We start from the raw sequence: 54,508 nt of genomic DNA on the forward strand, positions 1-54,508 counted from the left end.
ATCCGGGTGGCTCTCGGCCTGCCAACGAGCGTCCGTGCGGCGCACGAACCGGCAATTCTATTTGTCGTCGACCGGCAGTTCTAATTGTCGCTGGTCAGCTGCGCATCGTGCGCACCGAGCGCTTGGACCGGGGCATCGTCCCACCAGCGCCCGGGTCTCATCCGCTCGCGCCGCTCTGGGTTGAGCGGGTAGTGGATGCGGCCCTGCCCGGTGCTCTTCTCGCCGCCAACCAGGAGCGTCGCCTCGTGGCCGGAGCGGTTGATGAGGGTGTGGGCGATGCCAGTACCCGCCGGAAAGGCGGCGAGGTCACCGGCGACCATGCGGTACAGGATCCCGTCGATCCACGCATCGACCTCGCCGTCGATCACGTAGACGAACTCTTCCTCGTCCTCGTGGGCGTGGGGGAACGAGGTGCGGTGACCGGAGGGCAGGCGCTCTACGTGCAGGCCGAGCCGCTGCAGCCCTGCTGCTGCACCGATGGGCCTGCCATGCGAGAGCACCTCCGTCGTTCCGGGATACTGCCCCGGCTCCTCGGGCACCTCGCTGGACGAGATGATGAACGAAGGCCTCGCTACTCGCACGTCGGTAGGCGCAATGCGCGCGACTTCGGCGAGCTGCGGACCAACCACGAGCTGGTCATCCCTGTCACGGCGGACCAGCAGCATCCCGTGCCCGTTCCCGTCTCGAACGAAGCCGAAGCGCTCGTAGAAGCCGTGCCCTTCTGCGGTACCGAGCCAGACCGTGCGCACGCGGGCGACGCGGGGATGGTCGAGGAGCCGCTGCACGAGCTGCGAGCCGATCCCCTGCCGCTGAAAGGACGGGTCCACCACTACATCGTAGAAGTTCGCATAGCGTACGAAGTCGGTGAGCAGGCGGGCGAAACCGACGAGCTGCTCGTCCTTCCATGCGGTCACGACGAGCGGGCTGTGCCGCAGGAGGTCGCGCCAGTCGTCCTGGGCGAGTGGCATCTTCCAGTTCGCCCCGCGAGCGAAGAGCTGAACGAGGTCCGCGAGCGGGATGGCGTCCTTGTCGTGGCTGAACTCGATCACGCGATCTCCGCCTCGTCGTCCTGCGGGCTCGTCGCTCCGAGGAACAACGGCTGGAGCCTCTGGACCGAGAGTTGCTCGCCGTTCCCGGCGTGGAGCCGCCAGGCAGCGGCGTCGGCACTCGACGCCACCACCGACACCAGCTCCGTGCCCTCGAAGTGCAGCGCCACGCCATCGTCGGCGGCCCACCCGCCGGGAAGCTCTCCCTGCAGGACGAGCCGTTCGTATGCGGGCCTGCGCAGTGGCTCGCCGTCGTAGTGGGGGCAGAAGCTGCCGGGCAGCAGGCCCAGGCCATCACGTAGCGGCGCAAGCCCCTCGCCGAAGGAGTCGGTGACGCCGCCCTCGAACCAGCAGAGCGCACCGGCGGAGAGGCCGCAAAGGATGGTGCCTCGCTGCCACGCGCTGCGCAGGACGGCCTCGAATCCGTGGACACGCCACACGGCCAGCATGTTCGCCGTGTTGCCACCGCCCACGTAGACCACGTCCTGCCGAGCGATGAATGCCGCAAGATCGGCTACCGAGCGCCGGAAGAGCTGGAGCACGGCGGTGTCGGCCCGCTCGGTGAACGCGGCGTGGAAGCGTTCGATGTAGCCCTCGGCGTCGCCACTCGCGGTGGGCACGAAGCAGACGCTGGGCCGCTCCTTCCCTGTGAGGGAGAGGACGTAGTCGTCGAGAAGCGGGTTGTCCGGCTCCATGCTGAAGCCCCCGCCGCCCATGGCAATGATGGTCGGCTTGCGCATCGGCTCCCCTGTCAATGAGTGAAGGAGCGTACTACAACCCATCCGGCAGCGTCGTCACGCTGCCAGCCGCGAAGAGCCCAGGGACCGGCAGGGGCAGCCTCTCGCCGAACAGCGCGAGCAGGCGGCGTTCGCTCTCCCATTGGCCCCGGTGGAACTGCGGGAAAATCTTCACCACCCACCGACTATCGATCGAGGCGCCTGCTCGGAAGGCTCGCCGTCGAAGATCGAGCCCCCCGCCGTCCGCCATGCGCGGCACTGCTCGTGGCACCTGCGCCAACGCTGACAGTCGGCGAGCAGCACGCTCTCCGGGCGCGTGTCGTGGCTCCGTTGCAGGCCCCCGTCCCGGCAACCATGTTCGCGGTGCGCACGCCCATGCCACGGAGGCCGTCGTGACTCGCAGCACAGGTCCCATTTCCGCGGGAACGCACCAGGCCCCGATCATCGACATGCACCTGCACGCCGACCTTCCGCCGCATCCCGTCCCGGCAGGCGCACCCGGCCTCTGTCGCCCCGAGCCTTGCGAGGGCCAGGGCCGTGCCACGGCCAGCAATGCGGAGACCCTCGAGGCCACGCTGCAGGCGATGGAGCGCTACCACGTCGTCAAGGCGTTCCTCAGCGGCATCGATCTGGCCGTCGTCCAGGAGTGGGTCGCGGCAGCGCCCGGCCGCTTCATTCCGGCACCGTTCATCCAACGCCCCGGTCAGCCGCCGCTGGAAGAGCTAACCCGCGCCTACGACGAGGGAACCCTCGGCGGCATGGGCGAGATCGCGACGCAGCTCGCTGGGATCCCACCGAACGACCCGGGCCTCGAGCCCTACTTCGCCCTGGCGGAGGCGCGGGACGTGCCCGTGCTCATCCACACGCTGGGGATCGGGCCCTACCTCCCCGACTTCCGGGTCGCCGCCGGCAATCCCGTGCTTCTCGAGGACGTCCTCGTACGCCACCCGAACGTTCGGATCTTCGTGGAGAACGCCGGCTTTCCCTTCGTTACCGAGATGATCGCGATGATGATGCAATACCCCCAGCTCCACGCGGACGTCTCGACGATCACCTGGGTCCTCCCCCGCAGCGCGTTCTACCAGCACCTGGAGGCACTGGTTCGGGCAGGCCTCGGGAAGCGGCTGATGTTCGGCTCGGATCAGATGCGCTGGCCCGACCGAATCGGCCCGGCGATCGAAGCCATCGAACAAGCGCCCTTCCTTGACGAGCAGCAGAAGCGCGACATTTTCTACAGCAACGCGGTGCGGTTCCTCCGCCTCGATCCGGCCGTGTAGGCACGGAGCTGCGCCGCCCCGTCGGCAAGCCGGGGAGAGCCCTCGGCGGACCTCCCCCACGCGCCGGGTGGTAGCCTCTTCTGCAGGAGGCGCGATGGCCCGTTCGAAAGACCCGATGTCGTCCATGCTGGGCGCTGTGAGCCTGTTGTCCGCGGCCTTACTCGCATGCAACCAGGGAGCAAGCGGTACCCTACGCGGTGAGGATACGCCCTGCGCCGATCAGTCCGACTGCGCGCCGTTCCACCTCGTCTGCGCCGCCCCACCCGGTGTCGAGGAGGGCCAGGCGGCGCATGGCCTCTGCGTGAAGAGCATCCCGCCCGGCTCCTGCGCCTTCTACGTGCGCGAGGGACACGCGTCGGGCCGATTCTGCGTCGACTGACCAGCGCGCGGAGGACCGGGGTCAGGAGCCAGCACGGCTGCGCAGCAGCTCGTAGCGCCGAAAGCCGAGAGGCCGCAGGCCCGCGAAACGCTCGATGAAGCGCACCAGTGCCCCGTCCGGCCGCAGCTGGGTGGCCAGCATCTCCTCGTGGGCCTTCGCCGAGGTCCATTCCGAGTAGTTGAAGATCCGGCTGCCGTCGGTCGAGAGGTGGAAGTGCGACGAGATCGCCCCGGGATGGTGGGATGCCGGGGCCGTCTCCACCCGTTCGAACAGCGCGTCGACGAAGGCGTGCTGCGCGTGCGGACCGTCCGTCTCGAACGAGACCAGCACCAGACAGCCGGTTCGTGCAGGATCCCCGGGTCTCATGCTCCGGTAGAGCCGCGTTTCGAAGGCCCAGTCGCGTTCGATCCCCGGGACGGCGGCGTCCACCGCCGCCATCCAATTCCGACGATCGCCGTCCCGAAAGCCGGCGACTGCAGCGGGGTCCTTCCATTGCGAGTGGTGGAGCAGCGTTGCGCCGTCCGCACTGGCGAAGGACGCGTGTGCGGCGAGGCCTGCCGGCCAGCCGGTCCTGGACCAGGCCTCGTGTGCAGCATCGGCGGCGGCCCGCTGCCGGGCGGCTGTTCCCACGGTCCACTGCGAAAAGAGGACGGTCGGCGCGTCGAGGCGGGCTACGTCGGGATAACGCTGGTGCATGCGATTCATGGCTTTCTCCTGTCTCGGTGCGGCCCCTCAGGCGACGAAGGGACGGGCGCGCCTGCCGTCGCGCAAGGTGTGGGCCCACCACCCCAAGGAGTCGAGCAGCTTGCGTGCGGCTGCAGCGGGACGCCGGCGGTCACGGGGCTCGCCGGCCTCGTCGAAGGCTTCCCAGGCCCCGTGGAAGCTGACCGTCTCGCGGACCGTCGGTGCGTGCAGCTCGGCGAAGACGCCGCGCAGGTGCTCGACCGCACGCAGCCCCCCGGAGACCCCGCCGTAGGAGAGGAAGGCGACCGGCTTGGCAAACCACTCGCGGCGCGCGAGGTCGATCGCGTGCTTCAGCGCCGCGGGGTAGCTGTGGTTGTACTCGGGGGTGAGGACCACGAAGCCGTCCGCCGCGTCGATCCGCGCAGCGAAGGCGTCGGTGGCGGGGTCGCTGCCGGCGGGCATCACGGCGGGCAGTCCGGCCTCCGCCAGATCGACGACATCGAAGACCATGTCGGCGCGCTGCCGGGCCAGGCGTTCGAACCAGGCGGCGACGACGTAACCGAAGCGGCCCTCCCGCGTGCTGCCGACGAGGATGACGATACGGAGCTTCTCGTTCTGCATGGCGTTCCTCCAGGGGGGAAGTGGGGTGAACGCCTCTGAACCTAGTCCTTCGAGTTTACTTGAGGTCAAGCTTTTCGATCGCTACCTTCTGGGAGTTCGGCGATCCAGCCAGGAGGGACCATGGAGATGATCACCATCGGGGCACTGAGCGCACGGTCGGGTGTAGCGCCCTCGGCGCTGCGCTTCTACGAGACCCAGGGGCTCATCCACTCGCAACGCTCCTCGGGCGGACAGCGCCGCTACAGCCGCGAGACCCTGCGCCGCGTCGCCTTCGTCCGGGTCGCGCAGCAGGTCGGGCTCTCCCTCGAGGAGATCCGGGAGGCGCTCGCCTCGCTGCCAGACTCGCGCACGCCGACCGAGAAGGATTGGGCACGCCTGTCGGCCTCGTGGCGTCCGCGGATCGATGCGCAGATCCGCATGCTCGAGGGCCTGCGCGATCGCCTGGATGGCTGCATCGGGTGCGGCTGCCTCTCGCTGCGGGCCTGCAAGCTGCTGAACCCCGGCGATCGAGCCGGCAGCCGTGGGCCCGGCCCACGGCATCTACTCGAGGCGGATTGAGTCCTCGGGCCGGCTGCGACGGACACGCGAGCAGCGCCCGCGCTACGCCGCCATGCGGGCCTCCTCCTCCACCTCCGCGGCGTGGAGCGTGCGGCGGGACCGTGCCACGACCACGTAGATCGAGGGCACGATGAACAGGGTGAACGCGGTGCCGATGATCATGCCGCTCACCAGCACGATGCCGATGCTGTTGCGCGCGCCGCCGCCGGGGCCTGCAGCGTAGATCAGCGGGAAGTGGCCGACGACGGTGGCGGCGGTCGTCATCAGGATGGGCCGGAGCCTCGTGCCGGCGGCTTCGAGCACGGCGGCCAGCTTGTCGGCCCCCTGCTCCTGCAGGTGGTTTGCGAACTCGACGATCAGGATGCCGTTCTTGGCCACCAGGCCCACGAGCGTGATCAAACCCACCTGGCTGTAGATATTGAGTGTGGTGAAACCATAGAACGAGAAGAGAAGCGCGCCGGCGAGCGCCAGGGGAACCGATCCGGCGAGGATGATGAACGGGTCACGGAAGCTCTCGAATTGCGCCGCCAGCACCAGGTAGATGAGCACGCCGGAGAGCAGGAGCGTCGCTAGAAAGCCGCCCCCCTCGCTGCGCAGCTGCCGCGATTCGCCGGCGTGGTCGAGGGTGAAGCCGGGCGGCAGCAACGTGCGGGCCTCGTCCTCGAGGAAGCTGAGCGCCTGATCGAGCGAGACACCCGGCGGAATCACGCCCTGGATGCGAACCGCGTTGAGCTGCTGGAAGCGCTTGAGGTCACGCGGCTCGGTGCTGGTACGCAGCGTGGCGAAGGTCGAGAGCGGCACCAGCTTGCCGCCGGGCCCGCTGACGTGGATGTCGGCGAGCTGCTCTGCGTTCAGACGCTCGCTGCGGACGACCTGGGGGATCACCTTGTAGCTCCGCCCCTGGATGCTGAAGCGGTTCACGTAGTTGCCGCCCAGCATGGTCGAGAGATCGCGCCCCACCTGCGCGAGATCGACGCCGAGCGAGCGCACCTTGTCGCGGTCCAGGACGACCTCCGTCTCCGGCTGATCGACCTTGAGATCGGCGTCGGCGAAGAGGAAGAGGCCGCTGGCGAAAGCCTTGCCGACGAGCTGGTTTGCGACCTGCTCGAGCTCGCGCGCCTCCGCCGTGGAGGCGATCACCAGGTCCACCGGGAAGGCGCCGCCGCCGGGCAGCGGCGGCGGGAGCATGGGGAAGGCGCGAATGCCGGGGATCTGCCCGAGCTTCGGCGCCACCTCCACCAGCAGCTCCTCCGCGGTGCGTTCGCGCTCGGTCCACGGCACGAGGTTCATGCCGCTGAAGCCGCCGCCCGGCGTGGTGAGCTGGAACGTGGTCTTCGTCTCCGGGATCGAACGGAAGGCCTCGTGCACCTGCCTGCTGAAGAGCGCCGTCTGGTCGAGCGTGGAGTTGGCGGAGCCCTGCACGATCCCGAAGATCACCCCCTGGTCCTCCGACGGGGCGAGTTCCTTCATCGAGTACATGTAGAACGGCACCGTTGCGGAGACGACCAGCGCCCAGACCACGAGCATCGCCGGTCGGTTGCGCAGCGTGGCCGCGAGCACCTTCGCGTAGCGGCCACGCAGTCGCTCGAAGCGACGGCCGATCCACCCGGCGTAGCCGCGCTCGGACTGGCCCGGGCGCAGCAGCCTGGACGCCATCATCGGGGAGAGCGTGAGCGCCACCACGCCCGACATCAGCACCGCACCGGCGAGCGTCAGGGCGAACTCGCGGAAGAGCGCGCCCGTGAGACCGCCCTGCAGCGCGACCGGCGCGTAGACCGCAGCCAGGGTGACGGTCATCGCGGCGATGGGACCGACGAGCTCGCGTGCGCCCCGTAGCGCCGCCTGGACGGGACTCGCGCCCTCGCTCAGGTGCCGCTCCACGTTCTCGACCATCACGATCGCATCGTCGACCACCAGCCCGACGGCGAGCACGATGGCGAGGAGCGTGAGCAGGTTGAGGGTGAATCCCGCAGCGAGCATGAGAAAGGCGGTGCCCACCAGCGAGATCGGCATGGCCACCACCGGCACGAGCACCGAGCGGAACGAGCCTAGGAAGAGGAAGATCACCAGCACGACGATGAGCAGCGTCTCGCCCAGCGTCTTCACCACCTCGTCGATCGCGTCCTCGATGTAGCGGGTCGAGTCGTACGCCACGCCGACCTTCATCCCGGGCGGCAGCTGGGCCTCGATCGCCGGGAGCAACTCGCGCACGTCCCGGATGACTTCGAGCGCGTTTGCCGTCGGCAGCACCCAGATGCCCATGAAGGTGCCCGTCTCGCCGTCGAAGCGCACGTCCTCCTCGTACGTGGCGGCGCCCAGCGCCACGTCCGCGATCTCGCCGAGGCGGACGAGCGTTCCGTCCTGTGCCTTCACCACGAGCTCCCGGAAGTCCTCGACGGTCTGCAGGTCCGTGTTCGCGGTCAGGTTGACCGAGACCATCGAGCCTTTCGTCCGCCCCAGCGTGGACAGGGCGTTGTTCCGGGCCAGGGCCTCCTGCACCTCGGTGGGCGAGATGCCGCGCGCCGCCATCCTCTCCGGGTGCAGCCAGATCCGCATGGCGAAGGTGCGGCCGCCGAGCAGGTCCGCGCGCTGTACGCCCGCGACCGCCGACAGGCGCGGCTGCACCTCGCGGGTGAGGTACTCGGTGACCGCGCTCTGGTCGTGGGCCGAGGAGGAGAACCCGATGTACATCGCAGCGAATTGGGTGTCGGCCATCTCCAGCTCGATGATCGGCGCCTCTGCCTCCGGCGGCAGCTCGTTGCGGACCTGGGCGACCTTCGCCTGGATCTGGGTGAGCGCCGCGTTGGTGTCGTAGTTGAGCTTCAGATGGACGGTGATCGTGCTGCGCGAAGGCGCGCTCGACGACTCGATGTAGTCGATGCCGTCGGCGCTCGCGACGACGCGTTCGAGGGGCGTGGTGATGAAACCGCGAACGAGATCGGCGCTCGCGCCCACGTACGTGGTCGTCACCCGGACCACCGCGATGTCGCTCTGCGGGTATTGGCGCACGCTCAGCGACTCGAGCGACGCCAGGCCGGCGATCACGATGACCAGGTTGACGACCACGGCGAGAACCGGCCGCTTCACGAAGAGGTCCGTGAATCTCATCAGTTGTTCTCCGGACGCGCGGCAGGATCGTTCGCGGGCTGGACCCGGTTGTCGACCAGGACCGCATCGCCGTTGCGCAGCTTGAACGTCCCCGCGGACACCACCTCCTGACCGGCCTCGAGCCCCGCCAGGATCGCCACCTGATCGCCGCGGCTTCCGCCCAGCGTCACCGCCTGTTGCCGCACACCCGGATAAGGCTGGCCCGCCGGGTCCTCGAGCTGCTCGACCACGAAGATCGAGTCGCCGTACGGCGCGTGTTGGATGGCCGAGGCGGGAAGCACCAGCACCGGCGTTTCCTCCCCGAGCAGCACGCGGGTGTTCACGAACATGCCTGGGCGCAGCAGGCCTTTCGCGTTGGGGATCGTGGCCTGCACCTGCACGTTGCGCGTCTGCGGATCGACGAGCACGTCGATGGCGGTGATCCGGCCCTCGTGCTTGCCCAGCGCGTCCGTGGAGACCTCGACCCGATCACCAATCTGCAGGCGTGCCAGCTCCTGCTGCGGGACGCCGAAGTTCACATGAACCTGGTCGAGTGCCTGCAGGGAGACGATCGGCTGGCCACTGGCCACGTACTGGCCCAGATCGATCTGCCGCAGCCCCAGCTCGCCCGAGAAGGGTGCGCGGATCTGCTTGCGGGCGAGGATGGCCTGGATCTCCGCCACCCGCGCAGCCGCCTGGGCCTCCGCCGCGGTCGCCTCGTCGAGCGCCTGCTGGGTGAGGGCATCGCGCGCCCGCAACTGCGCCGCCCGCTGCAGCTGGAGGGCCGCCAGCTTCTGCTGGGACTCCGCCGCGCCGAGCTGTGCCCGCTCCTGCCGGACGTCGAGCCGCACGAGGAGCTGCCCCTTCTTCACCGACCGGCCCGACTCGAAGGCCAGCGCTGCGACCACGCCGGGCAGGTCCGCGCTCAGCGTCACGCCGCGCACGGCTTCCACCGTGCCGATCGAGTGGATGGTCACGGGCCATCGTGCTTCCGGGGTCAGGACGGTGGTCACCGCCTGCGGCGGTGGCCGGAAGGCGGCGGCAGACGCCGCGCCCGTCCGGAGCTGCCAGAACTTCGCCCCGCCGACGAGCGCGGACAGCACCAGCGCCGCGCTCAAAATCATCAGCCACTTCCGCATTCTGCCTGCTCCGTCGTGTCGCTCCGTCGCGGGGCGAATTGATCGACGGCTGTAATGCGGACCTGAATCCTCTCGCGCCACCCAAACTCATCGAACGCCTGCGCAAGCGGCGAGCGTACCCAGTGCAAGTGGCTCACCCGCCCCCGTCGCCGCGAAACGATCGCCAGGCTCCCGCATTCTTCTGCCAACCCAACGCTGGACGACCGGTCCGATCCTCAAACCAGGGAGCCCCCGTTGCCTCCTCGCGAAACCGTCAATCGCCGCATCCTCCTCGCCGCGCGCCCGCTCGGCCCGCCGACGCTGCAGAGCTTCCGTCTGGAAGAATCCGCGGTTCCGGAGCCTGGTGAGGGCCAGGTGCTGTTGCGCACGCTCTACCTCTCACTCGACCCCTACATGCGCAACCTGATGGACGAGGTCGGGCCTGGTTATGCACCGCCGATCGACGTGGGCGCCCCGATGGTCGGCGGCACCGTGAGCCGCATCGTCGCCTCTCGCCATCCGGCCCACCGTGTCGGAGAGCTCGTGCTGGGCAGCGCCGGCTGGCAGGACTACGCGCTCTCGGACGGCGAGGGCCTGCTGCCGCTCGAGGACCTGCACCGGACCTCGCTGGCGCTGGGCGGCCTCGGGATGCCGGAGTTTACCGCTTACGTGGGGCTGCTGGACATCGGCCAGCCCCAGCCAGGCGACACCGTGGTGGTCGCGGCTGCAACTGGCGCCGTCGGCTCGGTCGTCGGGCAGATCGCCAGGCTCAAAGGTGCGCGCGTCGTGGGCGTCGCCGGCGGCGCAGCGAAGTGCCGCCATGCGGTCGAGGAGCTGGGCTTCGACGCATGCATCGACCGCCATGCGCCCAAGTGGGCAACACAGCTGCGTGCGGCCTGCCCGAATGGCATCGACGTCTACTTCGAAAATGTGGGCGGCGAGGTCCTGGAGGCGGTGCTACCGCTGCTCAACATCGGCGCACGGATTCCGGTGTGCGGCTTCATCGCGCACTACAACGACAAGGGGCTTTCCCCAGGTCCCGACCGCATGCCCAGGCTGCTGGCAGCCGTGCTCCAGAAGCGCGTTCGCATGCAGGGCTTCATCATCCTCGACCACTACGCGAGCCGCTTCGACGCCTTTCGCAAGGAGATGGCAGCCTGGATCGACACCGGCAGGGTCAAGGTGCACGAGGATGTGGTCGATGGGCTGCAGAACGCGCCGGCGGCGTTCATCGGCCTGCTCGAAGGGCGCAACTTCGGCAAGCTCGTGGTGCGCGTCGCCGACGCCTGACGCGCGGCGACCGTATCAGTGTCCCGATGCACGCAGCTGGCGGATGTGCTCCAACAACGCGCCCGCCGCATTGGACGGCCCGCCGAGGAGGTCTTCGATCCGATCGGTGCGGAAGCGCGGGATCGGCTCGGCGCTGTCGCGTGGGGCGACACGCACGCTGCTCGACGAGTGGAGGCTCGCCACGACCATCCGCGCGATCCGCTCCCACGTGAGGATCTCCCGATCGACGCAGGTGTAGGTCGGGTGGGGATTCTCCGACCGCGTGAGAAGGCGTACGGCCCTCGCCACCGTCGACACATCGGAGAACTGGCGCCCCTCCCCGCTCACTGTCACGACGGGACGCCCCTCCGCCGCTGCGCGCACCATGTCCACCACCTGGTCAGGGCTGCGAAAGGAACCCGCTGGAAAGGCCGGCGGACCGACCACGGGGCCCGGACGGACGACGACCCCCGTCATCCGGTGGCGCGCGCACGCCGCGCGGAGGAACAACTCGCCCGCGGCCTTCGTGGCGCCGTAGGCCTCGGTCGTGCTGAGCCCGTCCTCCTCGCACATCACGCCGGCGAATGGGCGGTGCACGGCAGCCGACGACAGGTAGATGCACCTCGCCAGGCCGGCGCTCCCAGCGGCGTCGAAGAGCTTGGCCGTGGCCGCGACGTCTCGCAGCTCGAGCTCGGAGCCGGGCTCCCCCCAGATCAGCGCCGCATGTACACACGTGTCGTGGCCCGGCAGCGCGGCGGCGATGCGCGCATCATCTTCGAGATCCGCCTCGACGACCTGCAGCCGGGGATCTCGCGCGAACGGGCCCAGCTTCTCCGGTGACCGCACCACGGCGGTGACGTGCTGCCCGTCCTCCAGGAGTTCGCGCACGAGGTGGAGGCCTATGTACCCACCGGCGCCGGTCAGAAGTGTTCGCATGCGCATGGCCTCCGCGCGGTGCCGGCCGCGCGCCGTAGCTGAGCGTCGGCGGAAGGGCAGCACAGCGCCTGTTCAACGCGGCCGCCAGGGGAGCCAGTCCGGCAGCGGTTCGCCGAGGTAGACAGGCTTCCCCCGCTCGAATTCGGCCACCTTGCGGTAGGGCCGGTCGAGCTCGGAATTGTCGAAGACGAGGACGTGGGGTAGCTCGTGGATGGAGCGGCGGAGGTTCTCGATCGTACGCGGATACCGCTCGGCCAGCTTGTCGGTCGGGACGTCGTGTCCTCCCTGCAGGACGCGCATCGCCACGCGCTCGTCGCTCAGCTGGGGAGACGCGAGCCCGATGAAGCACAAGACGACGGTGTATCCGAGCGCCTCTGCTCGCAGTAGGAACTGCAGCTTGTCGCCAGAGGGATCGGAGAACACGGTCTCGAAAACGAAGCTCTCGCGCTGCGCGAGCATTGCTTCCCGGATCTGCGATGCGACCTCCGCAGCTTCGTACGGGCCGATCTCGAGTTCCCGCGCGAGTTCGTCCGCATTTACGAAGCGCAATGCGGTCCGCTCGAGATGGGCGCCGTAGAAGGTGGTCTTGCCCGCACCGTTCGGGCCAGCCACCGCAACGATGACGGGCCTCGCGTCGAACGCCGCGCTCAACGGCGACTCGCCTTCTCGAACTTTCTCCCGACGAGACGGCCGAGGGTGCGGGTGCCGTCCTCGTCGATCTTCACGACGAAACCGGGCCGGTTCGGTGCTGGCTTGAAATGGGGAAAGGGGCGGCTCGCGAGGTAGGCCCCCACCCGCTCGCGGCCGGCGGCGGTGTCGACCTCTGCAAGGCAGGCGGAGAGCGGGACGACCTCCCCTCGCTGCTTGATCTTGAGGACGGCTTCCGTGCGGAGGATCGGCTCGATCGCGCGGCCGAGCCGTGCCCAGAACTCGATCTGGCCGGCGATCGATCGCTCGGCCGCTTCCCCCACGATCCGGGCGTCCGAGACGAGGCTGTCGGAGAGTTTGACGGGCTGGCCCATCGCCACAAGGTAGCATTCTGCTACCCAGACGCAAGCTCCGGAGCCGGCGGCGCGGGTCTCAGCACTGGGGTGCGGAAGTGGAGGAGCGCAGGACCACGGTCTTCGATGCGAGCATCGCGCCGTCCGCCATCCGGGCGACGTCGAGGATGAAGGCGTCGGGATCGGACGAGGCGCCGAGGAAACCGTCTGCCTCGTTGCTCGTATCCGGCGCGCCTGCCTCGACGTAGTCGTCGACGCTCGCGAAGACTTCGTCCACGAGGTCGCCAGGGAAGAACACCTGCGACACCACGGACACCTCGTCGCCGCGCACCACCCGGAAGTGGATGTGGACCGCGCGTCCCGGGTACCAGCCGGGGAAGCAGGTGTCGAAGGTTACGCGGCCGTCGGCGTCGCTCGACTGGGTGCCGCGGAAGAAGCGATGGCTGCGCGCGTCGGGATCGCCCGTGGTGCAGAAGTCGATCACGTCGTCGCCCGAATAGAGCCCGGCGGCGCTGCAATGCCATACGTCGACGGTGGCCCCCTCGACCGGCGTGCAGCCGTCGACGTCCACGAGCCGCAGGACCAGGCGGAGCGGGATGCCGGGGTAACCCTCGCTGACGTCCCGGCGGATCGGCGACAGGCCGAAGCACGGACCGAGGGTCATGGCACAGGTAAGGGCGCATGCACCGCCGCCGCTGGCGAAGGGATCCGGATAGGCGTCCGGATCGACCATCGCCGCCGTGCCCCCGGTGGCCCATGCGCTCGCGCCGCCGCCGCCGCTGCCACCGTTGCCTCCCGAGCCCCCCACCCCACCCGCGCCGCCGGCTCCGCCGGTGCCACCTCCCGGGCGCCCTGCAGTAGCCGTCCTCCCCTCCGGGTCACCGCACGCAGCGAGGAGTGCCGCGCCCGCGATGGTGTGGACGGCCGCGCGCACGAACGCACGCCGCGTCGCCATCCCCGCCAGCGGGCCGTCTGCTGCCTCTTCGCGATCGGTACCGTCGTTCATCCTGCGCTTCGACATGGTCATCCTCCGCTTGGGGCCGCTCCCCGAACCTGGGCGCTAGCGTGCGACGAACCAGCACGGTTCGGAATCAGAATGATCTGGATACGAGCGTTCGCCCAAGCCGTACGGTCATCTTCACGGAAGGAGTGTCCGTCACCCGGCGCGCGCCGCAAAGGCGTCTCGCTTCCGGGCATGGCAGGCAGATAGGTTCTCGTTCGCAACGCTCGCCTCGGCCGTCTCGAGGCGCACCCCAGGAGGATCAGGTGGGCCCGACGATTCCCAGCCAGGCGCCGCGTCTCCCCGTCTTTCAATTCCCCGCCTCGACGATGCCCGCCCTGCTCCTCCGCAGCGCGGTGCGGGCGCCCGACAAGACCTTCCTGCGCTTCTTCGATCCTGCCGCGTCCGCCGACGCACCGCCGCGGGACTGGACCTTCGGCGCTTTCGCCGAAGCGGCAGGACGTGCCGCCCACTTCCTGCGCGAGAGCGGCGTCGGCGTGGGCGACCGGGTGCTGCTGCTTGCCGAGAACAGCCCCGAGTGGCAGCTGATCGCGATCGGGGCACAGCTGCTGCGCGCCGAGCCAGCGGGCCTCTTCGCCAGCCTCGGAGCGGCGCAGGCCCAGTCGATCGCACAGCGCACGCGGCCGCGCGTGATCTTCGTCTCGAGCGCGGCCCAATGGGAGAAGCTAGCCCCCGTGGCGGCGGAGCTGGTGGCGTCCGGACTGCGCACGGTGCTGGCGGCACGACCGCTCGACCCCTCGATTCTGCCAGAAGGCGTATCGACCGCCGACGTCGCGCACGTGACCGGAGCGCTCTCCCCGCCGCTCGCGCCCGACGAGCTCGCACGCCTCGCGAGCGAGGTGGGCGAAGAGGATCCCTACCTGCTGCTCTTCACCAGCGGCACCACGGGGCGTCCCAAGGGCGTGCGCCTCTCCCAGCGCTCGATCGTCCGCGCCATCTCTGCAGGGGCCGTCTCCACCGGCCGTACCGAGGCCGACGTCGGGCTGCACCTGCTGCCCTTCGGCCACGTCGCGGGCCACGACCAGTTCGCGCTCGCCCTCGCGCAGGGACACACGCTGCTCTCGATCGCCCGCCGCGAGGAGCTCGAGCGCGCGCTCGCCTCCGGGCCGACCTACATCTTCTCGGTCCCCATGCTCTACGAGCGCATGCGCGCTGGCGTGGAGCAGAAGCTCACCGGGCTTCCTGCTCCGGTGCGCGCCTTCGCACGAGCGGCGCTGGAGGCCTCGGCCCGGGTGCGGGTGGACGGCTCGCGTGCGCTCGGCGACCGCCTCCTCACCGCAGCCGCAGACCGCCTCGTCGGGCAGGCACTGCGCAAACGCCTCGGAGGCAAGGTGCAGGGCGTCTTCAGTGGTGGTGCGCCCGCCTCCGCCGGGCTCTTTCGATTCTTCGAGGGGCTGGGGATCCCCTTCGTCGAGCTCTACGGATTGAGCGAAACCGCGGGCATGGTCTCCTCCAACCTCTTCTCGGGCCCGCGCTTGCCGGGATCCGTGGGGCTGCTGTCGCCCGATCACGAGGTGGCCTTCAACGACGAGGGCGAGCTGCTGCTGCGCGGGCCGCTGCTGCTCTCCGGCTACCTGGAGCCCGAGGACGCTGCGGACGCCTTCACCCCGGACGGCTTCTTCCGCACCGGCGACCTCGGCCGCCTCGACGAGCGGGGGATGCTGCACATCACCGGTCGCAAGAAGAGCCTGCTCGTGCTGGCCACCGGGAAGAAGGTCTCGCCAGAGCCCCTCGAGCAGGCGCTGGTCTCCACCCATCCGTTCCTCGGCGCGATGTTGCTCGGCGAGGGCCGCAACTTCGTCACCGCCGTGGTCTTCGTCGCGCGCGAAGAGGTGGAGCGGCTCGAGCGCGTAGGACAGGCGCCCGCTTCCGCTCTCCTGCCGCTCGTGCACACGACGTTGGCAGCTTTCTCCGATTACGAGCTTCCGAAACGTCTGCACGTGGCGCCCGGAGCGCCGGAGGACTATCCGGATCTGCTGACCCCTTCGCTCAAGATCAAGCGCGAGGCGGTGCTGCAGTGGCTGGGGCCGGCGGTGCAGGCGCTCTACGCAAAGCGGGAATAGCTGCCGGCCGAATTGCCGCGTGCTGCGAGGCGAAACACACGCGGCCGCTCGGCATCCTCTCCCGGCGCTTCCGGCGTGCAGGCGCAGGAAGCGTCGGAGAGGAGCAGCGATGCGAAGGACCACGAACGCCGCGGCGATCATCGCCGCTGCACTGCTCGTGGGTGCCTGCGGCACCACGGAAGGAATCCGGATGACGGGCGAATCCCACCGCACGGCGATGGAGGCGGACCGCGAGGCGATTCGCCGGCTCATCGAGGCATCGAACGAGCACCAGAACGACCCGGAGCGCTACGGCGCGTTGCTCACCTCCGAGGTGGCGATCGTCAACATCGCGGGGCGGCGCGTCCTCGGCCGCGAGGAGATCGTACGAGCGGTGCGGCAGGCCGTCTCCGGTCCGCTGGCGCGCGTGCTCACGCGCATCGAGCTCGTCGACATCCGCTTCCTGCGCCCGGACGTCGCCCTCGCGAGCGGCATCAAGCACGTGTCGGACGAACGCAGGCCCGGCGAGGTGGAGGCGAGCCTTCCGACGAAGGGCAGCGTGACCTTCACCGTGGTGAAGGAAGGGACCGAGTGGAAGATCGCTTCGTCGCAGACGACGCCGATCCGCTGAGTCCTTCTCCACGCCGGGTCGGGCAGAACAACCGCGGAGCCGCCCCCGCATTTGCGAAGGCGGCTCTTGGTGACAGCTGGCGGGCGAGCATCCGCCAGACTGGGACGAGCCCTCCTACGCAGCCGGGCGGCGCAGCGACGCGAGCGCCTCCTCGAGCCGGACCTCGCCCTCGAAGCCCCCCGCCGAGACAGCCGAACGCTGCTCCTCGATGGCGTGGGCGAACTGCACCGCCGGATCGGCCTCCAGCTTCTCGAAGAGCCGCTGCAGGGCCGGGTAGTCCCGACGGTCGACCACGTCGTGGTAGCGGGTCCAACGGGCGATGCCGACGAAGTAGGCGTCCACCAGGGTGCGGTGCTCACCGAGCAGCCAGGGGCGATCGCCGAGCATGGCCTCGAGCTGCGCGTGGGCCTTTCGGACCTTGGCCCGACCGTACTCGGTGAGCGCCTGCTTCGCCTGCGGCTCCAGCTCGTGCTCCACGGCGTACCAGAGCGGCGCGAAGGAGCCGAAGAAGCTCGTGTTCAGGAACCCCAGCATCTGGTTCCAGCGGTCGAAGTCGTGGGTCCCCTGGGGGAAGGCGAGGCGCCGGTCGGTCCCGCGTGCGCCGAGGTGGTGGAGGATCGCGACGGTCTCGCTGATGACCGCACCGTCGGCGGTCAATAGGGAGGGCGTCTCTGCGACCGGGTTGATGCGCCTGTAGGCGTCGCTCGTGACGACGCTCGGCATCTCGATGCGGCCCAGCCGATAGGGCTGCCCGAGCCACTCGAGCGCGACGATGGATCCGAAGGAGCAGCCCGAGGGAACGCCGTAGAAGAGAATCGGGGTCATTGGTTCTTTCCGTGAATGAAGCCCGTGGATTCGGGTGGCTTCACTCTGTCGCCGTGGACTTCGAACGAACAGACGGCGGATTCGCGACTCAAAGTCCACATGCATGTACTTTGATCGCCGATGCTCAATCTCAACGACCTGGCCCTCTTCGCAGCAGCAGTCGAGCACGGCGGCTTCGCAGCGGCCGCACGGCGTCTCGGCGTGCCGAAGACGACGCTGAGCAAGCGCGTGGCGGAGCTCGAGGCGAGCCTCGGCGTCCGGCTCGTTCACCGCACCTCGCGCAGCTTCACGCTCACCGACGTCGGGCGGGAGTTCCACGAGCACGCGCGCGCGGTGCTCATCGAAGCGGAGGCCGCCGAGCAGGTGGTGCGTCGCCGCGTGGCCGAGCCGAGCGGCACCGTCCGGCTGACCTCCAGCGTGCCGACGGCGCAGCTCTACCTCGCCGAGCACCTGCCGAAGCTCGCGCGCGCCTATCCCAGGCTGCTCGTGCAGCTGGAAGTGACGGATCGCTTCGTGGACGTGGTGCAGGAGGGCTACGACATCGCCGTGCGCTCCCACTTCGCACCGCTTCCGCCGTCGGGGCTCGTGCAGCGGCAGCTCGCCAGCGAGCCGATCATCCTCGTCGCCGCTCCCGACTACCTCGCGGCGCGGGAGCCCCTCGAGCGGCCCGAACGACTCGAACACCACGACGGCCTGGTGGTCGCTTCGACTGCGCTGCCCTGGCAGCTCTTCGGCCCCGCGCACGAGCGCGTCGAGGGCAGCCCGAAGGCCGTCATGGCGGCGAACGAGTCGAACGTGCTGCTCGGCGCAGCCAGCGCCGGGCTCGGCGTGGCTTGCCTGCCTGCGAGCCTCTGTCGCGCTGCCCTGCACGCAGGAGAGCTGGTCCAGGTGTTGCCCGAGTGGAATGCCGGGACCGTGACGACGACGCTCCTGATGCCCCACCGCCGCGGCCAGCTCCCAGGCGTCCGGGCGACGGTGGAGTTCCTCGTCGAGTGCCTCGCGCAGAAGGCGAGCGATCGGGTCTGAATCCCGCGGGCGTGTGGCCGCTCGGGCCCCGCTACCTGCGGCGCTGCCCTGTCCGCGGCCGCCGCGCCCCTGGGCCACCGTCAATAGGCCGTGTCGGGTTCGGGCGGGATGTTGTGGTTGATCCGGAAGAGGTTCTCCGGATCGTAACGCCGCTTGACCGCCTGGAGGCGGGCAAAGTCGGCGGGGAGGTAGGCGGACCGCAGCTCCGCTTCCGTCACGTCGGGGCCCGACAGGAAGTTCAGGCAGACGCCGCCGGTGCCCCACCCCTCCAGCGCCCGGTGCACCGTTTCGTGGGCGCTGCGGAGATCGTCGAGCCTCCCGGGTGCGACCACCGATCCCGTGTAGAGCGAGAAGGCCCCGTCGCGGCGGCCCATCGCGTTGGGGTTCGCGGCAGGCCTGCAGAGCGCGCCGCCGAAGAGACGGAGCTCGGCAAAGCAGGGTGCCCCCGCGCCTGGGCCGGCGACCCGCAGCAGCGCCCGGACCGCATCGTGGTCGAGGCGGGCGAGCATCGAGTTGCGCCCGAGGAAGGGCACCGGCGTGGTCGGTTCGGCGTGGATGCTTCCGACCTCGCGGTAGGGCATCTCGCGCACGTCGTCGACGAGGGTCGGCGCCACCCGGCGCAGCGGCTCCACCCAGCGTGCGCCTTCCTCGGCGGATCCCGTGTAGGCGACGCGCACGTGGACGACGAAGCGGCCGCGGAAGGGCTCGGGGATGAAGGGGAGATCCGGAAGCTGCATCATCATCAGCGAGGTGCCCATCTCTTCGGGCACACCGGCGACCCAGTCGCACCACGCATGCGCCACGTCGGCGGCTGCCTCGGCGCCGAACCACAGGCCGCCACCATGGAGCCGGGCGACCGGCACCAGATCGAGCTCCACCGCGACGACCACGCCGAAGTTGCCCTTGCCGCCGCGCAGGGCCCAGAACAGCTCCGGCTCCTCGTGCGCGGAGGCGCGACGCAGCCTGCCGTTCGCGGTGACCACCTCGATCGAGCGGACGTGGTCGGCAGCGTAGCCGAAGCGGCGCCCGAGCAGGGGCACGCCGCCGCCGAGCACGTAGGAGACGACCCCGACCTCGGGCGAGGATCCGTTCAAGGGGGCGAGGCCGTGTTCGGCGGCAGCCTGGACCAGCGCGCCCGCCCGCACACCGGCCTCCACCCGCGCGGTCCGCTGCTCGGGATCGATCCGGATCCCCGCCATCCGGCGGGTGTTGATGAAGACCGCGCCGTCGGCAGGCACGGAGATGCCGTGGCCGGTCGCCTGGATGGCGACGGGCAGACCGCGCGTGCGGGCGAAGCCCACCGCTGCGGCGACGTCGGCAGCGTCGGTCGCCCCGACGATGAGCGCGGGGTGGTGCTCGACGAGCTGGTTGTAGCCGGCGCGCTCCTGGTCGTACGCGGCGTCGCCGGGCCGGAGCACGGGCCCCGTGGCCACCAGCGCGGCGCCTTCGTCAGAGGGATTCGGGTGGGGAGTTGCGGATGCGTTCGTCATGGGTTCCTCGATGAGGCGAGTCGGTCACCCATCGTGACGGCCAGGCCCGCCCGTTTGTGACGAGTGCGTGCTCGAAACCAGGCCGGCGGAAGAGCAGCGCCTGGTGCGGACGACCCATTTGCGCTCGCGACGTCACAACCGCGATGCCCCGGCCGTCCCTCGATGCAGACCCCTCGCAAAGGACCACTTCGTGGCCAAGCACCGCCCCTTGAACTACGTCGCAGCGATCCCCGACATCCTGAAGGCACTCGAGCAGGTGCACGTGGTGATGGACGGCACAGGCTTCGACCGCACCGTCCACCACCTCGTGCAGCTGCGCGCCTCCCAGATCAACGGATGCGCGTTCTGCGTGAAGATGCATACGAACGAGGCCCGCCAGGACGGCGAGACGAACGAGCGGCTCGATCGCCTCGTGGTCTGGGAGCGCGTGAGCGACTTCACCCCGAAGGAACGCGCCGCGCTGGCGTGGACCGAGGCGCTCACCTCGCTCGAACGCAGGACCGACTACGCCGCGTTGCGTGCCGGCCTGCGGGAGCATTTCACCGAGGTCGAGGTGGGTGTACTCACCGTGACGGCCACGATGATCAACCTCTGGAACCGCCTCCAGATCGCCTGCCACTGACATGAACGAGCTCCACGACGTCACCGTCTTCGAGAAGAAGCGCCCCTACCTCCTGGGCCTCGCCTACCGCATCCTGGGATCCCTGGCAGATGCAGAGGACGCGGTGCAGGACACCTTCCTCAAATGGCGCGGCGCCGATCGCACCACCATCCGCGATCCGTCCGCCTGGCTGACGACCGCGTGCACGCGCCGCTGCATCGACATCCTGTCGGCGCGGCACACGCGGGTGGACTACGTCGGCGCCTGGCTGCCGGAACCGATTCACGCGGTGACGGAGGCGACCCCGGAGAGCGATCTCGAGCTCGCGTCCTCGCTGTCGACGGCCTTCCTGCTGCTGCTCGAGCGCCTCACGCCGAAGGAACGGGCCGCGTATCTCCTGCACGAAATCTTCAGCCGGCCGTACCCGGAGATCGCCGCAGCGCTCGGCATGCAGGAGGCCGCCTGCCGCAAGCTCGTTTCCCGCGCGCGCACGAGCGTCGGCGAGGACCGCATGCGCCACGTGGCGTCGCGGGAGCGGCAGGAGGAGCTCCTGGCGGCGTTCCGGAGCGCCGTCGCAACGGGCGTGACCGAGCCGTTGGCCGCCCTGCTGTCAGACGACATCGCGCTCACCGCCGACGGCGGCGGCAAGGTGACGACGATCGAGCGTGCGCTCTCCGGCAAGCCGGAGGTGCTCCCCTTCGTCGCCGAGCGGCTGCGGAACTGGTGGAGCAGCTACGAGTGGCAGCTGGTGCGCATCAACGGGGCCCTTGGCGCGCTGCTCCTCGAGAACGGCCAGATCGTTGCAGCGCTCAGCTTCGCCTTCGATGCGGAAGGGCGTGCGACCGGCATCTTCATCATGCGCAACCCCGACAAGCTCGCACGTCTCTCCGCCGAGGTGTTCCTCTCGTGAGCCCAGAGGAAGCAGGGGCTGCCGCCCCGATACGACGCGAGCCCGGCTGGCGCGATCTGCTCGCCGGCGCGAACCTCGTCCGCTCGCTGGCACTCGCCGGCGGGGCGGGGCTCCACGCCACCAACCTCTACGTCTCGACCACCATCCTCCCGTCGGTGGTGCGCGACATCGGCGGCCTCGCCTACTACGCCTGGAACACGACGGTCTTCGTCGTCGCCTCGATTCTCGGCTCGGCGGTCGCGTCCCGCCTCCTCGCGCGGCTCGGAGCCCGGGCGGCGTACGCTATCGCTGCCGCGATTTTCGCTGCGGGGTCGCTCCTCTGCGCAGCAGCGCCGGCGATGGCGACGATGCTCGTCGGGCGCTTCGTTCAGGGGCTCGGGGGCGGTCTGCTGCTCGCCCTGCCCTACGCCCTGATCCGCACCACCTTCGCCGAGCCGCTCTGGCCCCGGGCCATGGCCTTGTTCTCGGGCGTATGGGGCATCGCAACCCTGCTCGGTCCGACGATCGGCGGCATCTTCGCGGAGCTCGGCAATTGGCGCGCGGCCTTCTGGTCGCTCGCTCCTGCCACGGCGGCTCTCACGCTCGCGGCCGTCTTCGTCCTGCCGCGCCGCAAAGGCGGCGCGCCGGCGCCGCCGCTTCCCGGGCGCCAGCTTGCCCTGCTCACGGCGGCGGTCCTGGCCGCCTCCGCGAGCAGCGTGGCAGGACGCAGCGCGTGGAGCGCGGGTGGTCTTCTGCTCGCCGTCACGCTGGTCGCTGCCGTGATCACGGCGGAATCACGGGCCCGGCATCGCCTGCTGCCGCGCGGCGCCTTCCGGATCACCAAACCGCTCGGCGCGCTCTACCTGATGTCGGCGCTCCTTGCGATGACCGTCACCTGCACCGAGATCTTCGTGCCCCTCTTCCTCCAGGAGCTGCGCGGGCTCTCGCCGCTCGAGGCCGGTTATCTCGCCGCCCTGATGTCGGTGGGATGGACGGTGGGCGCGATCGTGACCTCGAGCCTGCACGAGGGCCGCTTGATCCTGGTGCTCCGTGGGGCCGCACTCCTGTCGGTGGTCTCGATGGCTGCGCTCGCCGTGCTCCTGCCGGGGCAAGGCGGTGGGGGCTGGGTGGCGCTCACGCCGCTCTGCATCGCGCGCGTCGCCGGTGGCGCCGGGGTCGGCATCGCCTACCCGCACCTCTCGGCGAGCATCCTCCGCGTCGCGCCAGCCGACGAGGCGGAGATCGCCGGGTCGTCGATCATGACGGTGCAGCTCTGCGCCACGGCCTTCGGCGCCTCGCTCGCAGGCGTAACGGTCAACCTGGCAGGCCTGGGTGACGGCCCGGAGGGTGTGGCAGGGGCCGCCCGCTGGCTCTTCGTGGTCTTCGCCCTGGGACCGGCGCTGTGCCTCATGATCGCATGGGGCTGGCGGCAGCCCGCCGAGCGCTGAGGCCCTACGGTCCTTGCGGCGCCGAGGCTCGACGAAGCTGCGGTAGAGTGCGGCGGCCATGCGCGCATGCCCTCCAGCCAGCATCGCTCTGCTGCTCCTCGCGTCCGCGTGCGACGGGCCGCCGCCGAGCCGTGCCGACGAGGTCGCCTGCCTCGCCGTCGCGCACGAGGAGCGGCCCGGGCTCTATGCGGCCGAGACGAATGCCGCCGGCCAGCGCCTCGAGGTCCGCATCGCTCCGATGGACGAGCCGGAGGTCTGGCTGGACGAGGAGCAGCTGACCGACGACGATCTCCTGCAATTCGACCCCGCGCTCGACGACGACGGGCACGTGGCCTGGGCGCAGGTCGGCCTGGTCAACCTTGCCTCCGAAGTCGTCCTCGACGGGGAAGTGATCGTCTCGGACGGCGCCTTCCACCGCTGGCTGCGCCTCGGCGGTGGCATACTCGCCTGGGTCCGCTTCGATCCACGCACCCTCGAGAACGCCGTCTGCCGCCGGCTGCTCGAGAACGCCGAGACGGCCTGCGAGGTGTTGCCCTTCTTCCCGCAGGAGCTCGTCCTCTTCGACGGCACCCTCTTCCTCGCCGGCTTCGACGAGACGACGACGCGCCGCCGGCTGGAGATCCGATCGGCAACATCGCTCGCACTCCGCCACGCAGAATCCCTCGCGCCGACCGACCTGCTCTGGCGCGGGACGCATGGCCCTCGTCTCGTACGCGTCGATGGAGATTCCGGCGCCCGCAGCGTTTTCCACGCCTACCGCGAGCTCTTCGGTGCGCAGCGGGGCGAGCCCTTCGCGCGCGGGAACGATCACCTGGGCCGGCTCGCCTGGAACGTCGCCTACCGCCTTCGCGGCCTGCAGGCGCTCTACGGCGTCACCGGCGATCTCGCGTTGCTCGACGAGGTGCGAAGCATCGCTGCATCGCTGCTCGGCCACATGGACGACGAGGGGCTCTTCACCAGCACCAAATACAGCGTGGATGCGCGGACTCCGATCGCCCTCGCGGTGAACAACGCCTCGATCCACGAGGCGCTGCTCGCCACCCACGAGCTCCTCACCCCCGAGCAGGCGTCGCGCGCCCTCGGTGCAGCGCGGGCAATGTTCGACCACTACGAGGCCGACTGGCACGGCCACTACACCTTCACGCCCTGCTCGGCGCTCGAGTGGGACGGCATCGTCATGCCGTTCAACCAGCAGAACCAGCTGGGCCTCGTCGCGCTGCAGCTCCACCACCTCACCGGGGAGCCTCGCTACCTGCAGCGCGTCGAAGCGCTCTTCGACAACCACGTCGCCGAGCTCTTCGATCGGGATGGGGTCCGGCTCTGGAACTACTGGCCGCAGCGCTTCTACGACGGCTGGGCTGCCGGTGAGACGGCGAGCTGCAACACGCCCGAAGCGCCCCCCACCTCGCCGAAGCGGGCGGAGGACTTCTCGCACGCGCGCATCAACCTCGCGTTCCTGGCCGCTGCGGCGCACGCGCTGGGGCGGCCCGTTCCCGTCGACATCGAGGCGATCGGGGAGAACCTCGCCCCGGCGCAGGGCCGTTTCGCACGCTTCATCGACGGTACGACGGACCGCTACCCGGCGAGCTACACCTACCTGCCGCCCCTGCCGGAGGCGGCGGCGATCGCCCCCTGGTACGAGGGCGCCGTCGACGTAGCCCGGCCGGACTTCGATCGGCAGGTCGTCTTCCTCGGCCACGCCGTCGCCGCGGCCCGCAGCTCGTCCACCCTGCCCTGGCGTCTCGAGCTGGGTGAGCGGCGTTGGGAGGCGGGAGCTTTCGGCAGCTGGCGCACACGCCGGATCGCCGAGCGCGACGGCTGGCTCGCGATCCGCGGACTCTATTGCGAATGAGGCACGTGCACCGCTCGCATGGGACCGCCGCCGCGTCAGCTGCGGTGAAACCAGGCCAGCCCGAGCAGCCCCATCAACAGAATCGCGGCTCCGATCACCACGATGGAGATCGAGAGCGGTTCGAAGGTGCCATCCTGGATCTGCCGCGTCCGCCGCCGGAAGTGGCTGGCTGAGAGCACCACGAGGACGAGGCCGAAGATCACGAAGCCGGTCCCCATCCACGCGGCGTCGATGACCAGGTGCCGGGCCTTTCCCTCGCTCTGGTTGACCTCCTGCAGGTACATCGCGAGCCGGTTGATCGCCAGGCCCAGGGAGATCAGGGAGACGGCGGTGCGCAACCAGGCCACGAAGGTCCGTTCGTTGGCCATGTGTGGCGAGACCGCGTATCGCTCTTTGGGCCGCGATTCCTCTCCTGCCATTGGCGGCACGTTGTGACGCAAGGTCGGTTGCAGGAAGCCCCTTTCCCGAGCTGCCTACCTTCCCGGGAAGGCCGTGCCCCCGCTCGCAGCGGCGGTGGCGCCGCCGCGCTGGCTCTGCTGCTCCGGGCGTGCACGGACAGTCGCCCGAATTGCCCACCTGGTGCGCTGCTCTTACCCAGTTCGCCCGAAACGTCGTGCACGCGGCGCCCAGTAGGCGGGCAAGCAGGCGCTCCCACGCATGGCATGCGCCGTGCTCCCACATCGACTGCGACAGTGCTTGCCGGTCACGAAAAGTGGGGAGGGGATCATGAGGGGGAAGGTCTGGTTGCCGTTGTTCCTGGGCGTGGTGGTGGGTGCGGCTGGCTGTGGTGGGGACGACGGAGGTAGCGGAAAGCCCGCCGGAGACACGGCCGGTCGCGACGACGGCGGGGGCGGCACCGGCGGCGATGGGACGCAGGGGCGCCCGATTCTCGGCACGGACGCTGTCGATGGCGGCAGCCCCATCGTCGTCAGCCCCTACAACGGGGGGAGCTACGGCGGCGGCGGAAATGGAGGAAGCGGCGGCGGCTACTACAAGCAGGAGAAGTGCGGCGACGGCCGGGACAATGACGGCGACGGCAAGTTCGATTGCGACGATCCGGACTGCGCCAGCGATTCCGCCTGCCAGGTGGAGGAGATCTGCGACGACGGCATCGACAATGACGGCGACTACAAGGTCGATTGCGAAGATCCCGACTGCGCCTACGACGATGCATGCATGGCGCCCGTCTGCGAGGGCGACCGGCTCTGCTTCGACATCCACCGGGAACAGGAGATCAGCTTCCTGCTCGTGGACGTGCCCTGCCCCGAGAAGGTCGAGAGCATCGTCGTCACCGATGAGTACGGCCGCGAGCGCGGATCGGTGAAAGACGACCAGCCCAGCAATTGCGAGAAGAACCTCCTGGGCTTCAAGGTCGAGGGCGTGAACGCGCGCGACGTCGAACTCTGCATCACATTCGATGAGCCCGTATCTTCCGAGGCCGTCACCATCCAGGTGAAGAGCGGGCTGGACTGCAGCATCGAGGAATGGGGCAGCGCCGAATCGTGCGAGTGCCGCGAGCGCTACCCGCAGCCCGACTGATCCGGCAGCGCCGGCGTGAGACGAGGCCCCACGGCATCCGTGCCATGGGGTTTCCCCTTTCCGGTCCGCTCCGTCGTCGTGGACACACTCGCAGCAGGGCCCCGGTTCCCTGCCGCACCGAACGAGCGGATGCTGGTGGTGCCACCGGAGACGCAGCGCCGGTGCGCCAGCGCAGGCCTAGCCTGGGGGGAGAACGCGATGAAGATCGTCGTTGCCGGCGCCACCGGAAAGCTCGGTCGCCTCGTGATCGATGGGCTCCTGCAGAAGGTGCCCACCTCGCAAATGGTGGCGGCCGTTCGCCATCCCGAGAAAGCCGTCGACCTGGCGGCCCGCGGCGTCGACGTCCGCCACGTCGACGCCTCCAGGCCCGAGACGCTCAAGGCCGCCTTCTCGGGGACGCAGAAGGCGCTGCTGATCTCCTCTGCCGAGGAGAACGCGCTCGCCTGGCACCAGGCGGTGCTCGAGGCAGCGAAGAAGGCCCACATCCGGCTCCTCGTCTACACGAGCATGCTCCACGCCGAGGAGTCGCACCTTCGCGCTGCCGCGGTGCACCGGGCCACCGAGCGGTTGCTGCGTGCGTCGGGGCTCACCCACGTGATCCTGCGCAACGGCCTCTACCTCGAGAACTTCACCGAGCAGGCCGTCCTCGCGCTGGAGAACGGCGCGGTGATCGGAAATGCGTCCGAGGGCCGCGTCGCGGGGGCGAGCCGCGCCGACTACGCTGCCGCAGCGGTCGCGGTGCTCACGGGCACGGGCCACGAGAACAAGATCTACGAGCTGGTCGGCGACAAGCCCTTCGGCATGGCGGACCTGGCCGACGAGATCTCCCGGATCGCAGGCAAGCAGGTCGGCTACGAGGATCTCACGCCGGAGGATCACGGCGTCCTGCTCGTTGCAGCAGGACTCCCGGCGGAACGAGCCGAGATGCTGGTCGACGTGCACCTCGCCATCTCCCGGGGCGAGATGACCGCGCGCGCAGAAGATCTGCGCCGGCTGATCGGACGGCCCACGACGACACTCGCCGGCGCGCTCGCGGCGGCGTTGCCGCAAGCGCCGGGCTCGGTCCCCGCATAGGGCGGAGGCGCGTTCAGCCGCTTTGCACCTTGCGGAAGCGGAGCTTGGGGAGGCCCGAGTCCTCGTCGACGAAGCGGCCCGCCTCGGTCCAGCCGTTGCGCCGGAAGAAGTCGTTCGCCGGGCGGTTCGCTTCGAAGCTCTCGAGGAGCAGCTCCGCCCAATCATGGAAGAGGTGCGCCTCGACGTGGCCGAGCAGGCGGGAGCCGAGGCCTCGGCGCTGGCGGTCGGGATCGATGAGCAGCAGGTCGATGGTCTTGCCCAGCGCGATGCCCAGGCCCACGATCTCGCTTTCGTCGACGAGGACGACGCAATTGCCCACGTTCTCTTCGAGGTAGCGCTCGATGAAGCCGCCCTCCACGAATCCATCGACCACCGCGTCCCCCAGGAACGGCCGGTAGCAGCGCAGGATGGTGCGGTGCGCGAGGGCGACGAGCGCCGCTGCTTCCTCGGGCTCTGCGCCGCGAATCTCGATCTCCATGCCGGCAACGTAAGGCCGTTGCGGACCTGCAGGCAATTCGTCGAAGCGTTCGCGCTCCCGGCTCCGCTCAACCCTCGAGCTGGAAGAGCGTCTCGACCGGTACGCCGAGTGCCCGCGCGAGCTTGAGCGCGAGCAGCGTGGAGGGGACGAAGCGCCCCGTCTCCACGGTGTTGATGCTCTTGCGGGTGACGCCCACCAGCGCGGCGAGCTGCTCCTGCGTCAGCCCGAGGCGCGCGCGGTGCTCCCGCAGCGAGTTGATCAGGCGCTCCTCACGCATGCTCCGGGGTCCCCCTCGCGCGGAGGAAGGCGCCCAGCCCCACGGTGACGCCGACGAGGATCGTGAGCTGCACGGCGAGCGCCGCGGGCAGCGGGTGGAAGCTGTTTGCGAGCAGCACGATCACCTGCGTGCCCATCGTCGCCCAGAACGCGGTGGCGAAGGACCGCAGGCGCGCGTGCCGAACGAGCTCGTCGTCGAGCGCCGCCGCCACGGACGACTGCGCCCTCATGCGCCGCCGGATGCGCGACATCCATATGAGCGCCGCAGACCAGAGGGCCCACACCACGAGCCCCACGCCCTGGGCGAGGTGGCGCAGCGTCGAGGAGCCGCCGGAGAGCTCGAGGACCGCTCCCGCGAGATCCAGCCCCTGCCAGAGCGCAAAACCCACCAACGACAGCCACAGCACCCGCCGCCGACTCTCGTCCAGCGCCTCGACTTCATTCATGTCGCCCCCTTGTGCTCGATGTAACCTATAGGTTGCCTGAAGCAACCCAAAGGTTACGTCGCCGTCAAGGTGGCGAGCGGCCGGATCCAGCGCGCTATGCGAATAGCGCCGCGTACTGCTCCTCGCGAAAGCCGACGAGCACGCGCTCGCCCAGCACCAGCACCGGCCGCTTCACGAGCTTGCCGTCCTCGGCGAGCCAGCGGACGAGGGTGGCGTCGTCGGCTGCATCGACCTTCTCCTTGCCGATCGCGCGGTAGCTCTGGCCACTGGTGTTGAGCCACTTGCGCACGGGAAGGCCGCTCGCCGGGATCCACTTCGACAACTCGGCGGGCGTCGGCGGCTGCTCGACGATCGGCCGCACGGTCACTTCGACGCCGTGCTCGGCGAGCCACTTGAGCGCCTTCTTGCAGGTTCCACATCCGGCGTACGAGAGCATGAGGGGCTTGTTCATGGCCCGCTCCCATGACCGATGCGCGCGTGCCTGGCAAGTCGAACCGCGGGACGCTCTCGTCCTGCTCGTTGCCATGACGGCGGTGCGTCGGACGAGAGTGGTCACCTCCCCGCCGGGCAATACGTGGCTTCGGGGACGTACGAGGATACGGTCACGGTGACCGTCGTATTCTGAGGCCCACCCGCCCATTCGACCGAGGAGACGATCGCCATGCCGAACCGCCCGCCACGGGACATCGAGAAGGCCTACTCCCGCAGCCAGTTCGTCGCGAAGCTGCGCAGGCTCGCCGACGCCATCGAAGCCGGTGCGCCGTTCACCATCCAGGTGGCTGGCGAGCGGCTGCGGATCCCCGCCGACGCGGTCTTCAACATCGAGCACGAGCGCGATGGCGGGGTCGACGAGCTCGAGTTCCAGCTGCGGTGGTCGTGAATCTCTGCCGATCGACCGGCAGGGTGTAACGCCACGTCGACCGGTGCGTTGACCCCTGGGCCGAACCGCTGGTAAGCGGCGGATTCGACGCCCCCATGCCTCCAGAGGAGCAGGCCGCATGATCCCGGTGACGAAGCAGGAGGAGCCCCGCGAGTTGGACGAGGCCTTCGAAGCCCTCGACGGCGACCGCGATGCACCCGTCTTCCTCACCTGCGAGCACGCCTCCGAACGGCTTCCCGACGGCTACGCCTGGCCTCCCGGGGACGAGCGCCTCGTGGGCACGCACTGGGCCTACGACCTGGGTGCCGCCGACCTCGTGCGGGAGCTCGCCGAGGCGCTGCGCGCGCCCGCCGTCCTCTCCCGCTTCTCCCGCCTCCTCGTCGATCCCAACCGCCCGGACGGCGCCGCCACCCTCTTCCGCGCCGAGGCGGAGGGGCAGCCCGTCGGGCTCAACCGGCAGCTCACCGACGCCGAGCGGACGCGCCGTCTCGAGCGCTTCCACCGCCCCTACCACGAGGCGATCCACCAGCGCCTCGCCGGGTACGAGGCGCAGGTCCTCTTCTCGGTCCACACCTTCACGCCGGTCTACGAGGGCCAGGTCCGGCAGGTGGAGGTCGGCGTCCTCTTCGACACCCAGGAGGAGCTCGCTGCCCACGCGGCACGAGCGATTCACGCCGCGGGTTTCGTGACCCGGCTCAACGAGCCCTACTCCGGCAGGGAAGGGCTGATCTACGCCGCAGAGCGCCACGCAGCTGCACACGGGAAGATGGCGCTCGAGCTCGAGGTCCGCCAGGATCTCGCCGTCCGCCCGGAGGTGCGTGCGCGCCTCGTCGACGCGCTCGCCGGCTTCTTCCGGGGCCGCGCCCGGTAGCGCCTGGCGCCCGGGCCATCGGCCCGCCCGGTGATGAACCGCACAGATCTTTGTTTTTACTGCAAATTCCTCTTTCGCAGGAAAATCTCGCCTGCCCATGTCGATCTCGCCGAGTCTCGTTCGTCGCCTGTACGAACCATCCACCGGCGCCCGAGGCGCCGAAAGCGAAAGGACACGTCGATGAAGGTCATGGTGATCGTCAAGGCCACGAAGAACAGCGAAGCGGGGATCATGCCGAGCGAGAAGCTCCTGGCCGAGATGGGCAAGTACAACGAGGAGTTGGTCAAGGCCGGCGTCATGCTCGCCGGCGAGGGCCTGAAGCCCAGCGCGAGCGGCAAGCGGATCAAATTCTCCGGGAGCAAGCGCAGCGTCGTCGACGGCCCCTTCGCCGAGACGAAGGAGCTCATCGCCGGCTACTGGATCTGGCAGGTCCGGTCGATGGACGAGGCCGTCGAGTGGGCGCGCCGCTGCCCCGAGCCGATGCCGGGCGAGGAAGCGGAGCTCGAAATCCGCCCGATCTTCGAGGCCGAGGATTTCGGCGCGGAGTTCACCCCCGAGCTCCGGGCGCAGGAGGATCGCCTCCGGGCCGAGATGGAGCGGCGCAAGCAGGCGTAAGGAGCGGGCCATGCGCGAACCAACACCCACGCGCAAGGCCATCGAAGCCGTCTGGCGCATCGAGGCCGCCCGTCTCATCGGCGGCCTCGTGCGCCTGGTTCACGACGTCGATCGCGCGGAGGATCTCGCGCAGGAAGCGCTCGTGACGGCGCTGGAGCGATGGCCGGAGGCGGGCATTCCCGACAACGCGGGCGCGTGGCTGATGACCGCGGCCCGGCGTCGCGCTGTCGATGAGATGCGGCGACGCGCGATGATGGACCAGAAGCACGTCGAGCTGGAGCGCAGCGCCGTCTCGTCCACGACGTTCGACGAGGAGGCGCTCGACGACGCCGTCGGTGACGACGTGCTCCGCCTCGTGCTCGTCGCCTGCCACCCCGTGCTCTCCCGGGAGGCACGCGTTGCCCTGACGTTGCGCCTCGTCGCCGGTCTCTCGACCGCGGAGATCGCGCGTGCCTTCCTCACCTCCGAGGCGACGATGGCGCAGCGGATCGTCCGCGCCAAGCGGACGCTCTCCGAGGCCAGGGTTCCGTTCGAAGTGCCGACCGGTGCGGATCTGGGCGCACGGATCCCGCCGGCGCTGGAGGTCGTCTACCTCATCTTCAACGAGGGCTACGCGGCGACTGCCGGCGACGACTGGCTCCGGCCGGAGCTCTGCGAGGAGGCGATGCGCCTCGGCCGCATGCTCGCGGGGCTGGTGGCGGACGACGCGGAGGTTCACGGCCTGCTCGCGCTGATGGAGCTGCAGGCTTCGCGGGCGAGGGCACGGGTCGGCCCCGGCGGAGAGCCCGTGCTGCTCTTCGAGCAGGATCGTTCCCGGTGGGATCGCCTGCTCATCACCCGAGGACTCGCGGCGCTCGCGCGTGCAGAGGCACTCGCGCAGCCCCTTGGCCCCTACACGATCCAGGCGGCGATCGCGGGTTGCCATGCACGCGCGCGCACGCCGCAGGAGACCGACTGGGCCCGGATCGTCGCGCTCTACGACGCGCTGGTCGAGCTCACCGGTTCGCCTGTCGTCGAGTTGAACCGCGCGGTCGCCGTCTCGATGGCCTATGGCCCTGCGGAGGCGCTGCCGCTCGTCGACGAGCTGGCGGAGGAGCCGGCGCTTCGCAACTACCACCTGCTCCCTGCCGTTCGCGCCGACCTCCTCCTCAAGCTCGGGCGGAGGTCCGAGGCGAAGGCGGAGCTCGAGAAGGCGGCGGGCCTGGCGACGAACACCCGTGAGCGAGATCTCCTCCTCGCTCGTGCGGCGGCCTGCTCCAGCCCCTGAGGCGGGCCGAAGGTCAACCGAGCCAGCCAGCGTGGTAATCGGGGCCATCCTCGCCTGCGAGGATCGCGGTGGCGATGACCGATCGCTCGCGTAGCTTGGAAGCCGCCAGGCTGCAGCGCCGGCGCGGGACGACACCACGGCGGCCAACTCCGTCCCCTCGAAGTGCAGGCCGACGCCGTCGTCTGCCGCCCAGCCGCCAGCGAGCTCCCCCTGGCGCACCGGCGGAGAGACCGCAGAGGACGATGCCCTCCGACCAGCCCCGCTGCAGGATCCGGTCGAGGCCGTGCACCCGCCAGACTGCGAGCAGGTTCGCGGTGTTGCCGCCCTCGACGTAACCGTCCGCGTCACCGCTGGCGGTTGGAAGAAAACACGCGCGCGGGAAGGACTTCCCGGTGCGTCCGAGGACGTAGTCGTCGAGGAGCGGGTTCTCCGGCTCCATGCTGAAGCCCCCGCCCCTCATCGCGACGATGGTCGGCTTTCGCGTCACGGCCCTCCGCAAGGGAAGGAGCGTACGCTACGCCTCGATCGCGAGGCCCACGAGCGACCGCAACTCCGCAGCGGTCGCGTCCGGCCGCAGCGCCGCCACGAAGGCCTGGTGGAGATCGGGCGCACGCTGGCCGAGCTCGGCCAGGGCCGGGTCGGGCCCCGGGTACCACCAGCCGCGCAGGCGGTAGGCATCGGGCAATAGCTCGGTGAGCAGCTCCGCGCGGCGCCACGCAGCCGCGACCTCCCGCCCGGGCCGCGGCTCGAGGATCCGTCGCAGCATCCGGTCCCCCCAGACGCGAATCGCCTCGCGTTCGTCGGCGCCCACGGGTGCGGGGCCCTCGTCCCAGGTGCGCTCCAGCGCAGCGAGGATCGTCGGGACGCAGGCCGTGGAATCGAAGAGCGCGCGGCCACCCCGCAGGCACATGAGCCCCGGGTTCGCCCGCCCATCGAACGAGGCCACCGGGTCGGCGGGATCGCAGGGGCGCAGCCAGCCATCGAGATCGAGCGTGCGCCCGTCGGGCGCCTGGACGCGGCGGGCATCGCGGGAGGCCTGCCCCTCCCGCCCGGCGGGCACCAGGATCATCACGTCGATGTCGCTCTCGGCCCTCGCGTTGCCGCGCGCGTGGGAGCCGTAGAGCACGACGGCGAATGCCTCGTGCTCGCGCGCCAGCTGCTCGCCCAGTCTTTCCAGCCAGTCCATCCCGCCAACTTCACCGGTCTGCTTCGCCGTGTCCACGGCCCCGGGGCGAAAGATCCGCTCAGTGGAGCGGGCCACGCCTGGGCAGCGTCACCGTGAACGTCGCACCGTGGCCCGGGACACTCTGGACGGCGATCGCTCCACCGTGGGCCCGCACCAACTCACGGGCAACCCACAGCCCGAGACCGAAGCCGCCGTAATGGGCGACCGATACCGCACGCTCGAAGCGATCGAAGATGCGCGCCTGGTCCTCGGAGGCGATGCCCGCGCCGTGGTCGGTCACCGTGAGGCGCGCCTCCGTCTCGCTTCCCTCCACCGTCACCTCGATCGGGTGGCCCGGCCCGTATTTGACCGCATTGGCGAGCAGGTTCCCCAGCACCTGCTCGATCCGCGGCGCATCCCAGGTCCCCACCAGCATCCCGGGAAGGCGCACCTCCACCGCGCAGCCTGCGCGGGCGAAGGCAGGGCTGAAGCGCTCGAGAACCGTGCGCACCAGGGCGACCAGGTCCACCTCGGCGAGCTCGAGCTCCAGCTGGCCCTGGCTGATCACGGAGATCTCGAGCAGGCTCTTCACCAGCCCGCCGAGCCGCTCCACCTGCTTGTCCACCGACTGCAGGCGGCGCAGCAGCGTCTCCTGCGGCGGCGGTGCGCTTGCCCGGGCCAGGCTCTCGAGCCCCTGGATCTGCAGGCGAAGCGGCGTCAACGGTGTCTTCAATTCGTGGGCAGCGATCTCGAGGAAGTCGTCCCGCCTGCGCACCTCCTGCCGCGCCTGCTCGTAGAGCCGCGCGTTCTCCACGGAGATGGCCGCCTGCGTGGCGATGTGGCCCAGCAGCGTCTGGCTGCCCGGGGTGAATGCATCGGTCGTCAGGCTGTTCTCCAGGTAGAGAACGCCGTGCATCGTCCCCCGCGCGAGCAGCGGCAGCGCCATGACCGATCGGGCGTGGTGCTGCTCGAAGTAGCGGTCGTGCGAGAAGGAGTGGGACTCGGTGGCGTCGGAGATGAGAACCATCTCCTGCGTGCGCCGCACGAACGTGATCAGCGACCAGGGGAGGTCTTCGCTCGCGTGCAGGCCCTCCTCCGAGAACGCCACCGTTCCGATCCGCTCCCCCTCGAGAAGGAGCAGCGCGCCCCGCTCTGCCCCGGCGTTCTCGAGGGCGACCTGCAAGAGCGTGCGCACGAGGCGATCGAGCTCGATCTCGCCGGAGATCGCCTGCTGCGCCTTCACCACGGTGAGCGCATCGATGCGACGGCTGCTCGAGTCGAAGGACGAGGAGGTGGTGTCCGTCCCTGCAGCGCCGGCCTCGGTAAGCGGCCACTCGGACTCGAGCTGCCGCACCTTCCCCTCGCCGCCCCACTGCCAATAAGCGCTCCTCGCCTCGTTGGCGTAGGCCAGCGCGGCGGTGACGATCCCCCGCCCCTTCCAGAAGCGTGCGGCGAGTTCGTTGGCGAGAGCGACGTATTGGATGAAGCCCTCGGCGCGGGCAGCGCCGACCGCCTCCTCGTAGGCATGGAGCGCCTCCTCCGCCCGCCCCGACAGGCGCGCCAGCTCCGCTGCGACCATCCGCTCGGGTGCGCGGAAGTTCTCGGGGCAGTCGTCCGCCCACGCGCGGAGCTGCCGGTGGTGCTCCTGGATCGCGGCCAGCGATTCCCCCGGCGCCGCGCGCTGGAGCGCAGCCTGCGCCAGGGCCCGGTAGAGATGGTAGTCGAGCAGCTGGATCATGCCGGCGCTCGCCCAGAGCAGCCCCCGTGCGCGGTCGGCGGCCTCGAGCGCCTCCTCGTACCTGCCGCACATGAAGCGCGACTGGAGCTTGACCAGCCAGTACCAGCAGCGCATCGCCGGCGCGCGCTCCTCGGTCAGCCGTGCCTCGAACGCTCCCTCGTCGAAGTCGTCGCCGCTCAAGGAGCAGAAGGCGCGGGTGAGGCCGCGCATCTGCTGGGTGAAGCGGAGCGGCGGGAGGATGTGGTCCTCGAGCTCCCGAAAGCCCGCCTTCCGCACGAAGCCCAGGCGCGCGACCGCCTCCTGGTGCACCTCGGTCAACGCGTGGCCGAGGGCGAGGCGGTAGGTGACGGCGTGCGTGCAGCAGAAGCAGGCCTCCTGGAGCGCTCCGGTGAGCACGCCGTGGTGGATGCCGCTGCGCGCCTGGTCCAGCGCACCGGAGAGGTGGCGGCTCCAATAGGTGATGTGGCTGAGCACGTGGAAGGCGTGGGCGCGGAGGCTGGCGAAGCCCATCCGCTCCAGCAGATCGAACGCCATGTTTCCGAAGGCGAGGCCCTCCTTCGGCTTGGCGAAATAGGCCGCCAGGACGAAGCCGTAGTGGAGGTAGCCCTGGACCGAGGCCTCGGCGTTACCGTGGCGGAGGCTCGTCGCCACCAGCCGGCAGATGTAGAAGGGAAAGAGGTGGCCCGAGCTGAAATAGGCCGGTGAGTAGAGCGCGGAGAGCGCGCTCAACGCCGCTATCGTGTCCGGGTCCGTGACCCGGGGCAGCTGCGCGATGCTGTCGATGGAGAGCCCCTGCCGCAGCATGAGCACCTCCTCGTGCGCCTCGAGTACCTCCTCCCACGTGGGATGGCGCGGGATGCTGATCCCGAAACTCTCGAGACAATCGAGGAGGCAGGAGACCGATGGCTCCACCTCGCCGACAGCGAAGAGGAAGCTGGAGAGCAGGGTCGAGGCAGCGGCGCGCTCGGCCCGGGAGAGGTCCCGGGCCAGGAGTGCCTGCAAGCGCAGGCGCGCCTCGTCGCCCCGCCCCCGCATGAACTCGCTGCTGGCGAGATCGAGCTGGAGCTGGAAGGCCAGCGCGCGATCCGCCGTCCACATCTCGCCAGGGAAGAGCTGGAGGGCCATGGAGAAGTAGGTCACCGCCGCGTCGTGCGCGGAGGCGCGCCTCGCCTGCCAACCCGCCTCCGCGTCGAGGCGCGCCAGGGCCTCGCGCTCCCCGGGATCGGTGAGGAGGGGTGCGCCTGCGTTGAGCTGGTTGACGACGTCGAAGAGCCGCTCCTTCACCCCCTTCGCCCCGAGCCGCTCGTAGAGCAGCCTGCCGATCCGCAGGTGGACGGCCCTCCGCTCCTCGTCCGAGATCAGCGCGTGCGCCGCTTGCTGGATCCGATCGTGGAGGAAGCGGTACCGCTCGGCACCCTCGCGTACCAGCAGGCCTTCGAGGAGCGGCTGCTCGAGGGTGCGCTCCACCTCCGCGGCGGGCTGCTCCGAGATGATTGCCAGGACCTCCTGCGAGAAGGCGTTGCCCACACACGCCGCCAGCTGCAGCAGGCGCTGCGGGGACGGGGCGAGCCTGCGCAGGCGGCCGGCGAGGAAGTCCACCACGTTGTCCGAATAGCCCTGGGCGCGCACCTGCTCCGGGTCCCAGCTCCAGCCGCCGCCGGTAGCACGCGTGACCAGCCCGTCGCGGTGCAGCGCCTCCAGCAGCTGCAGCAGGAAGAAGGGGTTGCCTCCCGTCTTCTCGTAGAGCGCGGCGCCGAGCGGCTCCGTCACCTCCTCGGAAGCGCCGGGCAGCGCGTCCCGCACCAGCCGATCGGTCTGGGCCTGGGAGAGCGGCCCCAGGTGGATCTCCTGCAGCCTCGCACCTGCCCGCCGCAGATCCCCGAGGATGACGGTGAGCGGATGGACCGCGTCCACCTCGTTGTCGCGGTAGGCACCGGCGACCAGCAGCGCTGGTGGCTCGGGGGCGGTGAGCAGTTGGTAGAGCAGGCGCATGCTGCCGGGATCCGCCCACTGCAGATCGTCGAGGAAGAGGACGAGCGGTTTGTCGGTTGTGCCGAGGACGCCGAGGAAGCGCAGCGCGAGATGGTTGAAGCGGTTCTGCGCCTCGATGGGCGGCAGCTCCGGGACGGCGGGTTGCTTGCCGATGATCAGCTCGAGCTGCGGCACCAGGTCGACCAGCACCTGCCCGTTGCCCTCGAGGGCCTCGTGGAGCCGCTGGCGCCAGCGCTCGAGCTCCCGGTCGCTCGTGCCCAGCAGCTGCCGGACCAATTCCCCGAAGGCCTGGGTCAACGTGGCGTAGGGCGTCTCCGGCTGCAGCTGATCCGATTTGCCCTTGAGGAAGAAGCTGCACCGGGAGCGCAGCAGCGGCTGGACGGCGGCGACTACCGATGATTTGCCCACGCCCGCGTAGCCGCTCACCAGCTGGAGGGAGGCCTTGCCGGATCGGGCGACCTCCTCGAAGGCGTCGAGCAGCAGCCGCACCTCGGGTTCACGGCCGTAGAGCCGCCGGGGCAGGATCATGCGCGCCGGCAGGTCGCGCTGTCCGAGGGTGAAGGAGCGGAGCCTGCCGCGCCGCAAGCCCTCGAGGCAGCGCCCCAGGTCGTGTTCCAATCCCTCGGCGCTCTGGTAGCGCTCGTCGGGCGACTTGGCCAGGAGCTTGAGCACCACACGGGAGACCATGGGCGAGATGCTGGCCCGCACTACGTGGGGCGGCGTCGGCTGCTGCGCCAGGTGGGCGTGGAACCATTCGAGCTCGTCTCTGCCCTGGAAGGGCTTCCTGCCCGTCAAGGCTTCGTAGAGCGTGACGCCCAGCGAGTAGAAGTCGGAGCGGTAGTCGAGCCCCTGCCCCGTCCGCCCGGTCTGCTCGGGCGCCATATAGGCCAGGGTGCCCTCCGCATCGCCTCCCGAGGGAAAGTCCGCCTGCTCTTCGTGCTCGAGGGTGGCGGCGCCGAAGTCGATGAGCCACACCTCGCCCTGCGGCCCCACGAGGATGTTGGCGGGCTTGATGTCCTTGTGGACGACCCCGCGCCGGTGGACCTCGGCGAGGGTCTCGGCAAGCGCGATGCCGATCTGCAGGCAGCGGCCCACCTCCAGCGGGCCCTCCTGCAGCAGCTCGGCGAGGGCCCGTCCGCCCACGTCCTCGAGCACCAGCACCGGCCCTGCCTGCCCCTCGTCGAGACCGAGCGTCGGCGGGATCCCCTGCGCTCCGCTGACCCGCTGGAGGAGACGGCACTCGCGCCGGTAGCGTTCGCGCTCGCGCGGCCCGGGATGCGCCACCCGCGGCAACTTGAGGATGACGCGGTGGTGGTCCGTTTCGCGCTCGGCGCGCTGCAGGATGCTGTTGCGGGTCACCTGGACGGTGCCCAGCAGGTGGTAGCCCGGGACCTCCGACATGGCGCCTCCTCGCATTGAATCGAGCGCCGGTCTTCAAACATAATCACCTGGCGAGGAGGCGCGGCTGCTCCCGTATAGTGGGCGGATGACGAAGATCTTCCACAACCCGAAGTGCAGCAAATCGCGGGAGACGCTCGCTCTCCTGCAGGAGCGCGGCGTCGAGCCGACGGTCGTCGAGTACCTGAAGACGCCGCCCGATCGGACGGAGCTCGCGCAGATCGTCGCCGCGTTGGGGATCGCGCCGCGCGCGCTCCTGCGCCGGAAGGAGGCACGGTACGCAGCGCTCGGCCTCGACGATCCGAAGTGGACCGACGAGGAGCTCCTCGATTTCATGGTCGCCAACCCGGTGCTGATCGAGCGCCCGATCGTCGTGACGGCGCAGGGTGCCCGGCTCGGCAGGCCGCCGGAGGCCGTGCTCGAGATCCTCGACCGGTAAGACGAGCTCAGCGTGCGCCGAACGTCTTCACCAGCTTGTTGTAGACGCCCATGGTGAGGATCGGCCCCGGCCACATGCCGATGAAGTCGCTCGCGCGGCGCTTGCCTGCCAGCTCGAGGACGAAGGAGGCGGACATCGCCGCGAGCGCTGCGCCGAGGAAGAGGACCGAGGGCACCTTGGCCGACTGCTGCTCCACCAACCGCGTGATCCGGCTCTCCCCATGCTCGGCCCGGAAGACGGGCGCAGCCTCGTAGACGATCTCCGAGGCTTCGCTTGCCGGGTTCGTCTCGAGCTCCATCGTGGCACCTCCCCGTTCTCCGGAAAGGTCACCACTCTTTTCCCATGCGGAAGCGAAGCGGAAGCCACGCCCGTGACCTCGAGCTGCTCCTCGCCGAGCAGGGGTTCGGCCCACTGCTCCGCCGCGATTATTGGGGGGTGATCCGCAACTGCCGGTACACGCCCGCGCAGATCGTCGGGACCGTCCGCCGCCACTTCCCGGCGTTTGCGCCACGGGAGCTCGTCACCTTCACCCGGCTCGAGCGGCGGGACCTGCCGCTCGAGCTCGGCGACGAGCTCGACGTGCGCATCGTCGGCGTGCCGCGGACGCGGGTGCGCGTCACGAACCTGGGCGAGCAGAGCCTGACCCTGGCCACCGAGGCGGGGCACCCGGAGGCCGGCAGGATCACCTTCGGGTGTTACCGGAACCGGCATGGCGACGTGATCTTCCACATCCGCAGCCATGCGCGATCCAGCGGGCGCGTCACCCGCGCCGGATTTCTCGCCACCGGCGAAGTGATGCAGACGAGCACCTGGACCGATTTCGTGAACCGGGTGGCGGTCGCTTTCGGCGACGGGGTGATCGGCCACATCCAGGCAGTGACCACGCCCTGTGAGGACGAGCCACCGGAGGCATCGATGCACGAGCCGACCTTCGAAGCACGAGGGGGCTGACGTGGCCGATTGGCGATTCCTTACCCGATGGAACGAGGGCGAGATCGTCGCGGCGCTGGAGGACGCACGAGCGCTCCCGCCCAACTTCGATCCCGCTGCCGAGCTCACCGCCGAGCACGGGTGGAACATCATCCACTCGCGCGCCCTCATCGCCTGCGAGGCCGCAGGCCCGCCCATCCCCGGTGGCACCTACGAGCGGCTGTGGCATGCGCTGCAGCGGATCCACCACTCGGATCCGCGGATCGTGCTCGCCCACTTTCGCGACGACGTGCCCCTGCTCGATCGCCGTGTGCTGCTCGAGCTCCAGGCGATGGGCACGCGCTTCCTCGCGCCGGTGGCGATCGGCGGGGTCCGCGAGGACTCGCTGGCGACGGCGACGCTGCGCGGCTTCTCCTTCGAGACGCTGGCGGGCCACATCGAGCGGGGCCGGGAGTGGTTCCTCCTCGAGAAGGATCACGAAACCGGCGAGGTGCGCTTTCGGATCGAGGCGTCGTGGCAGCCCGGCGACTTTCCGAATCGATGGTCCAGGCTCGGCTTCCACTTCCTCGGGCGCCGCTACCAGCGGGCCTGGCACCGGCTCTGTCATCTGCGCCTCCGGCGGATCGCCGCCGGCCTCGATCCCGCCGAAAGGGTAGGCCCCGACCACGTGGTCCACGAGGGACCGCCGATGCCGGCGGAGCCGGTGCAGTTCTTCGCGCAGCGGGGGGTCGGCCGGTACGGCGTCGACGTGGAACAGGAGGTCGAGGAGATGAACGGACACATGGCGTGGCGGGCGATCGGGATGGGTGCGCTCTCGGGCCTGCGGAGCGTCGGCCCCGCGGCGGTGCTGCTGCGGAATCTCGAGGCACGTGGCTCGAAGTCCGTTCCCGGCTGGCTGCCGGTGCGGGGGCTCGGCCTGCTCGCCGCCGCCGAGATGCTGGCGGACAAGCTTCCTTTCCTGCCTCCGCGGACCCAGGCGCCGTCGATGCTGGCCCGGATGGTCGCAGGGGGATTCGTCGCCGGCAGGGCGGCGCGGAAGCGCCGCGCGACCCTCGGGCCGGTGGCGCTCGGCGCTGCCGCTGCTGCTGCGGCGGCCTGGGCGGCGTACGAGGCGCGCCGGCGCGCTGCCGGGCGGTCGAGGGCGCTCGGCTACGCGGTGGCGGTAGCCGAGGACACACTGGTCCTCTGGGGCGGCCACCGCCTCGCCGAGTCGACGCACGCGTAATGGAAGGTGACGCAGCCCCCGGGCGTGGTGCGTGCCGCTCCTGCCCGGCAGCCCTACCTATGGTCCAGGCCCTTCCATGGCCGACCGAGGTGGAGAGCCAGCGATGAAAGCCGAGGGCCCACGCGACGACTTCTCCCTCGTGCGGGGCGGGCCCTTCTACCGGCTCCTCCGCTCGGTGGGATTGGCGCGGGGCGATCGCTGGGATCCCGCCCGCCAGATCGGTGCAGCCGTCGCGGTGGGCTGGCTTCCGGTCGCCTTCCTCTCGCTGCTCGAGACACCGCCGCCGGGGGGGATCGACCCGATGCGGAGCATCGCGGGCCACGCCCGCCTCCTCGTCGCGGTTCCGTGCTTCCTTCTCGCCGAGGCCTCGCTGCACCGGCGCACGCAACGCTGCATCGATCGCTTCCTGCAGGACGGGTGGGCGCCGGGGCAGGAGGCGGCGATCGGGCGCTTCGCGGCGGCGACGAGGCGGCTGCGTGACGCGAGCCTCCCTGAAGCGCTGCTGCTCATCGCAGCCGTGGGTTCCAGCCAGGCCTTTCTCTGGGGGCTGGCAGAGCCGGTCGGCGCACGCGGCCTCCAGTGGTCTCGGACGCCCGCCCTCTTCTGGTACGCGCTGGTCTCGCTCCCGCTGCTCCAATTCCTCGCGCTGCGCTGGCTTTGGCGCTGGGCGCTCTGGGCGGTGCTGCTCGCGCGGGTCTCGCTGCTCCCGATCCGCCCGGTCGCCACCCACCCGGATGAACGGGGCGGCCTGGAATTCCTCTCCGAGCCGTCGACGGGTTTCGCGTGGGTCGTGCTCGGAGGCAGCGCGGTCCTCGCCGGTTCGTTCGCGAACCGGATCCTCTACCTCGACGAGCCGATCGAGTCCTTCATTCCCCACGCCTTTCTCTACCTGGCGGGTTCGGTCCTGCTGACCTTCGGACCGCTCGTGGCGTTCACGCGGACGCTCTGGCAAGCCTACTTCGAGGCGAGGTGGAGTTACGGTGCGCTGGCCGCAGACCACAACCGCCGCTTCCACCGCCGCTGGATCGACGGTGACAGGCGTGAGCTCCTCGGAACGCCCGACATCAGCTCGCTCGCGGATCTCGGTACCTCATACGCCGTCATGCGCCGGATGAAATTCCTGCCGGTCACCCGAAGGCGGCTCATCCTCGTGGTCACCGCCGCGCTTGCTCCCTTCGCCCTCCTCCTCCTCACCGAGGTGCGCATTCTCGACATCCTGCACGACATCGGCTCCGCCTGGCTCTCCACGCACTGATCGGTGGCTTCGTCGCGATCCATCAGCGCTTGCGCGCGGCCTCGACTTCCTCGGCTTCACGCGCCCGCTCCCGGGCGATCTCGACGAGCTTGCGCGCATGCGCCCGGATGTCCCGGGGCCAGGCGCGCATCTCCTGCTCCAGCTTCTTCGCATCGCCGGCGAAGAGCGCGCGGGTGGCCTCCTCGAAGCCGGGGAGATCGCCCGCCATCACGTACATGAAGCGGTAGGCGGCATCCCGCGCGCGCCGAGCCCGCTGCATCGCCTCGCCGTCCCGTCCGGCCTGCTCGACGAGCCGGCGCAGGGTGACGGAGGCGCCCCCCTGCTGTTTGCCCAGCCATTCCCAATGCCGCGGGAGCAGCGAGACTTCGCGCGAGATCACTCCCAGCTTCGGCCGCCCGGGGCCGGGCTTGCGCGTCTTCTCCGGCTCCTCGGCGCCGCCAGCCTGCTCGCGTTCGAGGCGCGCGCGCAGCTGCGCCGGGGTCCCGTGCAGGCTCGTGCCCACGGCGTTGCCGGTGCTGTCGTCGATGAGGATGGCGGGCGCCTCCTCTCCGCGATCCACGTGGGCCTGTAGCTCGAGCGCCACCTCGATCAGGTCGCCCGAGGCCACCTGCCGCTGTCCGATGAATCCGGTATATCGCTGCATCTTGTCTCACCTGGCGTAGGTGGTCTGTGGGGTGAGCCCCAGGCGCTCGCGCCACAGGGCTTCGAGCTCCGCCAGGTCGCTCGACGGATCGTGGTCCGGGCGATCCGGGAGCGGCTTCAGCTCGTCGAGGATCTCGAAGGCGAAGGCATCCCTGCCGTCGCGCCGCCAATCGGCCTGCATCGCCTGCTGGGCATGGACGCCCGTCTCCAATTGGAAACGGTGGCGGTTGAGGATGCCCTGCAGGTGCAGGCTCGAGCCCAGGAGCGTGCGCCCCGACGGCAGGTGCCGCACCGCATAGACGCCCATCCGCGGCGTGAAGCCCTTGTAGTCCCGCTTGCCTGTACCAGTTGCAGCCATGACGCCACCTCGTGGGAGCACGTTTTACCCGGGCAAAATACGGAGGTCAATATCACCCGGGTGAAACCCGCCTACCCGTGCGATCTCCCAGCTCCGTCCCCATGCTCCGGCGAGGGGGTGGAAGCAGGCCGCTTCCGCGAGACGCCGAGACGCAAAGGATGGGTGGGATCAAGCGCAGGCTGCTGGCCCTCTTCGGGCGGGTTCCGCGACGCCGTGAAGCGGCGGAATTCCGGAGGCTCGCCCAGATCGTCGAGAGCTCGGCGACTCCGATCGCCTCCGTCGCGCTCGACGGCACGACGACGCTCTTCAATGCCGCCAACGAGGAGCTGAGCGGCTATTCCGCAGAGGAGCTCCTCGGCAAGCCCTTCGCCATCTTTCCCCGCGAGCAGGTGCAACGGCAGATCGCCCATACGCTCGAGCGCGGCTCCTGGTCGGAGGAGCTCACGGTACAGACCCGGGACGGCAGGCGCATACCGGCGATCGTCACGACTTTTCCCCTGCGCGACGAGAAGGGACGGATCACCGAGATCGCCGGCATCGCCGTCGACATCACCGAGCGCAAGGAGCGCGAGCGGGCGCTGGCAGAGAGCGAGCAGCGCTTCCGCGCCCTGGCGGAGGTGACCGCGGAGATCCTCTGGGTCGCGAACCCCGACGGCACCCTCGGGGAGCCCAGCCCCACGTGGCTCGCCTTCAGCGGCCAGACGCGGGAGCAGGCGATGGCCGAGGGATGGATCGACTACATCCACCCCGACGATCGCGAACGCGTCCGACAGGCTTGGGCCGACTCGATCCGCGAGACGATCCCCTTCCGCACCGAATTCCGCTTTCGACGCCGCGATGGCGGCTACCGCTACGTCGACGCCCGGGGCGGCCCCGTCTTCGACGCACAGGGGCGCGTGCGGGAGTGGGTCGGGATGAGCATGGACATCACCGCGCGCAAGGAGGTGGAGGCGGAGCGGGAGCGGCTCTACCGGCAGGCACAGGAGGCGGTCGCGCTCCGCGACGAGTTCCTCTCCATCGCCTCGCACGAGCTCCTCACGCCGCTCACCTCGGTACAGGCCCGCCTCCAGCTCCTCGACCGCGAGGTGGCAGCGCGCAACCACGAGGAGGATCGAATCGGGCGCCTGGTCGAGTCGATCGACGACCAGGTGCGCAAGCTCGGCCGCCTGATCCGCTCCCTCATCGACGTCACCCAGATCCCGCAGGGCCAGCTCGATCTCGTTCGCGAGGAGGGCGTCGATCTTGTCGGGCTCGTCCGAGGCGTCTGTGGGCGCGCAGCCCGTGAACTCCAGCGCGCCGGCTGTCTCGTCCACGTCGATTCCAACGGACTCTCGTCGGGACGCTGGGATCGCCTCCGCCTCGAGCAGGTGCTGCTGCACCTGCTCTCCAACGCGATGAAGTTCGGCGCCGGCGCGCCGATCGAGGTCGCTGTGCGCGACGAGGCGGGGACGGCGGTGGTGGAGGTCGCGGATCACGGCATCGGGATCAGCCCTGCCGACCAGGCGCGGCTCTTCGAGCGGTTCGAGCGCGGCGTCTCCTCCCGCCACTACGGCGGACTGGGCCTCGGGCTCTTCCTCTGCCAGCAGATCGTCGAGGCGCACGGCGGACGGATCTCGGTGACCAGCGAGCCGGGAAAGGGAGCTACCTTTCGTGTGGAGCTGCCCTACGACCTCGGGGACTCCGACCCGGCAGACGGCGGCCCCGGCCCGCATCATCTGCCGGCGTGAGCGCGACCCGGGCGTGCGGCTTCAGCCGTGCACGAGCGGCTTCCAGCCCGGGTGCTCGAAGAACTTCCCGTAGGTGCCGAGGCCGCGGACGATCCGCACCGCCCCCTTCATCCGATCGCCCTCGCCCTTCATCGCCTCGATGCCGCCGAAGAACTCGACGAGGAGGATGTGGAGCTGGGCGTCGGCCTCGGGGGGAAGTTTGCACTGGCTCATGATCGAGGCGAGCTGCTTCTCGAGGTTGCCTGCCAGCGCCGCGTACTGCGCCGGGGTGAAGCTGCCGTCGTGGATCGCCGGGATCGCCTCTGCGAGCGTGTGCTGGAATGCCTCCATCCCCGCGCGAAGCGCCGCATCGGTCCCCCACTTCGCTCCGGCGTTCAGCACCAGCTTGCCCGCTGGCGCGCCGTGGTCGTGGTGCTCGTGCTTGCCGTGGTCGGCGTGCGTCTTCGGAGGCGCCTCGGCGCTGGCCGCTCCCGCAGCCAGGAGGCCCCATACAGCCAGGGTGATACCGGTCGTCTTCGCGAACATCGTTCGAGCTCCCTTCGGTGGATTCGATTCCAGCAAAGCACGGCCCGTGCCGGGGCCGAATTCGTTCCACGACGGAACTTTGACGCGAGGCTCGCGTGGAGCCAGCGTCTCGGCGAGGCACGCGATCCGCGCGATCTTGCAGGGCCTGGCCTGGGAATAGCCCCGGCGCGGACCGGCGCAAGCGCCTGGACGATCTTTTTTCCGAACCCCACCGCCATCCCCACGGCTCCGATTGGGACACAGCCAGGGAGCCAACCGAATGGGACGTTACCGGGGCCGCGTACTCGCGGCGCTTGCGGCGATGACGTGGGTCGGTGGATCGGCGGCAGCATCCGACCTCGAGGCGGGGAAGAAGCTCGCAGATCAGGGCAGCAGCAACGGCGCGATGGCCTGCGTCGCCTGCCACGGACCGGATGGTGGGGGAAATGCCGCCGCAGGCTTTCCCCGCCTCGCCGGACTCGATGCCGCCTACATCGCGCGGCAGATCCAGGCCTACCGCGAAGGTGCCCGCGGCGCCCCGGTGATGGCACCGATCGTCGCCGGGCTCAGCGAAACCGACGTGGCGAACGTCGCCGCCTGGTACGCCTCCCTGGCCGTGCCGAAGGCCACCCCGGCCCCTGCGGACCAGGCGCTGCTCGAGGAGGGCGAGCGACTGGCCACGCGAGGCAACTGGGCCAACGGCGTGCCGGCGTGCGTCACCTGCCATGGCCCCGGCGGCCGTGGCGTGGACGAGAACTTTCCCCCGATCGCCGGCCAGCACGCGACCTATCTCGCTGCGCAGCTGCGGGCCTGGAAGGCAGGCGAGCGGAAGAACGATCCGCTCGGCCTGATGAAGGTCGTCGCCCAGCGCCTCACCGACCGCGAGATCGACGCGGTCGCCGCGTGGTTCGCCCACCAGCCCCCGAGCGCCGAATGAGGAGAGCCGCCATGTTGCCCATCCGTTCCCTCGGTGCCGCGCTGGCCGGCGCCGCCTGCGCCGTCGTCGTCGTCTCCCTCCTCGACCGCAGGCCCGCCGAGCCCCCAGCCCCGCCCCCGCCTGCTGCGGAGGCAGCTGTCGCACCCGCGAACACCGCATTCGCGCCCCCCGACGAGTCGGCGATTCCGGCAGGCCCGTTCGGCGAGATGGTGCGCTACGGCAGGGACCTCTTCCTCCACACCGAGCAGCTCCGCGGCACCTGGACCGAGAACGGCATGGACTGCGTCAACTGCCACCTCGACGCCGGGCGCCTCGCCAACGCCGCGCCGATGTGGGCTTCCTGGACGATGTATCCGGCCTATCGGTCCAAGACCCAGAAGGTCGACACCATGGCCGAGCGCATCCAGGGCTGCTTCCTCTACAGCATGAACGGCAAGGCGCCGCCGGTCGGCAGCAAGGAGCTGGCCGGCTTGATGAGCTACATCTACTGGCTCTCGAGCGATGCGCCGACGGGCGTCGAGCTGGAGGGCCGCGGCTTTGCCGCGCTGCCCCCGCCTGCGCAGGGCGTCGACCATGCCCGTGGCGAGGCGGTCTACGAGGCGAAGTGCGCCGTCTGCCACGGCGCGGAAGGCGAAGGAAAGGTGGCGGAGGGCTCCTACGTCTTCCCGCCGCTCTGGGGCAGCGACTCGTACAACTGGGGCGCCGGCATGCACCGCATCGACACCGCCGCCTCCTTCATCAAGCACAACATGCCGCTGGGCCAGGGCGGCAGCCTCACCGACCAGGAGGCCTGGGACGTGGCGACCTTCGTCAACAGCCACGAGCGGCCGCCCGATCCGCGGGACGCCGGGAACAGGGCCGCGACGGACGCGGCCTTCCACGACGAGAACTGCCGGTACGGCGACGAGGTGGACGGCAGGGTCCTCGCGGGCGTGCGCGGCGGCTGAAGCCGGAGACGCCGGTGCGGGCCGGCCTGGCCCACACCGGCGCCTGCGTCATCACGGCGCCTGGGGGACGACCACCGGCCAGGGCTCCACGCTGTACCCGAGGAAGCCGCCGGCGGTCTCACCGTTGAGGGCCGAGCCCCAGCAATGGGCCTCGCCAGCAGGCGTGAGCCCGCAGGTCGAGTTGCCGCGGCCGACGACTCGCTCGAAGTGGTGATCGCCCATCACCTGCCTGGGCGTGAGGCTATTGTCGATCCCGCCGTCGCCGAGCTCCCCATAGAAATTGCTGCCCCAGCAGCGCACCCTGCCGTCCTCGAGCAGACCGCAGACGTTCACGAACGAGGCAGCGACGTCGACGAAGCGGTAGCCCTCGGCGACGGCGACCGGCTCGGAGAGGGCGCCGCGAGGAACCGCGATGCCGAGCTGGCCGCGGTCGGCGCGACCCCAGCAATGGAGGCTGCCACCGGGATCGGTGTCGGTGGCGGCGGTGAGGGCGCACGCCGTGCTGACCCCCAGCGAGATCTTCGCGAAGGTGCGATCGCTCGCGATGCGCACCGGCTCGCGCACGAGGGCCTCGTCGCTGATCTCGCTGCCGTCGCCCAGGGTGCCCACCCAGTTGCCGCCCCAGCACCAGACGGATCCCGCCTCGTCGAGGCCACACGTGTTGGTCACCCCCGACGCGAGCTGCACGAAACGCAGGTCATCCGCTATGGCGACCTTCTTCGGCGTCCAGATCGGGACGGAGATGCCGCTCGGGGCGCGGGGCGTCGCGGTGCCCGTCTGCCCCTCCCAGTCGTCGCCCCAGCAATAGGCCTCACCACCCCGGTCGACGTCGGTTGCTGCGGTGAGCCCGCAGGTGTGGACGAACCCCGCGCTGAGCGACGAGAAGCGGAGATCCCCCAGCACCGGGAGCGGGCGGGGGGTACCACAGACGCCCTCGCAGCTCTCGAAGACGCCGAGGCTGCCGGCCGATCCGTTGCCCCAGCACCACGCCGCGCCCGCTTCGTCGAGGGCGCAGCTGTAGATCTCACCGGCGGCAACCTGTGTGAACGGCCCCATCTCCGCCTCGACCTGCACCGGCTGTGGCACGAGGAAGCGCTCGTCGAGCCCGCTGGGATAGCCGATGCCGAGCTGCGTATCGCCGTTGAAGCCCCAGCACCACAGGGCGCCGTCCAGGTCGGCGCCGCAGCCGTGCACGATCCCGAGCGAGAGGTCCCGGAATGCGAAGCCCGCGGGGCGCGGCTCGTCCGAGGAGACGACGAGCTGCGCGCTGGTCTCGAAGTCGGAGGTGGCGGCGTGGATCATCGTGGTGCCGCTCACGGAGCCGACGAGCCTGCCCGCCTCGTTCTCGTCGAAGCTCGCGACCGCAGGATTGCCGACGATCCAGTAGAGCTCCACCTCGTCGGTCACGTCCTCGTCGAAGACGTTGCGAACCAGCGCCTCCACCTGCAGCGTCTCCCCCGCCTGCAGCGCGTAGGGGCCCGGCGGCACGAGGTCGATCGACTGCACCCGGTGTGCATAGATGGTGAGCTCCACCTCGGCGCTGCGATCGCCCCAGCTCACCACGGCGGACGCCTGGCCGAGGCCACGAGCGGTAACGATGCCGTCTTCGACGAGCAGGACCGATTCGTCTTCGCTCGACCACTCCACCTCGGGCAGGTCGACCTGCCTGCCCCGATCGTCGAAGGCCAGCGCCTGCAGCGGGCGCTCGTCACCGACGCGGGCGAGCGCGCAATCGCCGGTGTCGCAGAGGATCTCCGGGGAGATCCGCAGGACGAGGCGGTCGATTGCGCCGGTCGATCCGCCGGACCCTCCGGCTCCACCCGCTCCGCCGGTGCCACCGCTGCCGCCAGTACCACCGCTGCCGCCAGTACCACCGGCGCCTCCAGTACCACCGGCGCCGCCGCTCCCCCCGGATCCGCCGCTGCCGTGGACGTGCCGGGACTCTTCGCTACCGCACGCGCTCGCCAGCGCCAGCGCTGCTACCAGCCCAACCCAATTTGTTGCACCCATCCGAACTCCCGACCGGGACGCGCCAAAGCTGCGACCCGGCGAACCGGACGCCCGGAATGCAGCGTCCGCGGACAGGAGTCTCCAGGGGAGAGCTGGGCCTGGCCTAGTGCGGGAATCCGCACGAGAACGCCACAACCGACTGATTTTTTATGATTTTTCCCTCAAGACTGTAATGCCCGCGTCGCTCCGGCGTCGCGGCCGGCCAGCTCCGTCGCGATCCGGCCGACCTTCGCCAGCGCCTGCTCGATCGCCGGGGACCACGGCTGGCCGCAGCTGATCCGCAGGCAGTTCCGGAAGCCGCCGTTCGCCGAGAAGATCGGGCCGGGGGCGACGGCAGCCCCTTCGGCGACCGCCCGCTCCTGCAACGCGAGCGCGTCGGTTCCCGGCGGCAGCTCCACCCAGAGCACGAAGCCGCCCTGCGGACGGCTGAGCCGCGTTCCCGGCGGAAAGCGTGCGGCGATCTCGGCGCCGTAGCGTGCCACCTGTTCCCGCAGGCTCCGGCGCAGCGAGCGCAGGTGGTGATCGTAGCCGCCGCTCTGCAGGAAGTCGGCGATCGCGAGCTGCGGCAGCACCGGGCTCGAGACCGTCTGGGCGAATTTCATCCGCTCGATCGTGGTGCGGTAGCGACCGGGCGCGATCCAGCCGACCCGGTAGCCGGGCGCCAGCGTCTTCGAGAAGGAGGAGCAGAGGAGCACGAGCCCCTTCCGATCGAAGGAACGGACGAGGCGGGGCCTGGCGCCGTCGAATTGCAGGTCGCCGTAGACGTCGTCCTCGATCAGCGGCACGTCGTGCCGCGTGACGATCCGGGCGAGCTCCTTGCGGGCGCCGTCCGGCATCCGGCTTCCCAGGGGGTTGTTGAAGGAGGGCACCGCCATCACCGCCTGGATCCTGCGCCGGCGCAGCACCCCGTCCAGCACCGAGAGATCCATCCCCGTGCCCGCGCGGGCTGGGATCTCGACCACCTTGATCCCGAGGCTCTCGATGAGCTGGAGCACGCCGAAGAAGGCGGGGGACTCCACCGCGATCGTCTCGCCCCTGCGCGCCACCGCGCGCAGGGCGAGGTGGAGCGCCTCCATCGCCCCGACGGTGATCAGGATCTCGTCGGCGGGGATGGCGCAGCCCCACGAGGCGGAGCGCCGCGCGAGCTCCCGGCGGAGCGCGGGCATCCCTGCAGGCGGCCCGTAGGCGACCGACGCCTCACCCGACGCACGAGCGGCGCGCACCATGCTCCGGGCGAGACGGCGCGCGGGAAGCAGGGTGGCGTCCGGCAGCGCGAGGCCGAGCACGCCGGCGCTGCCATCGAGACCGGTGTAGAGCTGCCCCACCCGCTCGGCGACCGTTACCGCCCGGGCCCCGGGCTCGACCCTCGGCGTCCGCGGCTCCGGCAGCCGCGGGTGGAGCCGCGCCTTCACGTAGTGCCCGGATTGCGGGCGGACCTCCACCAGCCCCCTGCTCTCGAGGAGCACGTAGGCCTGCAGCACCGTGGAGATGCTCACGCCCTGCTGCGCGGCCAGGCCGCGCACCGAGGGGAGACGATCCCCTGCCAGCAGGGAACCAGCCTCCACGAGCGAGGCGAGGTGATCGGCGAGGGATTCGTAGAGCGTTGGCGCGGCACTCATCGGCGAAGTCTACCGCCGCCGCGGATCGGCGGCATCGGCACAGACGGCCTGCTCGATGACGAGCACAGTTCGCGCCCGGGCAAACTGTACCGGAGACAGCCAACGCAGGCTGCATCTGTTCCGGTCGGCGCGTCGGCGACATCCTCGCCCCATGAGGTTCCTTTCGCTTCTCCGCTCCCGGGTCGCCCCCGTCTTCCGCATCCACCTCCAGCTGGCAGAGCGGCAGGTCTGGTCCCACGAGGTGGAGGGGGTCGGCTTCTTCGTCCGCTGCGACAGCGGCTCGATCTGGCTCACGGACGCCGAGGGCGCCGACCGCATCCTCCGCCCCGGCGATCGCTGGGGCTCCACCCGCAAGGGCACGGTGGTGGTGGAGGCGCTCGCCCGGAGCCGCCTCGAGCTGCAGATCGCCGGCGTGGGCCCGGTCCGGGGCGTTGAGCGAAGGGACGAGCTGTGACGGCCTACGGGGAGCACGGTCGCCGAAGACCGGCTGCACGACCGGGGGCAAACGATGCGAAAGCTACCGTTGGTTGGCGCGATGGCGCTGGCCTGTACTGCATGCGCCACCTCGCAGGCGCCGCGCACCGCGCCCGCAGCGCCGGAGCCGGCGACCGCCGTCCGCGACGAGGTCCTCGCCGAGACGGTGGCCTCCCAGGTGGTCCAGCGGGACGGGATGACCTGCGTGCAGGGGCTCGACTCCTACGGCAACGTCGTCGAGGAGCATTGCACCGTCGCCGACGCTGCGCCCTGACCTGCGCCGGGCGGCTCGGTCACACGAAGGCGTGGCCGATCCGGACCACGCTACCGAGGGGCGGGCGCGGCCTTCTTCTCCGGTTCGCCGAGCACGCCGAACGCATACCACCAGCCGGTCACGGGGGACCGGCGGTAGAGCACCGTGCGCACGGTGTCACGGAACTCGTAGCGGACCACGCCCTCGGTCCTGCCGAGCATCTCCTCGAATGCCCTGGTCACCGCGGGCTCGAGCTTCAATGGATCGAGCAGGATGAGCGCCGGATCCCAGTTGAGGGCGATGATCGGCGCCTTGTCGAAGGAGTAGAAGATCTCGCCGGAGCCGAGGCCCATCTCCTGCTTCAGCCGGGCGGAGAGCCGGTCCAGGTAGATCGAGCTGCCGAGCACGCCCACCACCCTGCCGTCCGCGCCGCGGATCGGCGAGGCGACGATGGCGGAGCTCTTGCCGGTGGCCTTGCTCACCACCAGGGCCCCCAGCACGGGCTTGCCCTGGAGGAGCGTCGGGAAATAGGGGCGGGAGGCGAGGTTGCCCGGCTCCTTCCCCCCGCCCACGGCCCGATAGCTGCCGTCGGGCCTGGCGAACCAGACGAGCGCGTCGACGTTCCGTTCGGCGAGCGTCTCCAGCAGGGGCCGGATCCGCTCCCAGGAGGCGCTCCGCGCTTCGGGCGTCTCGGCGAGCATCTGCAGCGCGTCGCCCATCTTGCGCAGGTGCCCATCGCCCAGCGCCTGGAGCGACGAGAGGGCGATCTCGCCGCGCACCAGGAACGGGCTGGCGTTCTGCGCGGCGGGCTGCCCGTCTTCCGCCGCCACGGGCAGCGGATTGCCAGCGAGGGCTGCAGCAGCGAGCAGCTGTAGACACCACCTGCGCCAATTGCCGTCGAGCATCGATCCCCCCGCGTGCGAGGCACCGAGCCTGTGCATCGCGGGGGAACCCGTGCAATCCCTCGGTCGGTCCGCTCAGGCGCGCAGCGCGCCGAGCACCTGCCGCTGGACCTTCGGGACGAAAGGCGGCGCCGCGCGCAGCCCGTCGAAGAGCAATGCGAAGGAGGCGAAGATCCGGTCGACGAGGGCCTTCGCCTGCGAGCGCATCGCCTCGTCGAGAGCGATCGCCTCGACCCGGGCGTGGACCTCCGCCTCGAAGACGGTGTGGGCGTCCTCGGCATCCTGGTGGTGGCGGCCGAAGTAGCGGAGGCGGGCGTTGCCGCCCTTGGCCTCGACGAGCGGGGTCACGTGGTCGAAGAAGAGCTCGCTGGTCGCTTCGAGGGCGAGGAGGAAGACGAGGCGGAGCTCGTCGGCAGGAAGCGCACCCGCCTCCTTCATCAGCGCGAGCGCCATCCGATCGGTCTCGCTCGCCTCGACCCCTGCTGCGGCGCTGCGGCCGTAGAGCTCGGCGACGTCCTCGAAGAACCAGGTGTCGTGGCCGCCTTCCTCTGCGGCGTGGCGCACGAGCATGGTCCGGAGCTCGGGGTCCTGGACGCCCTGCCCGTTGATCCGGAGCACGAGCTGGAAGGCGTGCACCCAGGTTCCGAGACGCGGCGCGAAGGCGAGCAGCTCTTCGAGCGTGCCCTCGGTGTGCAGCTCGGAGAAGAAGGGATGCCGCGCCAGCTTCGCCTGGCGCTCTTCGATGTACGAAATCACGGTGTGCATCAGGGTCGTGTCCTACGCGCGGGAAGTACATCCGTGCGCCCGGCGGACGCAGCGCGGGGCCCGCTGCCCCGGCGGCTTCTTACGGGCGATCGCCCGGCGCCGGCAGGGGCGAATTCCTGCACTACCGCACCCTTCGTGAAATCGCGCGGCGGATCCCCACCCTGCGGTAGCATCCGCCGCGCGAGAGGACGGACAGCCATGCCCGAACCACATCCACCAGCACCGCTCGTCCGGATCCACACGCCAGCGCTCCCCGAGGCCGCCTTCCGCCGCCTGCTGCGCGCGGTGCGCAGCGTGGGCGACGAGCGGCTGCGACAGACCTACCAGACCACCTTCTGGTTCGACCTGGCGACGGCGCCCACCAACGTGGTGGACGAGGCGGCCCTCGAGCTCCGGCGCTACATCCCGCGGAGCGAGCGGGTGGTCGGGGTGGAGTGGTGGCTGTCGCGGATGTCACCCAACGACGTCCGCGTGGACTTCCACCAGGACCGCGACGAGAAGCTCGCCCTCGCCGGCGGCCCCCTCGTCCACCCGCTGGTCTCGAGCGTGCTCTTTCTCAACCGGGTGAAGGGTGGCGCCCTCGCCGTCACCGCCGAGCCGCCCTGCGAGGCGAATCCCTCCCTAGCGCCGGCGATCCTCGACTTCGACCTGGTGGCGCCGCATCCGAACCGCTTCGCGGTCTTCGCCGGCGACCTCACCCACGGCGTGCTCGACGCAAAGAACGACATCCCGGCCGGCCGGCTGCCCGGCACGGCGCGGCGCCGGCTCACCATCGCGATCAACTGGTGGGACCACCGGCCCACCGGCGTTCCCACCTTCCCGGAGGCCGGGGTCTACCGCCCGCTCGCGGCGGGCCGCCGCCGCGGCGGAGATTCGTGAAGCCACCGCGGACGCCGTGAGCCGCTCAGCCCGGACGTTGCCGTTCCCGGTACCAGCGCACGAGCTCGTCGCAGGCGAGGTCCGCCTCCACCACCGCGATCCCGCCGAGAAGGCGGATCTCCTCGGCCTCCCGATCGGAGAAGACGCGCAGCACGACCGGCGGCCCGTGGACGAGGGCCAGGAGCCTGCGGCTGTCCGCCATCCGCCGCATCGTCGAAACGATCGCTGCAGCTGCGTGGGCGCCCGCCGCCTGGAGCGTCGCCCGGTCGGCTCCGTCGCCGCGGATCGCTGGGATCCCCCGCGCGTCGAGGGCCTCGACGATCGCCGGATCGTCCTCGACCACGACCAGCGGGATCCGCCGGTCC

56 protein-coding genes (1 of these 56 cut by a window edge) are annotated in these 54,508 nt (G+C 70.2%); 27 read left to right on the top strand and 29 right to left on the bottom strand.

Annotated features, from left to right (window positions below; translation table 11 throughout):
* Positions 1-80 precede the first annotated feature (80 nt).
* Positions 81-1,049, bottom strand: a complete 969-nt coding sequence (locus ACESMR_RS19000) for a GNAT family N-acetyltransferase (protein WP_373048691.1) — start codon at positions 1,047-1,049, stop codon at positions 81-83.
* Positions 1,046-1,786 carry a Type 1 glutamine amidotransferase-like domain-containing protein gene (locus ACESMR_RS19005; protein WP_373048692.1) on the bottom strand — a complete coding sequence of 247 codons (741 nt, stop codon included), beginning with the start codon at positions 1,784-1,786 and terminating at the stop codon, positions 1,046-1,048. Before ACESMR_RS19005 ends, ACESMR_RS19000 begins: the two co-directional genes overlap by 4 nt.
* 446 nt (positions 1,787-2,232) lie before the next feature.
* Here ACESMR_RS19005 and ACESMR_RS19010 point away from each other — a divergent pair, with 446 nt between their 5' ends.
* Positions 2,233-3,060, top strand: a complete 828-nt coding sequence (locus tag ACESMR_RS19010; protein WP_373048693.1) for an amidohydrolase family protein — start codon at positions 2,233-2,235, stop codon at positions 3,058-3,060.
* A gap of 94 nt (positions 3,061-3,154) precedes the next feature.
* A complete protein-coding gene (locus ACESMR_RS19015) occupies positions 3,155-3,439 on the top strand; it encodes a hypothetical protein (protein ID WP_373048694.1) in 285 nt (94 codons plus the stop codon).
* A gap of 21 nt (positions 3,440-3,460) precedes the next feature.
* Here ACESMR_RS19015 and ACESMR_RS19020 read toward each other — a convergent pair whose 3' ends face one another.
* A complete protein-coding gene (locus ACESMR_RS19020) occupies positions 3,461-4,144 on the bottom strand; it encodes a hypothetical protein (RefSeq protein WP_373048695.1) in 684 nt (227 codons plus the stop codon).
* Between the two features lie 27 nt (positions 4,145-4,171).
* Positions 4,172-4,744, bottom strand: coding sequence for an NADPH-dependent FMN reductase (locus ACESMR_RS19025; RefSeq protein WP_373048696.1), 573 nt, complete (start codon positions 4,742-4,744; stop codon positions 4,172-4,174).
* A 120-nt stretch (positions 4,745-4,864) separates the two neighbouring features.
* Between ACESMR_RS19025 and soxR the strand changes: the two genes are divergently transcribed.
* Entirely contained in the window at positions 4,865-5,302 is a 438-nt protein-coding gene (gene soxR / locus ACESMR_RS19030) for a redox-sensitive transcriptional activator SoxR (RefSeq protein ID WP_373048697.1), read from the top strand.
* A 42-nt stretch (positions 5,303-5,344) separates the two neighbouring features.
* Here soxR and ACESMR_RS19035 read toward each other — a convergent pair whose 3' ends face one another.
* Both ACESMR_RS19035 and ACESMR_RS19040 read right to left on the bottom strand, forming a co-directional pair.
* Entirely contained in the window at positions 5,345-8,410 is a 3,066-nt protein-coding gene (locus ACESMR_RS19035) for an efflux RND transporter permease subunit (RefSeq protein ID WP_373048698.1), read from the bottom strand.
* Complete coding sequence (locus ACESMR_RS19040; protein ID WP_373048699.1) at positions 8,410-9,528, bottom strand: efflux RND transporter periplasmic adaptor subunit; 1,119 nt, start codon at positions 9,526-9,528, stop codon at positions 8,410-8,412. The genes ACESMR_RS19035 and ACESMR_RS19040 overlap by 1 nt, the downstream gene beginning before the upstream one ends.
* A 234-nt stretch (positions 9,529-9,762) precedes the next feature.
* Here ACESMR_RS19040 and ACESMR_RS19045 point away from each other — a divergent pair, with 234 nt between their 5' ends.
* Entirely contained in the window at positions 9,763-10,797 is a 1,035-nt protein-coding gene (locus ACESMR_RS19045) for an NADP-dependent oxidoreductase (RefSeq protein ID WP_373048700.1), read from the top strand.
* Between the two features lie 15 nt (positions 10,798-10,812).
* Here ACESMR_RS19045 and ACESMR_RS19050 read toward each other — a convergent pair whose 3' ends face one another.
* The 4 genes from ACESMR_RS19050 to ACESMR_RS19065 all read right to left on the bottom strand — a co-directional run bounded on the left by ACESMR_RS19050 (position 10,813) and on the right by ACESMR_RS19065 (position 13,734).
* Entirely contained in the window at positions 10,813-11,718 is a 906-nt protein-coding gene (locus tag ACESMR_RS19050; protein WP_373048701.1) for an NAD-dependent epimerase/dehydratase family protein, read from the bottom strand.
* A gap of 66 nt (positions 11,719-11,784) precedes the next feature.
* Entirely contained in the window at positions 11,785-12,363 is a 579-nt protein-coding gene (locus tag ACESMR_RS19055; protein ID WP_373048702.1) for a zeta toxin family protein, read from the bottom strand.
* Positions 12,360-12,734 (bottom strand): TA system antitoxin ParD family protein, encoded by a 375-nt coding sequence (locus ACESMR_RS19060; RefSeq protein WP_373048703.1) that lies wholly within the window; start codon positions 12,732-12,734, stop codon positions 12,360-12,362. The genes ACESMR_RS19055 and ACESMR_RS19060 overlap by 4 nt, the downstream gene beginning before the upstream one ends.
* A 58-nt stretch (positions 12,735-12,792) precedes the next feature.
* Positions 12,793-13,734: a protocatechuate 3,4-dioxygenase gene (locus ACESMR_RS19065; RefSeq protein ID WP_373048704.1), complete on the bottom strand. Its 942-nt coding sequence runs from the start codon at positions 13,732-13,734 to the stop codon at positions 12,793-12,795.
* 245 nt (positions 13,735-13,979) lie between these two features.
* Between ACESMR_RS19065 and ACESMR_RS19070 the strand changes: the two genes are divergently transcribed.
* Together ACESMR_RS19070 and ACESMR_RS19075 are read left to right on the top strand one after the other, a co-directional pair.
* Positions 13,980-15,797, top strand: coding sequence for an AMP-dependent synthetase/ligase (locus ACESMR_RS19070; RefSeq protein WP_373048705.1), 1,818 nt, complete (start codon positions 13,980-13,982; stop codon positions 15,795-15,797).
* Positions 15,798-15,906: 109 nt separating this feature from the next.
* Complete coding sequence (locus ACESMR_RS19075; protein WP_373048706.1) at positions 15,907-16,407, top strand: SgcJ/EcaC family oxidoreductase; 501 nt, start codon at positions 15,907-15,909, stop codon at positions 16,405-16,407.
* Positions 16,408-16,521: 114 nt separating this feature from the next.
* Here ACESMR_RS19075 and ACESMR_RS19080 read toward each other — a convergent pair whose 3' ends face one another.
* Complete coding sequence (locus ACESMR_RS19080; RefSeq protein ID WP_373048707.1) at positions 16,522-17,232, bottom strand: glutathione S-transferase family protein; 711 nt, start codon at positions 17,230-17,232, stop codon at positions 16,522-16,524.
* A gap of 120 nt (positions 17,233-17,352) precedes the next feature.
* Here ACESMR_RS19080 and ACESMR_RS19085 point away from each other — a divergent pair, with 120 nt between their 5' ends.
* Positions 17,353-18,258, top strand: a complete 906-nt coding sequence (locus ACESMR_RS19085; RefSeq protein WP_373048708.1) for a LysR substrate-binding domain-containing protein — start codon at positions 17,353-17,355, stop codon at positions 18,256-18,258.
* 80 nt (positions 18,259-18,338) lie between these two features.
* On the opposite strand, the gene ACESMR_RS19090 is transcribed toward ACESMR_RS19085, so the two are convergent.
* Positions 18,339-19,748: an FAD-binding oxidoreductase gene (locus tag ACESMR_RS19090; protein WP_373048709.1), complete on the bottom strand. Its 1,410-nt coding sequence runs from the start codon at positions 19,746-19,748 to the stop codon at positions 18,339-18,341.
* Between the two features lie 190 nt (positions 19,749-19,938).
* Between ACESMR_RS19090 and ACESMR_RS19095 the strand changes: the two genes are divergently transcribed.
* Genes ACESMR_RS19095 through ACESMR_RS19110 form a run of 4 tightly spaced genes read left to right on the top strand, consistent with a single transcriptional unit; the run spans position 19,939 to position 24,538 of the window.
* A complete protein-coding gene (locus ACESMR_RS19095) occupies positions 19,939-20,370 on the top strand; it encodes a carboxymuconolactone decarboxylase family protein (protein ID WP_373048710.1) in 432 nt (143 codons plus the stop codon).
* A 1-nt stretch (position 20,371) separates the two neighbouring features.
* Positions 20,372-21,259, top strand: coding sequence for an RNA polymerase sigma factor SigJ (gene sigJ / locus ACESMR_RS19100; RefSeq protein WP_373048711.1), 888 nt, complete (start codon positions 20,372-20,374; stop codon positions 21,257-21,259).
* Positions 21,256-22,686 (top strand): MFS transporter, encoded by a 1,431-nt coding sequence (locus ACESMR_RS19105; protein ID WP_373048712.1) that lies wholly within the window; start codon positions 21,256-21,258, stop codon positions 22,684-22,686. Before sigJ ends, ACESMR_RS19105 begins: the two co-directional genes overlap by 4 nt.
* 58 nt (positions 22,687-22,744) lie before the next feature.
* Positions 22,745-24,538 (top strand): hypothetical protein, encoded by a 1,794-nt coding sequence (locus tag ACESMR_RS19110; protein ID WP_373048713.1) that lies wholly within the window; start codon positions 22,745-22,747, stop codon positions 24,536-24,538.
* A gap of 35 nt (positions 24,539-24,573) precedes the next feature.
* Here ACESMR_RS19110 and ACESMR_RS19115 read toward each other — a convergent pair whose 3' ends face one another.
* Positions 24,574-24,906, bottom strand: a complete 333-nt coding sequence (locus ACESMR_RS19115; RefSeq protein ID WP_373048714.1) for a YidH family protein — start codon at positions 24,904-24,906, stop codon at positions 24,574-24,576.
* Between the two features lie 358 nt (positions 24,907-25,264).
* On the opposite strand from ACESMR_RS19115, the gene ACESMR_RS19120 reads away from it, so the two are divergent.
* Together ACESMR_RS19120 and ACESMR_RS19125 are read left to right on the top strand one after the other, a co-directional pair.
* Positions 25,265-26,077, top strand: a complete 813-nt coding sequence (locus tag ACESMR_RS19120) for a hypothetical protein (protein WP_373048715.1) — start codon at positions 25,265-25,267, stop codon at positions 26,075-26,077.
* Between the two features lie 198 nt (positions 26,078-26,275).
* Positions 26,276-27,151, top strand: coding sequence for an NAD(P)H-binding protein (locus tag ACESMR_RS19125; RefSeq protein WP_373048716.1), 876 nt, complete (start codon positions 26,276-26,278; stop codon positions 27,149-27,151).
* 13 nt (positions 27,152-27,164) lie between these two features.
* On the opposite strand, the gene ACESMR_RS19130 is transcribed toward ACESMR_RS19125, so the two are convergent.
* The 4 genes from ACESMR_RS19130 to ACESMR_RS19145 form a co-directional block, all read right to left on the bottom strand.
* Positions 27,165-27,629, bottom strand: coding sequence for a GNAT family N-acetyltransferase (locus ACESMR_RS19130; protein ID WP_373048717.1), 465 nt, complete (start codon positions 27,627-27,629; stop codon positions 27,165-27,167).
* Positions 27,630-27,696: 67 nt separating this feature from the next.
* On the bottom strand, positions 27,697-27,906 hold the full coding sequence (locus tag ACESMR_RS19135) for a helix-turn-helix transcriptional regulator (RefSeq protein WP_373048718.1): 210 nt from the start codon (positions 27,904-27,906) through the stop codon (positions 27,697-27,699).
* On the bottom strand, positions 27,899-28,351 hold the full coding sequence (locus ACESMR_RS19140) for a hypothetical protein (RefSeq protein WP_373048719.1): 453 nt from the start codon (positions 28,349-28,351) through the stop codon (positions 27,899-27,901). The genes ACESMR_RS19135 and ACESMR_RS19140 overlap by 8 nt, the downstream gene beginning before the upstream one ends.
* 94 nt (positions 28,352-28,445) lie before the next feature.
* A complete protein-coding gene (locus tag ACESMR_RS19145) occupies positions 28,446-28,802 on the bottom strand; it encodes a Spx/MgsR family RNA polymerase-binding regulatory protein (RefSeq protein WP_373048720.1) in 357 nt (118 codons plus the stop codon).
* 210 nt (positions 28,803-29,012) lie between these two features.
* Between ACESMR_RS19145 and ACESMR_RS19150 the strand changes: the two genes are divergently transcribed.
* The 4 genes from ACESMR_RS19150 to ACESMR_RS19165 all read left to right on the top strand — a co-directional run bounded on the left by ACESMR_RS19150 (position 29,013) and on the right by ACESMR_RS19165 (position 31,984).
* Positions 29,013-29,231 carry an amphi-Trp domain-containing protein gene (locus ACESMR_RS19150; RefSeq protein ID WP_373048721.1) on the top strand — a complete coding sequence of 73 codons (219 nt, stop codon included), beginning with the start codon at positions 29,013-29,015 and terminating at the stop codon, positions 29,229-29,231.
* A 118-nt stretch (positions 29,232-29,349) separates the two neighbouring features.
* Complete coding sequence (locus ACESMR_RS19155; RefSeq protein ID WP_373048722.1) at positions 29,350-30,102, top strand: N-formylglutamate amidohydrolase; 753 nt, start codon at positions 29,350-29,352, stop codon at positions 30,100-30,102.
* A gap of 180 nt (positions 30,103-30,282) precedes the next feature.
* Complete coding sequence (locus ACESMR_RS19160) at positions 30,283-30,717, top strand: YciI family protein (protein WP_373048723.1); 435 nt, start codon at positions 30,283-30,285, stop codon at positions 30,715-30,717.
* 10 nt (positions 30,718-30,727) lie between these two features.
* On the top strand, positions 30,728-31,984 hold the full coding sequence (locus ACESMR_RS19165; RefSeq protein ID WP_373048724.1) for an RNA polymerase sigma factor: 1,257 nt from the start codon (positions 30,728-30,730) through the stop codon (positions 31,982-31,984).
* 13 nt (positions 31,985-31,997) lie between these two features.
* On the opposite strand, the gene ACESMR_RS19170 is transcribed toward ACESMR_RS19165, so the two are convergent.
* From ACESMR_RS19170 to ACESMR_RS19180, 3 genes are read right to left on the bottom strand one after another with little or no spacing between them, the layout of a single operon-like run.
* A complete protein-coding gene (locus tag ACESMR_RS19170; RefSeq protein WP_373048725.1) occupies positions 31,998-32,471 on the bottom strand; it encodes a Type 1 glutamine amidotransferase-like domain-containing protein in 474 nt (157 codons plus the stop codon).
* Positions 32,472-32,498: 27 nt separating this feature from the next.
* Complete coding sequence (locus ACESMR_RS19175; RefSeq protein WP_373048726.1) at positions 32,499-33,170, bottom strand: nucleotidyltransferase domain-containing protein; 672 nt, start codon at positions 33,168-33,170, stop codon at positions 32,499-32,501.
* Positions 33,171-33,228: 58 nt separating this feature from the next.
* Complete coding sequence (locus tag ACESMR_RS19180) at positions 33,229-38,280, bottom strand: AAA family ATPase (RefSeq protein WP_373048727.1); 5,052 nt, start codon at positions 38,278-38,280, stop codon at positions 33,229-33,231.
* A gap of 85 nt (positions 38,281-38,365) precedes the next feature.
* Here ACESMR_RS19180 and arsC point away from each other — a divergent pair, with 85 nt between their 5' ends.
* Entirely contained in the window at positions 38,366-38,716 is a 351-nt protein-coding gene (arsC, locus tag ACESMR_RS19185; protein ID WP_373048728.1) for an arsenate reductase (glutaredoxin), read from the top strand.
* Between the two features lie 7 nt (positions 38,717-38,723).
* Here arsC and ACESMR_RS19190 read toward each other — a convergent pair whose 3' ends face one another.
* The gene (locus tag ACESMR_RS19190) at positions 38,724-39,014 is read right to left on the bottom strand and encodes a hypothetical protein (RefSeq protein ID WP_373048729.1); all 291 of its coding nucleotides are present in this window, start codon (positions 39,012-39,014) and stop codon (positions 38,724-38,726) included.
* A gap of 44 nt (positions 39,015-39,058) precedes the next feature.
* Here ACESMR_RS19190 and ACESMR_RS19195 point away from each other — a divergent pair, with 44 nt between their 5' ends.
* From ACESMR_RS19195 to ACESMR_RS19205, 3 genes are all read left to right on the top strand, one after another.
* Entirely contained in the window at positions 39,059-39,667 is a 609-nt protein-coding gene (locus ACESMR_RS19195; RefSeq protein ID WP_373048730.1) for a DUF1990 family protein, read from the top strand.
* Between the two features lies 1 nt (position 39,668).
* Entirely contained in the window at positions 39,669-40,871 is a 1,203-nt protein-coding gene (locus ACESMR_RS19200) for a DUF1990 family protein (protein WP_373048731.1), read from the top strand.
* Positions 40,872-40,974: 103 nt separating this feature from the next.
* Positions 40,975-42,126: a hypothetical protein gene (locus tag ACESMR_RS19205; RefSeq protein WP_373048732.1), complete on the top strand. Its 1,152-nt coding sequence runs from the start codon at positions 40,975-40,977 to the stop codon at positions 42,124-42,126.
* Positions 42,127-42,148: 22 nt separating this feature from the next.
* Here ACESMR_RS19205 and ACESMR_RS19210 read toward each other — a convergent pair whose 3' ends face one another.
* Together ACESMR_RS19210 and ACESMR_RS19215 are read right to left on the bottom strand one after the other, a co-directional pair.
* Positions 42,149-42,769: a DUF2239 family protein gene (locus tag ACESMR_RS19210; RefSeq protein ID WP_373048733.1), complete on the bottom strand. Its 621-nt coding sequence runs from the start codon at positions 42,767-42,769 to the stop codon at positions 42,149-42,151.
* Between the two features lie 6 nt (positions 42,770-42,775).
* A complete protein-coding gene (locus tag ACESMR_RS19215; RefSeq protein WP_373048734.1) occupies positions 42,776-43,126 on the bottom strand; it encodes a GIY-YIG nuclease family protein in 351 nt (116 codons plus the stop codon).
* A gap of 158 nt (positions 43,127-43,284) precedes the next feature.
* Between ACESMR_RS19215 and ACESMR_RS19220 the strand changes: the two genes are divergently transcribed.
* Positions 43,285-44,853, top strand: a complete 1,569-nt coding sequence (locus ACESMR_RS19220; protein WP_373048735.1) for a PAS domain S-box protein — start codon at positions 43,285-43,287, stop codon at positions 44,851-44,853.
* 21 nt (positions 44,854-44,874) lie between these two features.
* Here the strand turns inward: ACESMR_RS19220 and ACESMR_RS19225 are convergent, their stop codons facing one another.
* Positions 44,875-45,378 carry a hypothetical protein gene (locus tag ACESMR_RS19225; protein ID WP_373048736.1) on the bottom strand — a complete coding sequence of 168 codons (504 nt, stop codon included), beginning with the start codon at positions 45,376-45,378 and terminating at the stop codon, positions 44,875-44,877.
* A gap of 259 nt (positions 45,379-45,637) precedes the next feature.
* On the opposite strand from ACESMR_RS19225, the gene ACESMR_RS19230 reads away from it, so the two are divergent.
* On the top strand, positions 45,638-46,294 hold the full coding sequence (locus ACESMR_RS19230; RefSeq protein ID WP_373048737.1) for a c-type cytochrome: 657 nt from the start codon (positions 45,638-45,640) through the stop codon (positions 46,292-46,294).
* Between the two features lie 11 nt (positions 46,295-46,305).
* On the top strand, positions 46,306-47,241 hold the full coding sequence (locus tag ACESMR_RS19235; RefSeq protein ID WP_373048738.1) for a c-type cytochrome: 936 nt from the start codon (positions 46,306-46,308) through the stop codon (positions 47,239-47,241).
* 51 nt (positions 47,242-47,292) lie between these two features.
* Here the strand turns inward: ACESMR_RS19235 and ACESMR_RS19240 are convergent, their stop codons facing one another.
* Positions 47,293-49,251 (bottom strand): RCC1 domain-containing protein, encoded by a 1,959-nt coding sequence (locus ACESMR_RS19240; protein WP_373048739.1) that lies wholly within the window; start codon positions 49,249-49,251, stop codon positions 47,293-47,295.
* 161 nt (positions 49,252-49,412) lie between these two features.
* Complete coding sequence (locus ACESMR_RS19245; RefSeq protein ID WP_373048740.1) at positions 49,413-50,870, bottom strand: PLP-dependent aminotransferase family protein; 1,458 nt, start codon at positions 50,868-50,870, stop codon at positions 49,413-49,415.
* Between the two features lie 151 nt (positions 50,871-51,021).
* On the opposite strand from ACESMR_RS19245, the gene ACESMR_RS19250 reads away from it, so the two are divergent.
* Positions 51,022-51,324, top strand: a complete 303-nt coding sequence (locus ACESMR_RS19250; RefSeq protein ID WP_373048741.1) for a DUF2917 domain-containing protein — start codon at positions 51,022-51,024, stop codon at positions 51,322-51,324.
* Between the two features lie 54 nt (positions 51,325-51,378).
* Positions 51,379-51,618, top strand: coding sequence for a hypothetical protein (locus ACESMR_RS19255; RefSeq protein ID WP_373048742.1), 240 nt, complete (start codon positions 51,379-51,381; stop codon positions 51,616-51,618).
* A gap of 50 nt (positions 51,619-51,668) precedes the next feature.
* Here the strand turns inward: ACESMR_RS19255 and ACESMR_RS19260 are convergent, their stop codons facing one another.
* Positions 51,669-52,538 carry a hypothetical protein gene (locus ACESMR_RS19260; protein WP_373048743.1) on the bottom strand — a complete coding sequence of 290 codons (870 nt, stop codon included), beginning with the start codon at positions 52,536-52,538 and terminating at the stop codon, positions 51,669-51,671.
* Between the two features lie 36 nt (positions 52,539-52,574).
* A complete protein-coding gene (locus ACESMR_RS19265) occupies positions 52,575-53,264 on the bottom strand; it encodes a hypothetical protein (RefSeq protein WP_373048744.1) in 690 nt (229 codons plus the stop codon).
* A 198-nt stretch (positions 53,265-53,462) separates the two neighbouring features.
* Here ACESMR_RS19265 and ACESMR_RS19270 point away from each other — a divergent pair, with 198 nt between their 5' ends.
* Positions 53,463-54,143 (top strand): hypothetical protein, encoded by a 681-nt coding sequence (locus tag ACESMR_RS19270; RefSeq protein WP_373048745.1) that lies wholly within the window; start codon positions 53,463-53,465, stop codon positions 54,141-54,143.
* Positions 54,144-54,168: 25 nt separating this feature from the next.
* On the opposite strand, the gene ACESMR_RS19275 is transcribed toward ACESMR_RS19270, so the two are convergent.
* Positions 54,169-54,508: the 3' portion of a cation:proton antiporter gene (locus ACESMR_RS19275; protein WP_373048746.1), read on the bottom strand. It continues 1,217 nt past the right edge of the window; 340 of the gene's 1,557 nt are visible here — the last part of the coding sequence; the start codon falls outside the window, past its right edge — the gene reads right to left on this strand; it ends in the stop codon at positions 54,169-54,171.

It is taken from the genome of Vulgatibacter sp., from assembly GCF_041687135.1.
Lineage (GTDB): Bacteria > Myxococcota > Myxococcia > Myxococcales > Vulgatibacteraceae > JAWLCN01.

Bases quoted from the DNA above. Each gene is read 5' to 3' on its own strand.
- ACESMR_RS19005 (WP_373048692.1), bottom strand. From the start codon at position 1,786: ATGCGCAAGCCGACCATCATTGCCATGGGCGGCGGGGGCTTCAGCATG.
- ACESMR_RS19010 (WP_373048693.1), top strand. From the start codon at position 2,233: ATGCACCTGCACGCCGACCTTCCGCCGCATCCCGTCCCGGCAGGCGCA.
- ACESMR_RS19015 (WP_373048694.1), top strand. From the start codon at position 3,155: ATGGCCCGTTCGAAAGACCCGATGTCGTCCATGCTGGGCGCTGTGAGC.
- ACESMR_RS19020 (WP_373048695.1), bottom strand. From the start codon at position 4,144: ATGAATCGCATGCACCAGCGTTATCCCGACGTAGCCCGCCTCGACGCG.
- ACESMR_RS19025 (WP_373048696.1), bottom strand. From the start codon at position 4,744: ATGCAGAACGAGAAGCTCCGTATCGTCATCCTCGTCGGCAGCACGCGG.
- soxR (WP_373048697.1), top strand. From the start codon at position 4,865: ATGGAGATGATCACCATCGGGGCACTGAGCGCACGGTCGGGTGTAGCG.
- ACESMR_RS19035 (WP_373048698.1), bottom strand. From the start codon at position 8,410: ATGAGATTCACGGACCTCTTCGTGAAGCGGCCGGTTCTCGCCGTGGTC.
- ACESMR_RS19040 (WP_373048699.1), bottom strand. From the start codon at position 9,528: ATGCGGAAGTGGCTGATGATTTTGAGCGCGGCGCTGGTGCTGTCCGCG.
- ACESMR_RS19050 (WP_373048701.1), bottom strand. From the start codon at position 11,718: ATGCGCATGCGAACACTTCTGACCGGCGCCGGTGGGTACATAGGCCTC.
- ACESMR_RS19060 (WP_373048703.1), bottom strand. From the start codon at position 12,734: ATGGGCCAGCCCGTCAAACTCTCCGACAGCCTCGTCTCGGACGCCCGG.
- ACESMR_RS19065 (WP_373048704.1), bottom strand. From the start codon at position 13,734: ATGTCGAAGCGCAGGATGAACGACGGTACCGATCGCGAAGAGGCAGCA.
- ACESMR_RS19075 (WP_373048706.1), top strand. From the start codon at position 15,907: ATGCGAAGGACCACGAACGCCGCGGCGATCATCGCCGCTGCACTGCTC.
- ACESMR_RS19080 (WP_373048707.1), bottom strand. From the start codon at position 17,232: ATGACCCCGATTCTCTTCTACGGCGTTCCCTCGGGCTGCTCCTTCGGA.
- ACESMR_RS19085 (WP_373048708.1), top strand. From the start codon at position 17,353: ATGCTCAATCTCAACGACCTGGCCCTCTTCGCAGCAGCAGTCGAGCAC.
- ACESMR_RS19090 (WP_373048709.1), bottom strand. From the start codon at position 19,748: ATGACGAACGCATCCGCAACTCCCCACCCGAATCCCTCTGACGAAGGC.
- sigJ (WP_373048711.1), top strand. From the start codon at position 20,372: ATGAACGAGCTCCACGACGTCACCGTCTTCGAGAAGAAGCGCCCCTAC.
- ACESMR_RS19110 (WP_373048713.1), top strand. From the start codon at position 22,745: ATGCGCGCATGCCCTCCAGCCAGCATCGCTCTGCTGCTCCTCGCGTCC.
- ACESMR_RS19115 (WP_373048714.1), bottom strand. From the start codon at position 24,906: ATGGCCAACGAACGGACCTTCGTGGCCTGGTTGCGCACCGCCGTCTCC.
- ACESMR_RS19120 (WP_373048715.1), top strand. From the start codon at position 25,265: ATGAGGGGGAAGGTCTGGTTGCCGTTGTTCCTGGGCGTGGTGGTGGGT.
- ACESMR_RS19125 (WP_373048716.1), top strand. From the start codon at position 26,276: ATGAAGATCGTCGTTGCCGGCGCCACCGGAAAGCTCGGTCGCCTCGTG.
- ACESMR_RS19130 (WP_373048717.1), bottom strand. From the start codon at position 27,629: ATGGAGATCGAGATTCGCGGCGCAGAGCCCGAGGAAGCAGCGGCGCTC.
- ACESMR_RS19135 (WP_373048718.1), bottom strand. From the start codon at position 27,906: ATGCGTGAGGAGCGCCTGATCAACTCGCTGCGGGAGCACCGCGCGCGC.
- ACESMR_RS19140 (WP_373048719.1), bottom strand. From the start codon at position 28,351: ATGAATGAAGTCGAGGCGCTGGACGAGAGTCGGCGGCGGGTGCTGTGG.
- ACESMR_RS19145 (WP_373048720.1), bottom strand. From the start codon at position 28,802: ATGAACAAGCCCCTCATGCTCTCGTACGCCGGATGTGGAACCTGCAAG.
- ACESMR_RS19150 (WP_373048721.1), top strand. From the start codon at position 29,013: ATGCCGAACCGCCCGCCACGGGACATCGAGAAGGCCTACTCCCGCAGC.
- ACESMR_RS19155 (WP_373048722.1), top strand. From the start codon at position 29,350: ATGATCCCGGTGACGAAGCAGGAGGAGCCCCGCGAGTTGGACGAGGCC.
- ACESMR_RS19160 (WP_373048723.1), top strand. From the start codon at position 30,283: ATGAAGGTCATGGTGATCGTCAAGGCCACGAAGAACAGCGAAGCGGGG.
- ACESMR_RS19165 (WP_373048724.1), top strand. From the start codon at position 30,728: ATGCGCGAACCAACACCCACGCGCAAGGCCATCGAAGCCGTCTGGCGC.
- ACESMR_RS19175 (WP_373048726.1), bottom strand. From the start codon at position 33,170: ATGGACTGGCTGGAAAGACTGGGCGAGCAGCTGGCGCGCGAGCACGAG.
- ACESMR_RS19180 (WP_373048727.1), bottom strand. From the start codon at position 38,280: ATGTCGGAGGTCCCGGGCTACCACCTGCTGGGCACCGTCCAGGTGACC.
- arsC (WP_373048728.1), top strand. From the start codon at position 38,366: ATGACGAAGATCTTCCACAACCCGAAGTGCAGCAAATCGCGGGAGACG.
- ACESMR_RS19190 (WP_373048729.1), bottom strand. From the start codon at position 39,014: ATGGAGCTCGAGACGAACCCGGCAAGCGAAGCCTCGGAGATCGTCTAC.
- ACESMR_RS19195 (WP_373048730.1), top strand. From the start codon at position 39,059: ATGCGGAAGCGAAGCGGAAGCCACGCCCGTGACCTCGAGCTGCTCCTC.
- ACESMR_RS19205 (WP_373048732.1), top strand. From the start codon at position 40,975: ATGAAAGCCGAGGGCCCACGCGACGACTTCTCCCTCGTGCGGGGCGGG.
- ACESMR_RS19210 (WP_373048733.1), bottom strand. From the start codon at position 42,769: ATGCAGCGATATACCGGATTCATCGGACAGCGGCAGGTGGCCTCGGGC.
- ACESMR_RS19215 (WP_373048734.1), bottom strand. From the start codon at position 43,126: ATGGCTGCAACTGGTACAGGCAAGCGGGACTACAAGGGCTTCACGCCG.
- ACESMR_RS19220 (WP_373048735.1), top strand. From the start codon at position 43,285: ATGGGTGGGATCAAGCGCAGGCTGCTGGCCCTCTTCGGGCGGGTTCCG.
- ACESMR_RS19225 (WP_373048736.1), bottom strand. From the start codon at position 45,378: ATGTTCGCGAAGACGACCGGTATCACCCTGGCTGTATGGGGCCTCCTG.
- ACESMR_RS19230 (WP_373048737.1), top strand. From the start codon at position 45,638: ATGGGACGTTACCGGGGCCGCGTACTCGCGGCGCTTGCGGCGATGACG.
- ACESMR_RS19235 (WP_373048738.1), top strand. From the start codon at position 46,306: ATGTTGCCCATCCGTTCCCTCGGTGCCGCGCTGGCCGGCGCCGCCTGC.
- ACESMR_RS19240 (WP_373048739.1), bottom strand. From the start codon at position 49,251: ATGGGTGCAACAAATTGGGTTGGGCTGGTAGCAGCGCTGGCGCTGGCG.
- ACESMR_RS19245 (WP_373048740.1), bottom strand. From the start codon at position 50,870: ATGAGTGCCGCGCCAACGCTCTACGAATCCCTCGCCGATCACCTCGCC.
- ACESMR_RS19250 (WP_373048741.1), top strand. From the start codon at position 51,022: ATGAGGTTCCTTTCGCTTCTCCGCTCCCGGGTCGCCCCCGTCTTCCGC.
- ACESMR_RS19255 (WP_373048742.1), top strand. From the start codon at position 51,379: ATGCGAAAGCTACCGTTGGTTGGCGCGATGGCGCTGGCCTGTACTGCA.
- ACESMR_RS19260 (WP_373048743.1), bottom strand. From the start codon at position 52,538: ATGCACAGGCTCGGTGCCTCGCACGCGGGGGGATCGATGCTCGACGGC.
- ACESMR_RS19265 (WP_373048744.1), bottom strand. From the start codon at position 53,264: ATGCACACCGTGATTTCGTACATCGAAGAGCGCCAGGCGAAGCTGGCG.
- ACESMR_RS19270 (WP_373048745.1), top strand. From the start codon at position 53,463: ATGCCCGAACCACATCCACCAGCACCGCTCGTCCGGATCCACACGCCA.